The organism is Geomonas subterranea (assembly GCF_019063845.1).
Classification (GTDB): Bacteria; Desulfobacterota; Desulfuromonadia; order Geobacterales; family Geobacteraceae; genus Geomonas; species Geomonas subterranea.
On record NZ_CP077683.1, the window covers coordinates 2,641,910 to 2,699,580 of the forward strand.

Below are 57,671 nucleotides of genomic sequence, written 5' to 3' on the forward strand. Positions count from 1 at the left end.
CTATCAATTCGCGCAGAGGCTTGCCAGCGGCAGCGACGCCGAGAACCTCCTCTACATCTACGGCCCCGAAGGCTCCGGCAAGACCCACCTGTTGACCGCCCTCTCCAGCACCATCGACGGCAGGTACTTCTCCTTCCGTGACGCCAATGCCCTTTACGGCAAGAGCCACGGCAGCGAAGGCCCCTCGCGTCTAGCCGAGCACTTCGCCGGCGCCAAGGCCCTCATCCTCGACGACCTGGACCTGCTGCCGGACCGCCAGGAGCTGAGGGTCGAGCTTTGGGAGCTGTTCAACGCCTTCTACGGTTCGGGAAGGAAAATCGCCATATCGGGTCTTACTCCCCCGAAGGAGCTGCCGCACCTGGACGGGCACCTGACCAGCCGGCTCTTGTGGGGGCTGGTGGCGCGCATGGACGTCTCGGACGACGAGTCCAGGCGCATGATCCTGAAGAAGCTCGCCGAAGACCGTCAGATGACCCTGCCCGACGAGGTGATCGACGAGATGCTCTTGAAGGTGCGGCGCGACATCCCGTCGCTCGTCTACGCGCTGGAGACCATCAACCGCACCGCCATAGCCACCAAGAGAAAGGTGAGCCTGAGGCTTGCCAAGGAAATCTTTAAAGGCAACTGACAAGGGGACCGGCTCCGCCAGGTGCCTGTCCCCCTTGCCTTTGAAGGTAACATGGCGGCAGCCGGAAGAGCCCTCACCCGCCCTTCGGGCACCCTCTCCCGGAGGGAGAGGGGACCACGGCCCAAGACGATGCATTCCACCATAAAAAAAGGCTTCTGCAGGGACGTGCCCTCAGAAGCCTTTTTTTGATGCAAAACGGCCGGCAGAGTGTCAGTTGTCCACCATCAACTTCCCTTCTTCGTCTCCAGCTCCTCCCACCGCCCGTACGCTGTGGCCAGCTCCGTCTCGAGCCTGCCGTAGTCGGCGGTGATGGCGGCGATGCCCCCTTCGACCGTGTCGTAGCGGGAGGGATCCCCCAAGAGCTCCTGCACCCGGGCGAACTCCTGCTCCAGCCCCTCGATGCTCCCCTCCAGCTTCTCCAACTCGATACGCTCGGCATAGGTGAGTCCCTTTTTGGGCTTCTCCGCCTTGGCCGCCTGGGCTTCCTTCTTCTCGACCCGCTGCGCCGATGCCGCCGCCCGGGCCGCCTCCTTGCGCTCGCGGTAGTTGGTGTAGTTCCCCTCGTAGAACACCACCTCGCCGTCCCCTTCGAAGGCCAATACGCCGGTGGCCACCTTGTCCAGGAAGAAGCGGTCGTGGGTCACCATGAGGACGCAGCCGGGGAAGGCGGCGATGGAGGCATCGAGCAACTGCAGGGTCGGGATGTCCAGGTCGTTGGTCGGCTCGTCCAGCACCAGCAGGTTCGAATCCTGCAGCATGAGTCTCGCCAGGATCAGCCGGCTCTTCTCGCCGCCGGAGAGACTCCCCACCGGCCGCCTGCGGTCCTCACCCGAGAACAGGAAGTCCTCCAGGTAGCCGATCTTGTGCCGCTTCTCCCCGTTGGCGGTGGTCACGTAGTCCCCTTCGCCGAAGAAGTCGTAGATGGTCTGGTTGGGATCGAGCACTTCGCGCAACTGGTCGAAGTAGGAGATCCTGGTCTTCTTGCCGACCACAACCCTCCCCTGGTCGGGCTCCTCCTCCCCCATGATCATCCTGATCAGGGTGGTCTTGCCACAGCCGTTGGGGCCGATCACGCCGATCCGGTCGCCGCGCTTCATGCCGAAGCTGAGCCGGTTGACGAGCTTTCTCTCCCCGAACCCTTTTGCTACGCCGTCGAACTCGAGTATGGTACCCCCGAGCCCCTCCTCGGTGTTGAAACCGATCTTGAGCTCGCGGCGCGCAGGTCCCGAGAGGGTGTCTTCGAGGGCATGGTAGCGGTCGATCCTCGCCTTCTGCTTGGTGGAGCGCGCCGGGGGACCGCGCCGGATCCAGTCGGTCTCGATGCGCAGCAGGTTCAAAAGGCGCGAGCGGCGGTTCGCCTCGCCCATGAGGCGTTCTTCGCGCAGCGTGAGGTAGGTGGAGTACCCGCCCTGGTAGGAGATGAGGGCGCCCCGCTCCAACTCCAGCATCCGGGTCACCACCTGGTCCAGGAAGTAGCGGTCGTGGGTGATCAGCATGACGGCGCCGGGGTAGGCCTTCAGGTGCTCCTGGAGCCACTGCGTGGTGTCGGCATCCAGGTGGTTGGTCGGCTCGTCCAAAAGCAGCAGCTCCGGAGCCTGCAGCAACAGCTTGGCCAGGGCGACCCGGCGCTTGGTCCCGCCGGAAAGCGTTCCGATGACCTGGTTCGGGTCGGGAAGCTGCAGGTGGGTCATCATCTCCAGCACGCGATGGTCGGTGTTCCAGCCGCCGTGATGCTCGATCCAGACCGAGAGTTCCCCCTGGCGGGCGAGCAGGCGGTCCATGTCGGGCGGATTGGCGGCCATCTTCTCGGAGAGTTCGTTGAAGCTCGCCATGGCGGCACGGATGGCGGTGAGGCCGCTCTCGATCTCGGAGGCGACGGTGGCGCTATCGTCGAGGACCGGCTCCTGGCTCAGGTAACCGACCGACGCCCCGCGTTTCATGGCGATGGAGCCGCCGTCGCGGTCCTCGGCCCCGGCGAGGATGGTCAGCAGGGTCGACTTTCCGGCGCCGTTGGCCCCGATCAGCCCCACCCGCTCATCCTCCCCCACGGCGAAAGTGACGCCGTCCATCAGGACACGGGAGCCGAAGCTCTTGGAAAGCCCCGTGATATCAACAACGTTCATAAAATCTCCACGCAGGCCGGACAGGAAGAGGTGCCCCCCGGTTTCCCTTGGAGGGGGGCTCTCTGTCTCCGAACTTGCCGACCGTAGCGCTCAGCGCGAAGGTCCGACCAACGGTTTTTAGAATTTCAAAAAGTCGGCGAGTTTGCCGAAGATGGCTGCCGGGCGGTACTTCTTGGGAATGGCATAGGTGCCGCTTTTCTTGACCGGAACCGTCATCTGCCCCATCGGCGTCTCAAGGTCGAGCCCGGCCGCCACCTGGTACGGGATCTTGTCCGGGTCAGGCTTGCGCTTGAGGATCTCCAGCAGGTCGGAATAGGTGATGCGGATCGGGATGCGGACGTCGGTCTCCTCGTTGGCGGGGAAATTGACCTCTTCACGCGCCCCCCCCTTGGCCAAGGGGAGCGCCATGATCTTGATGTCATAGCTGTACCCCTGCAGCTGCACGTCGAAGCTGTTGGTGTTTCGCACCTTGAGGTACAGTTCCATCCCCGCACCGGCCGGATCGACCGAGACCACGTTGAGATCCTGCACGGTGACCACGGGTGCGCTGACCAGCTTGCCGCACCCGGAAAGAAGAACTATCAGTGACAAAAGGCAGACTATTTTCCTCACAACTCTCTCCTGATAAATCGTGTCCCGAATAAAAAGCGGGCGGGCTCCCGAAAGAACCCGCCCACTATAGCACAACCGTAGCTCAAACAGCAAAAGGACTATCCGTTGACGGCGACCTGCTGCATCAGCATGCCCCTTTGCATCTCCCGCAGTATCTCCGTTCTGAAGCGTTTGCGGATCTTGTCATAGGCCCTCGCCGCCGGCCCGGTGCCGCAGTAGAGCCTCTTGGCGCGGCCCATGTTCCCCTTGGCCATGTCCAGCTTTTCGTAAAGCTCCTTCACGGCCGCTTCCGCGCACTTCTCGTCATCCCACATGTCCTGCGGGGTGTAGCCGTGGCTTTCCGCCCGCTCCGGCATCAACTGCCAGACCCCCAGGGCACCCTTGGTGGATACCGCTCTTGAGGAGAGCTTGTGTCCGCCTGTTTCCGCCAGAGCTATCTCAGCCAGGTCCAGCGGCGTGAATTTCGTTCCCTCTGTCTTCTCGTAGCAGATTTCCGCGAGCCACTTGGCCCTGGCAGGTGTAGTCCTGCGAGCGAAGGTGGCGTAGATGGCGGGAACCAGTTTCTTCCTTCCGTCGAGTTCTGCCGCCTTGGGCAGATCCATCTGCACGGCCGGGGGTGTCGCGGGGGATTTCTCTCCCTGCTTCTCGCTCCCCTCAGCCCAGGTCAGCAACGCCCGGTCCGACTCCGACACCGAGGGAGTCACCGGTACCTGCGCCTGCTGCAGGTGGGACTGGTCGCACGATGCGTTCATCAAGAGCACCGCGACCAGCAATGCAAGTTTTCGTTTCATAAATCGCTGTTGATATGGCTTTTGCCGGCTTTAGGTAGAGATACTAAATGTCGGTAGTGAAGCCCGCGCCAATCATCTCCTTTCATTGGAATCACATTGGCTCGTCGCCAATCTGAGGTTATCAGTGTAATCAAACCCGACAGAATTGCAAGCGATACATTAATTTTTTACAATCACGTCGAATAAAAAAGGAGCCCCGCCCAGCGGAGCTCCCCCACTAAAACCTCGAATTTTCTATATTAAAGCTGAACCCCCATAACATCGGCCACGGTATGGATGTCCTTATCGCCCCTGCCCGACAGACAGACGACGATGCTCTCATTGGCGGAAAGAGTCGGAGCCAGACGCAGTGCATGGGCGACTGCGTGGGAAGACTCCAGGGCGGGAATGATCCCCTCCTCACGGGTCAGCACCTGGAAAGCGTCCAGGGCCTCATCATCGGTGACGGAGACGTAGGTGGCCCGTCCGATCTCCTTCAGGTACGAGTGTTCCGGCCCGACGCCCGGGTAGTCCAGTCCGGCCGAAATGGAATGGGCATGGGCTATCTGTCCGAACTCGTCCTGCAGAAGGTAGGTCTTGTTGCCGTGCAGCACGCCGACGCTGCCGGCGGTAAGCGGTGCGGCGTGCTTGCCGCTGTCGATGCCGTAGCCGGCGGCCTCGACGCCGATCATCCGCACCGACTCGTCGTTGACAAAGGGATGGAAGAGCCCGATGGCGTTACTCCCCCCACCGACTGCTGCGACCAGGTAGTCAGGAAGCCGCCCCTCGGCCTCGAGGTGCTGCGCCCTCGCCTCCTGGCCGATGATGGCCTGGAAGTCGCGCACCATGACCGGATAGGGATGGGGACCGGCGACGGTGCCGATGATATAGAATGTATCCTCGACGTTGGTCACCCACTGGCGCATCGCCTCGTTCATGGCGTCCTTCAGGGTCGCAGTGCCGGAGCTGACCGGGTTTACCTTGGCGCCCAACAGCTTCATCCGGAACACGTTCAGGGACTGGCGGCGGATGTCCTCCTCGCCCATGAACACCTCGCACTCCATGCCGAAGAGCGCCGCGACGGTCGCAGTCGCCACGCCGTGCTGGCCGGCGCCGGTCTCGGCGATCACCTTGTTCTTCCCCATCCGCTTGGCAAGCAGCGCCTGGCCGATGGTGTTGTTCACCTTGTGTGCGCCGGTGTGGTTCAGGTCCTCGCGCTTCAGATAGATCTTCGCGCCCCCCATTTTCCGGGTCAGTTTTTCGGCGAAATAGAGCGGATTGGGGCGGCCGACGTACTGGCGCAGGTAGTAGGCGAACTCATCCCGGAACCCCTTTTCGTTGCGAAAATGGTTGTACGCTTGCTCGAGTTCGAGCAGCGCCGGCATGAGCGTTTCCGATACGTATCTGCCGCCGAAACGGCCGAAGTGACCACTGTTGTCAGGCGTGTCCAAAGTTGCCTCCGGTAGGTGTGTGAGGGGAGCATTATAGACTATCTGTCGATAAATTGCAAGCTTACAGAGCTTACCCCCCAGACAACCCCCGCCGTTACAGGCTTTTAGCCGTTTCTCTTTGCCTTATTTTTTGCTTTGAGCTACAAATATCACCTGTTCAAGAAGCTCGTTTTCGGGCTCGAAATTCGTCTCATCCTGTCCTTTTTTTCCTGTGACAGAGTCCTTTTTTGCTTCCTTAAAAGCCCCCTTTTCGAGGTCACCGATGTCCCTGCAACAACCATTTCACATAGTGCTGGTGGAGCCGGAGATTCCACCCAACACCGGCAACATCGCCAGGCTTTGCGGCGCCACAGGCACCATCCTGCACCTGGTCGGCAAGCTCGGCTTCTCCACCGACGACCGTTACCTCAAACGGGCCGGGCTCGACTACTGGAGCGAAGTCGACATCCGCTACTGGGACGACCTCGACGCGCTGCAGAGGTCCTTCCCGCAGGGGCGCTTCATCTACACCAGCAAGAAGGCGCCTAAAAGCTACCTCGAATTCGCCTTCCGCTCCGGCGATTTCATCGTTTTCGGAAAGGAAACCAAGGGGCTTCCGGAGGAGCTCATCGAGTCGAATCCGGAAACCGCGGTGCGGATCCCGATCATTGGGAAGGTTCGCAGCCTGAACCTCTCCACCTCGGCCGGCATCGTTCTCTACGAGGCGCTGCGCCAGACCGGCGCGCTGGACGGTGCATAGTCAGTAAAAGGGAAGACGCAGGATTACCCCTCCCCTGCCCGCTCCCGCACGTGGACGGGGAACGAAGCATAAGGAGAACGCATGTTCGAGGAGAAAAGCGACGCAGGTTACCAGCAGGTGCTGCCGGGGATCCGCCAAAAAACCCTGGTGCATGGCGAGAAGACACTGATGGTGGAGTTTCTCCTGGAGAAGGGGGCGCTGCTCCCCTTGCACAGCCACCCGCACGAACAGACCGGGTACCTGGTGAGCGGCCGGATCAGGCTCAGCATCGACGGTGACAAAAGGGAGCTGCAGCCGGGGGACAGCTGGTGCATCGCGGGGGGAGCACGGCACAACGCCGACATACTCGAGGATTCCGTGGCCATCGAGGTGTTCTCCCCGGTGCGCGAAGAGTACCTCCCCTAGCCTTTTCAGCCGAACTGGTAGATCACCACCGCGAAACTCACCGCCGTTACTGCGAACGCGATCAGCGCGAGAAGACCGTCACGCGAGATCAGGGCCAGCCCGAAGGCGGAAAGGGCGAGGCCGGCGCCATGCGCGGAGAAGGGAACCAGTTCCATCATCGGCATCACTACAGCTATCGCCGCGCATACGAACGAGATGAGGTAGATGCTCCCACCCCTGATCAGCGCGGGCAGCCGGGGACGCAGCCACCGGTCGATGAAGCGCGCCACGGGAAGCAGCCACCGGATCGCCTTGTGCACCTTGTCCTGCGCGAGCGAGCGCCGCAGCAACCACTTCGGCAGCCAGAAGTGATCCCGGCGCAAAAACAGTTGCATCGCGATCAGCAGGATGAAGACGCCGGTGGCGGTCGGCACTCCCGGCATGCCGCTCAGCGGCGAAGCGGCGATCACCCCCACCATGAGCAGCAGCGGCCCGAAGGAGCGGTCACCCACCGAATCCACTATTTTCCCCAAAGAGACACGTCCCTCGTTGTCCCCCGAATCCCCGATCCGGTCGAGCATCTCCTGGAGCGTGGTGATATCTCGAGCCATGCAGTACCTCGCGGGTGCCACCGCAACAGTACCGGCACCCTTTCCGCAACACCCACGAAGATTACATTGGAGCACACCAATGTCAAGATTGTGCGACTCCGTCAGTGTCAGTCAAAAAACGTATACATATCAGACAAATATAATGTACCCCTCGCCTTGACTGGGACAGATGCCTCGTTATATTCATGCTGCACATTTTCACACAATGAGGAGGAAGAGATGTCGACCAGGGATAACCTTGCCGAGGCGTTCGCCGGAGAGAGCCAGGCCAACCGTAAGTATCTTGCCTTCGCCAAGAAGGCCGAAGCGGAGGGGCTACCGCAGGTAGCGAAGCTGTTCCGCGCGGCGGCGCACGCCGAAACCGTGCACGCTCACGCGCACCTGCGTGCCATGGACGGGATCAAGAACACCGTCGAGAACCTGAAGGAGGCCATCGAGGGAGAGGGGTTCGAGTTCCAGAAGATGTACCCGCCCTTTGTCGAACAGGCGAAGCAGGAGGGGCATCGCGCCGCCGAGAACTCGTTCAAGTTCGCCTTGGCGGTGGAAGAGATCCATCACGACCTGTACCAGCAGGCCCTGGCTGCGGTACAAAACGGCGTCGATCTCGCCGACCGTGCCGTCTACGTCTGCGAAGTCTGCGGCAACACCGTCTATGACGAGGCGCCCGACAAGTGCGCCATCTGCATGGTCCCGAAGGACAAGTTCACCAGGATCGCCTAAAGGCAAGGCGCCGCCGAAAACGGCGGCGCCCTTTCAACAGCCTCAACGCAAAGGCGCGAAGCCGCAGAGACGCAAAGAAAAGGATGTGCGGGGTAAAACCTCCCCCCCCCCCCCTTTCTTTGCGGCTTCGCGGCTTCGCGTTTTTTCGTCAGTCGCCCTGGACTTATAGGGTCACGGGTTTCTGATGCTCACCCGCCCCGGCGTCGCCCAGTCGTTGTGCCCACCTTCTATTTCCCGGAACACCGTGCCCGGCCTGCTCTCCGCAAGGCTCTTGGCGAACTTCTCCGGGATCACCTCGTCCTGCCTTGCACCGAAGATCTCCACCCTCCCCCGATACCCCTTGAGAGCCTTGATGTTGTCCCAATCGTCGGAGAGGAGCAGGCGCACCGGCAGGAAAGGGTAGTGGTACTGCCCCACCCGGTGCAGCTTGTCAAACGGCGCCACCAGCACGATCTTGTCCGGCGGAGGTTCGACTCCCGCCAAAGCGCAGGCTGGACCGCTCCCTATCGATTCCCCAACGATACAGACCGGTGTGGCCGGATAGTGCTGCCGGAGCAGAAGGTACGCCTGCCGTGCCGCCCGGTCCAGCGTTTCTTTGGAAGGGGTACCGGGGCGGCGGCCGTAACCCGGGTACTCCAGGATGTAGACGCTGTCCTCCAGGGAAAACGAAGGGAGCGCGTAGGCGCGGTCGGTCGCCTGCCCGCCGTTTCCGTGCAGCATGAGCCAGACGTTTCTGGGCGCGGGAACGGGACGGGCGAAGCCGAGCAGCTCCCCCTGATCGCGCCACGGCACCAGTCCGTTGCTGCGGTCGTGGTGGGTCGGGAAATAGAGCAACTGTCGCTGCCAGGCTGCCGCGCTCAACACGATAGCCACCAGGCAGACCAGCAATAATACGCCAAGCCGTCCCACGGCATCCCCCTTAGCCGTTTGGCATGGTGAAGTAGACGGTCGCCCCCTGGTCGACTACGCCGTTGGCCCAGACCGTACCACCATGCCGCTCCACTATGCGCTTCACCGTGGCCAGGCCGATACCGGTTCCCTCAAACTCGGCGCCGTGCAGCCGCTGGAACGCCCCGAAAAGCTTGTCCTGGTAGGCCATGTCGAACCCGACGCCGTTGTCCTTGATGAAAAAAGCGTCCGCACCGTCATGCCGGCAGCACCCGAACTCGATCCGTGCCCGCTCCCTGATGCTCGAGTACTTCCATGCGTTGCCGACCAGGTTCTCCAGCATCAGTTCCAGTAGCAGCCGGTCGCCCTGCACCTGCATCCCCGGCTCGATCAGGAGGTCCACCCGCCGCGCCGGTTCGGCGTCCTGCAGCTTGCATCCGATGCCGAAAGCGAGATCGCTCAGGCTCACCGTGGCCTTGTTCAGCTCGGAGCGCCCGATGCGCGAAAGCTCAAGCAGGTCGTCGATCAGGTCCCCCATCCTCTTGCTGGACGTGCGGATCCGCTCCAGGTACCCACGCGCCTCAGGTTCCAGGGCAGGGCCGAACTCCTCGAGCAGTATCGCCCCATAGCTGTTGATGTGGCGCAACGGACCGCGCAGGTCGTGGGACACGGAATAGCTGAAGGCCTCCTGCTCCTTCATGGCGGCTTCCAGCCGCGCCGTCCGTTCTGCAACCCGCCGCTCCAGATCTTCGTTCAAAAGCCGCAGTTCCTCCGCCATGCGCCGGCTCTGCGTGACATCTCGCGCGATGCCGAACAGGCCGACGACCTGTCCCTCCTTGTTGTGCAACGGGCCCTTGATTACCTCCAGCAGAATGCGCTCCCCGTTGACGCCATCCAACTCCCACTCCAACGTATGCGCTTGATTCCCCTCAAGGACCTCCCGGTCCATCCGCAGGACCTCGAGCGCCACCTCCGGAGGAAACAGAGCGTGGTCGTCCCGCCCGAGCACCTGTTCAAGCGTCTTTCCCGTCATCTGGCACGCCCCCTTGCTGAAAAGGAGATAACGCCCGCTGACGTCCTTTACGAAAACGGCGTCAATGGTGCCATCGATGACAGAGTTCAGCAGTTCCCTGTTCTGCAGCAGTGCCCCTTCCACAGCGCTGCGCTCCACGATCACGCGCTGCAGTTGCTCGTTGACCGAAACCAGCCGGTTTCGCTCCTCTTCGTAATTTCTCAGCAGCGTCCACAGCATCACCGCGCACGACAAGGCCGTCACCGCGAATCCCACGATGTTGTCGGAGACACGGTCCTGTTCGGATCTGAACGGGGTGGCCCACTCGGGGAACCGTAATTCCAGGGCCATGAGGGCTACGCCGTCGATCACCGTGAGAAGCAGCGGCAGCCACCGGGCACGCCCCCTGAAAAAAATGGGAAGGTACATCAGCAGGCAGAAGAAGTAAAAGGGGAGGCTCCCTTCCGACGCACCGTTGGGAAACCAGATCAGGTTCAGCAGGGCCATGAACAGGAAGAAGAGCGATTTCGTGTGGTAGCGCCCCTTGCACGCTTCGTTCAGAAGCACCAGGGAGAACGTCCCGAAGACGGCGACACAGACGTTGATGTAGATGGGGAGGTGTTGCAGGTAGTTGGTCGGTATAACGAGAAAAAAAGAGGCGGCGGCGGCCATCGTGCACAACAGCACGAAAAGGTGCTGCTCCATGGTGCAGCCCCCCCTGCTCCATATGCAGGACTTGAACCTCGCTATGGGCGATCCAATCTCGCTCATGTGTCACCTCGTGCGCTGCCGGGAACGGCAGCGAAAACCGCCGGGGGCTAAAAATAACACATTAGCTCAAGCTGATAAAGATGTTTTTTCGCCCCTGCAACAAGGAGAAGGACAGCTGTGACAGAAAGGAGGTTGTCCCGGGAAAAGAGGAGCAGGTGAGCCCCGGTCAGCGCCCCCTGGATCGGGTCATCTTGCGGAATATGACGAGTTGCGCGGTGATGTCGACGGCGAGAACCGCGGTAGTGAAGTATAAAAGCCACCCGATGCGGTCGAAGTAGGCCAGGCAGTTGAAGAACATGTACAGGGCCACCACGAAGGAGAGCAGCCTGCGTATCCCCCCGACCGGTCCCTCGCTCCCCTCCTCGCTCCCCTCCTCGCCGCTTCCCATCAGCGCGGCCAGCGCCGGTGCGGCAAGGTACCCGATGGTGGCGTCTATAAAGGTCAAAAAGATGTTGGCCACGAAGGCGTAGGTGAACAGTTCCATATCACTCCCATCGGCTTAAGCCGGCTGGGCCAGAAAGTAAGGCAATTCGGGTCCGGAATCAAGTGAATAAACGGGGCGCGCTGTGATGAAAAAAAGGGCGGAAGGTTTCCCTTCCGCCCCGTGTTTGCGACTGGTGCGCCCCGTGTTACTTGAAGAGCGCCTTCTGGTACTCGCGGTTGAGCCTCGCGATGAACTTGACGTTGATCCCTTTCGGGCAGGCGGCCTGGCACTCGTAGTGGTTGGAGCAGTTGCCAAAGCCGGCTTCCTGCATCGCCTCGGTCATGGCGCAGACGCGCTCGGCGGCCTCCGCCTGGCCCTGCGGCAGGGCGGCCAACTGGGCAACCTTGGCCGAGGTGTAGAGCATGGCCGAACCGTTCGGGCAAGCGGCGACGCAGGCACCGCAGCCGATGCACTCGGCGGCGTCCATGGCGTAGTCGGCGGCGATCTTCGGCACCAGGATGGCGTTGCCGTCGGCAACACCGCCGGTGTGGCAGGAGGTGTAGCCACCAGCCTGCATGATCTTCTCAAGGGCGTTCCTGTCCACGATCAGGTCTTTCTGGATCGGGAAGGCAAGTGCGCGCCACGGCTCGATGTAGATGGTGTCACCGTCGTTGAAGTTCCTCATGTGCAACTGGCAGACGGTGGTGCGCTCCTGGCCGCCGTGCGGCACGCCGTTGATGACCTGGGAGCACATGCCGCAGATACCCTCGCGGCAGTCGTGGTCGAATGCGATCGGATCCTTCCCCTCTTTGATCAGGTGCTCGTTCACTTCGTCGAGCATCTCCAGGAAGGACTGGTCCGGGCTTACGTTTTTGGCCTCGTACTGCTCGAGCTTTCCCGGAGCTTTGGGGCCACTTTGGCGCCATACGTGTAGTGTGAGGTTCATTATTTATAACTCCTTACCGCCAGATGAACGTTCTCGAACGTCAACGGCTCCTTGTGCAGTTCGGGCTCCTTGTCGACACCTTTGAACTCCCAGGCTCCAACGTAGCAGTAGTTCTCGTCGTCGCGCTTGGCCTCGCCGTCCGGCATCTGGTGCTCGGTGCGGAAGTGGCCGCCGCAGGACTCGTTCCTGTGCAGGGCGTCCTTCGCCATCAGCTCGCCGAACTCGAGGAAGTCCGCCACGCGGCCGGCGTTCTCCAGCTGCTGGTTCAGCTCCTCGCCCTTGCCGGTGACCTTGACGTTCTTCCAGAACTCCTCGCGCAGGACCGGGATACGCTTGATGGCGTCCTTGAGGCTCTCTTCGCTCCTGGCCATGCCGACGTTTTCCCACATGATCTTGCCCAGTTCGCGGTGGAACTCGGAAACGGTCTTCTTGCCGTTGATGTTCAAGAGGCGGTTGTTGTAGGACTTCACGTCCTCTACCGACTTCTTGCACTCGGGGTGGTCCGCCTTGACGGCGCCCGGCTTGGTCTTCGCGAGGTAATTCGCGATGGTGTAGGGGATGACGAAGTAGCCGTCGGCCAGGCCCTGCATCAGCGCGGAAGCGCCCAGGCGGTTCGCGCCGTGAACGGAGAAGTTCGCCTCGCCCAGGACGAAGAGGCCCGGGACGTTGCTCTCGCAGTTGTAGTCGACCCAGAGGCCGCCCATGGAGTAGTGCGGTGCCGGGTACATGCGCATCGGCTGCTTGTAGGCGTTCTCGTCGGTGATCTTCTCGTACATCTCGAAGAGGTTGCCGTAGCGCTCGCGGATGGTGTGCTCGCCGACGCGCTTGATGGCGTCGGAGAAGTCGAGGTTCACGCCGCGGCCGCCGGGGCCGACGCCGCGCCCGTCGTCGCACTGCTCTTTGGCCGCGCGGGAGGCGATGTCGCGGGGAGCGAGGTTACCGAAGGAGGGGTACTTCCGCTCCAGGTAGTAGTCGCGCTCTTCTTCGGGGATGTCGTTGGGGTGACGGTTGTCACCTTTTTTCTTCGGAGCCCAGCAGCGGCCGTCGTTCCTGAGCGACTCGGACATGAGGGTCAGCTTGGACTGGTGCTCGCCGTGCTGCGGGATGCAGGTCGGGTGGATCTGGGTGTAGCAGGGGTTCGCGAAGAAGGCGCCCTTTTTGTGGGCACGCCAGTTGGCGGTAACCGAGCAGCCCATCGCGTTGGTGGAGAGGTAGAACACGTTCACGTAGCCGCCGGTGGCGAGAACGACAGCGTCGCCCACGTGGGTGCGGATCTCGCCGGTGATCAGGTCGCGGACGGTGATCCCTTTGGCCTCGCCGTCGACCACCACGAGGTCGAGCATCTCGGTGCGGGCGAAGAGCTTGACGGTACCGGCTTTCACCTGGCGGGAGAGGGCCGAGTAGGCGCCCAGGAGGAGCTGCTGCCCCGTTTGGCCGCGGGCGTAGAAGGTACGGGAAACCTGGGCGCCGCCGAAGGAGCGGTTGTCCAGGTAGCCGGCGTAGTCGCGGGCAAACGGAACGCCCTGGGCCACGCACTGGTCGATGATGTTGTTGGACACCTGGGCCAGACGCCAGACGTCAGCCTCACGGGCACGGAAGTCGCCACCCTTGATGGTGTCGTAGAACAGGCGGTAGATGCTGTCGCCGTCGTTGGGGTAGTTTTTCGCGGCGTTGATGCCGCCCTGCGCCGCGATGGAGTGGGCCCGGCGTGCGCTGTCCTGGTAGCAGAAGGCTTCGACGTTGTAGCCGAGCTCGCCCAGGGTGGCTGCGGCTGCGCCACCGGCCAGGCCGGTGCCGACAACGAGGACTTTGTACTTACGTTTGTTAGCGGGGTTAACCAGCTTCAGGTCGAAGCGGTGCCTGTCCCACGAGGTCTGAATCGGTCCTTTCGGACATTTTCCGTCGAGTATCACTTGAACCCCCTAAAGTTTCAATAAGCCGGCCAGGATGACCGCAGGAATCGAGATGTAAGCAAGCATGAGGAGGGCGGAGATGACCTTGCCGCCGGTACCGAAGGCCGGGATGGTCTTCTCGTTGTTCCACCCCATGGTCTGCAGGAAGCTCGGGATGCCGTGGGAGAGGTGCAGGAAAAGCATCAGCATGGCGAACATGTAAGCCAGCGAGATCAGCGCGTTGCCGAAGCTGGTCACGACCATCCTGAACACGTCGGGACGGTTGGCGGAATCGAGGCCGACCACCACGTCAGGGGTGCCGTGAATGGTGAACTGAAGCAGGTGGTACATGATGAAGCCCAGCACCAGAAGGCCGGTCCAGATCATGTTCTCGGAGGCGAAGCTCGCCTTCAGGTTCCTTTTTACGGCGTAGGCGCCGGGGTTGGCCGCCCTGTTCTCCAGGGTCAGCGTGACGCCGTAGCAGATGTGGATGGCGATGGCTGCCAGCATGAACAGGCGGAAAGCCCAGACCAGCGGCGGCAGGCTATGCAGGTGCTCAGCATAGGCGTTGATGCCGTTGGGGCCAAAGAAGATGGTGGAGTTTCCGATCAGGTGTATCAGGATGAAGATGATCAGGAGCTGACCCGTGATGGACATCAGGATCTTTCTTCCCACAGAGCTAGATAAGATTCGCATGTTTTTTGTCCCTTTGCCTTTTTTCGATTAATCAGTTGAGTTGGATTGCTGCGTACACCGGAGGAGTACAAGTCCCGAAAACCGGGTCACGGGGCGGACTCGCGGCTTCCGCTTGGGGAGGATGGGGGACCACGCCACGGGCTCAGTGTCTGCATTCGATCTCTCCTTTATTAATCTCACATTAGCAACAGTGGATGGTATCTATAACATAAAAATCGGCGGGTTGATAGACGCGCATATTAAATGCCGTTATACCAAATTGCAACAGTTTTTTGTATACAGCATACAATTAATGGTTCAGCCATCTTAGCCCCCTCTAAATTGCAGTAACCATGTTTTGAAATAACGCTTACGCGGCCCCGATCTTGCATTTTTTACCCCGCTCTGCTAATTAGGATAACCACCATCAGTAAAACATTAGGAAACCAGGAAGGTTCATGATTTATAAACTGCTCAAGAAGGACCCGAAGTCCGGCGCCCGCCGCGGCGTAGTGACCACCGCCCACGGCGAGATCCAGACCCCCATTTTCATGCCGGTGGCCACCCACGCAGCCATGAAGGCGATGACGCCGGCCCAGGTCAAGGAGACCGGTGCCCAGATCATCCTTTCCAACACCTACCACCTGCACCTGCACCCGGGCGAGGCCCTGGTGCAGAAGGCGGGCGGCCTGCACAAGTTCATGTGCTGGGATGGCCCGATCCTCACCGACTCCGGCGGGTTCCAGGTTTTCTCGCTCCCGAAGAAACGGATCACCGAGGAGGGGGTCTTCTTCCGCCACGAGGACACCGGCGAGGAGATCTTCCTCGACCCCGCCAAGGCAGTCGCGATCCAGGAGGCCCTCGGCGCCGACATCATCATGAACTTCGACGAGTGCATCCCCTACCCCTGCGACAAGGCGTACGCGGAGCGCTCCACCGAGAAGACCATCCGCTGGGCCAAGCAGTGCATCGACGCCCACTCGCGCGAGAACCAGTACCTGTTCGGCATCGTGCAGGGAAGCGTGTTCGAGGACCTGAGGAAGCGCTGCGCCAAGGCCCTGGTCAAGATGGACTTCCCCGGCTACGCGATCGGCGGGGTTTCCGTGGGCGAGGGGCTGGAGCTTCTGAAGCAGGTCGTGGGGTACACCGCGCCGCATCTCCCCGAGGACAAGCCGCGCTACCTGATGGGGGTGGGGCTTCCGGAGGACATCCTGGAGAGCGTCGAGCGCGGCATCGACATGTTCGACTGCGTCATCCCGACCCGCTACGCAAGAAGCGCGACCCTCTTCACCAACCGCGGCCGCATCCGGCTCACCAACAAGAATTACCGGCGCGACTTCTACCCGGTGGAACCCAACTGCAGCTGCTACACCTGCCGCAACTTCACGAGGGCCTACCTGCACCACCTGTTCACGTCCAACGAGGTGCTCTCGGCGATCCTCGCCAGCATCCACAACGTGCACTTCTACCTGAACATGATGGCGGAGATCCGCACCTCGATCGAGGAGGGGCGCTTCGTGGAGTACAAGCAGCAGTTCCTTGCTGCCTATCTGAAGGGCAAATAGGTGATCCCCATGCGAGAAAGCTTTCTTGTCGCAGCCACCGTCCTCTCGCTCTTTTGCGGCTGCTCAAAGCACGAGGAGGCGCAGGCACCCGCGCCGAAGCAGTCCCCGGCCCGGCTGGAGCTTTTCGGCGAGGAACTCTACAACGAACGCTGCCGGGACTGCCATATCGTGAAGGACAAGGGGGGTGTCGTCGGCCCCGAACTGACCCACGTCGGGAGCAAGCGCGACCGCACCTTCCTGGAGCGGGTGATCCGCGAGCCTGGGAAGGTCTATCCCGGCACCGTGATGCCTCCCTACGACACCTTTTCGAAGAAACAGATAGACTCGCTGGTCGACTACCTGAGCGGACTCAAGTAGCTGTAGCCCCTCACCCCAGCCCCCCCCTGGAGGGGAAGGTTGGGAGGGGGGAAGGCCGCAGTCCCGCAGAAAATTACCCCTCCCTTGCCCTCCCCCTCCGGGGGAGGGAACACTTCCTTCCGGAGATCCATCATGTCCACTGAAACCACACAAGACCGCTTCGACCGCCTCATGGAGATCATGCGCAGGCTGCGCGCCCCCGGCGGGTGCCCCTGGGACGCGGAGCAGACCCACGAATCGCTCAAGCGCTACCTCCTGGAGGAGTCCTACGAGGTCATCGAGGCGATCGACGCCAGGGACCAGAAGCTTCTGAAGGAGGAGTTGGGGGACCTGATGCTGCAGCCGGTGTTCCACGCGGCCATAGCCGAGGAGAGCGGCACCTTCACCATGGACGAGGTGCTCGACGCCATCAACGAGAAACTGGTGCGCCGCCACCCCCACGTCTTCGGGGACCAGGTGATCGAGAGCAGCGCCGCGCAGGTGGAGAACTGGGAGAAGATCAAGAAGAGTGAAAAGGGAGACGAGCGCAAGTCGGCGCTCTCGGGTATCCCGCCGCACCTCCCCGCGCTCATGAAGGCGCAGAAGATCACCGAAAAGGCGGCGCGGGTCGGCTTCGACTGGGAGCATACGGACCAGGTCTTCGCCAAGGTGATGGAGGAACTGCACGAGTTCCAGGAGGCGATGGCCGCCGGCGACCAGCAGGAGATGGAGTCCGAACTGGGGGACCTCCTCTTCGCCATCGTGAACCTGGGGCGGTTCCTTGCCATCGACCCGGAGGAGGCCCTCAGAAAGACCATCCAGCGTTTCACCCGGCGCTTCGAACACATAGAGGAGACCCTGCATGGCGGTGGCCGGAAGCTGCAGGATGCCTCCCTGGAGGAGATGGATCTGCTCTGGGAAGAAGCGAAGAAACTGGAGAAACGTTGAATCTAATTAATATTTTTGGGCAACCAGCGGCTTATCCACACTTTTTGTGGAAAAGGTGTGGATAACGATGTTGACAAACTGAGAAACCTACGGCTTTTAAGCAGTTTCCGCGTTCTGCATAAATATTGGCCACGACGATATTCGAACGAAAGATCAGCTAGTTACGATAAATTGTATACATCCGCGGTCAATCAACCTCAACTAAAATTAGCTACACCTAATTAGGTCCCCAGCCAGGTGGAAATCCTGTGCATAACTACCCGATTTTGGCCCGTATCACGCCCCCCCGGGCATCGAAACCCACCCCCTCCATCGACAACAGCCCGCGCTTGGACTCCGTCCCCCCTGGAGCGGTGAACCCGGTCATGACGCCGCTGGCCCCGACCACCCGGTGGCAGGGGATGATGACCGGGAGCAGGTTTCTCGCCATGGCCCCTCCGATCGCCCTCGCCCCGTTGGGGGAGCCGCACGCCCCGGCGACCTCCCGATAACTGAGCACGGCCCCGTAAGGGATGGCGGCTACCACACGGTAGACGGTTTTCTGGAAGGGCGTGCATCCATCGAGGTCGAGGGGAAGCTCGAAAGCAACCCTCTCACCCGCGAAATAACGCCGCAGCAGCGCCGCTCCTTTCGCGGTCAGATCGCTCTCCCCTTTTGCCAGCGGGTACAGGGTCGCCGCCAGCTCCAGGGCCCCGGCGGCGGACGCCGTGCCGTAGGGGAGATGGTGGGCAACCAGACCCTGCTCGCTCGCCGCCAGCACCCCGTAACCGGCACCGGTTTCGTACATGGTCCACGCCGTAGCGGCCGACCTCTCTCTCATACTCTTCTCCCATAAAAAAAACCGCGCTGGATTGACTACATCCGTCAGGACAGCAGAAACAATACCATGTTGTTCCTGTCCCTTTCCAGTGGATTTCGCAGTCGCGGCGCGGTCCTTCAACTTCTATTTTTTGAGCAGCTTTCTCTTCGCCAGCCCGATCACGTCACCGGCCTCCTCGCAGCGCAGCAGGTGCGCCGACACGAGAAAGATGGCCATGCCCGCCAGCACCCCGCCCCCCAGCACGCCTCCCTTGAGCAGACGCCTGCCGGCCGGGGACCAGTCGATGAGCCGCATGATCCAGTACACCACCAGCGCCATCGGGACGGAGGCCATCATCCCTTTCACCCCGGCGACGGCAATGGCCCGCCCCCCGAAGGGGCCGATCTTCCTTCTCAAGAACCAGAGCAGGAGCATCATGTTGCCCAGCGCGGAAAGGGACGAGGCCAGCGCGAGCCCGCCGTGCTTCATAGGCCCCATCAGCATCAGGCTGAACAACAGGTTGAGCAGGAAAGCGGCGAAGGCGATGACGACCGGTGTCCTGGTGTCCTTGAGCGCGTAGAAGGCCGGGACCAGCACGCGCACCAGCGCCACGAATGTCAGCCCCACCGAGTAGTAAAGGAGCGCGGTGCCGCAGTTGACCGCCTTGGCGTAGTCAAAGGCGCCCCCCATGAACAGCAGGGAGAAAATCGGCGTGGCGCAGAACATGAGCCCCACCATGGCGGGAATGGTGATGAACAGGGTAAGCCGGACGCCGTAGGAGAGGGATTCCTTGAGCGCGTCCATGTCCCCAGCGGCCGCCTGGCGGCTCATCGACGGAAGGACCGCCTGCGCAACCGAAACCGTGAAGATCCCCTGCGGGAACTCGAAGAGCCGCTGAGCGTAATAAAGGTAGGAGACGCTCCCCTCGGGAAGGAGCGACGCCAGGATGGAACCGACGGCGATGTTGAGGTAGTAAACACCGACACCGAACACGGACGGCCCCATGAGCAGCGTGATCCTTTTCAGCGCGGGATGCCCGAAGTCGAAGTTGGGCCTCACCGGAAAGCCCTTCCGGTAAAGCACCGGGAGTTGCAGCGCCAGTTGCAGCACCCCGCCGATCAGCACGCCCACCGCCAGCGAGACGATGGGAACCTGGAACCGGTGGTTAAGCAGCAGCGCGCACAGGATCATGGAGATGTTCAGGAACACCGTGGAGATCGCCGGCGTGAAGAAGTGGCGCAAGGTGTTCAGTATTCCCATACACAGGGCGACCAGGCTCACGAAGAAGATGTAGGGGAACATGAGCCGGTTCAGCAAGATGGTGACCGAAAGTTTTTCCGGGTTGGAGGTGAACCCCGGGAACATGAGGTGGACTATCTGCGGCGAGAAGATGATGCCGGCGATGGTGATGACGGCCATCACGATGGTGAGCGCGGTGAAGCAGACGTTCGCCAGCGCGCGGGTCTCCTCCTCCCCCTTCTGGGTGTGCCATTCCGAGAAGGTGGGGACGAAGGCGGAGGTGAGCGCCCCCTCGGCGAAGAAGCGGCGCAGCATGTTGGGGATCTGGAACGCGGCGAAGAAGGCGTCCGTGTAGAGGCCGGCGCCGAAGAGGCGGGAGACCACCATGTCGCGGATCATCCCCATGATGCGGGAGAGCATGGTGGCCGCGCCCAAAACGCCAGCGGCGCGGGCTATGTTCTTCTTTTCAGACAAACAACCTCCTAAAACCTGAAACCCAAAATTAACGCAAAGACGCAAAGCCGCGAAGTAACCAACCCGAAGGTCTTAAAAGAAGGTTGTGACTTCTTTGCGCCTTTGCGGCTTTGCGTTAAATTTTAAGCCTTTGTGATATCAAGCTGCCGGAAGTACTCCTCCCGGCAGAAATTTTCCACATCGACCATGGCGGCGAAGGCCTCGCCGAACCCTTGCCGCCCCAGCGTGAAGACGCCGTGGCCGTAGACGATGGCGGAACCGCTGGCGCCGATCACGGGGGGCACGCGCTTGGCGAGTCCGCCGGCCCCGATCTCGCCGGCGACCACCGGGGTTCCCCCCAGATCCCGCACGTGGGGGCACTCCTTCCAGCAGTCCTTGATGGCGCACTCCCGCTTGCGATCGCAAAGCATGCTCATCACCACGGAAAACTTCGGATGGCCGTGCAGGATGACGCGGGCGCCGGTCTGCTCGTAGATCTTCCGGTGCGCCAGAAGCTCGCTGGAGGCGGTGATCCCGGTGGTGGACGAGTTGTCGGCCGGAACCGGGTCGATGCACCCTTTCAGCTCGTCCAGGCTCGCGGCGGTCTGGGAGATGTAGATCAACTCACCCGCCGACACCGAGATGTTGCCAAAGAAGGAATCCACCAGCCCGCGCTCCACGGTGTAGCGCCCCACCCGCTCGATCTCGGCAAGGATGCCGTTCTTGTCCAGGGAGAGGGCACCCGCGAAATCCAGCCCCTCGGCGAAGAGCGGCCTCAGCCATTGCCGCCGGAAGGCCTCGAAGGCTTCACGCTCCCCCGGCAGGCGGAAGCCGTCGGCAAGCAGATCCTGCAGGTATTTCACGAAGGTGGAATGGAACACCGAGGAGTAGTTGATGAAGGCCTGCTCCACGGTGATGGCGCCGACGGCGACGATCCCGATCCCTTCGACGATGACCCCTTTCCTGTTGCCCAGGAGCCTGGCCAGGACGGGGGCGGGGTCGCCTGCGAGATCTTTTTTACGCAGGAAGGGGATGTCGTGCAGGAAGGTCCGCGTCTCGGTGTCCTGGGGGACGATGCACTCCTCCCCCTCCCCGGCCCGGGCGATCAGGAAGTCCGCGAAGGGAAGCGACGGGCGCGCGGCCACCAGAGCGAGGGAGTTCAGACGCGACAGCGTCCCCCCCGCCAGTGCGGCCAGGTCGGGGGCGCCTGCCGTGATGAGCGCGTCGTCCTGCGCCGCGAAGGCGATGCCGTCGGCACAGGCCGAGCGGTCGGCAAGAAGTTTGCCGGTATATTTACTGATCTGGTCTCGCATATCTCACAGCTTCATGTTTGTGGTGGCACGTTCAGGGCAGCTCGCCGAGGAGGTCGCGGTCACCGAAACCTCCGTCCTCGTCGAGTCCGCGGATACGGTAGTACTTCTGCAGCTCCTCGTCGAAACGGGCGCGGTCGATGGGGGGGACGTCGATCCCCTCGCCGGCGCTTCCCGCCTCCTCGAAGAACCGGCGCGGCAGCGTGTCGTGACTGCGGTCGAAACCGTTGCCGCAGTTGTAGAAGCGCTCGGTGAGGTAGATCCGCTCGCCGATCGCCTTGAGCGACTCCGGGCCGTACTCCACGCCGGTCACCGCGGAGAGGAGCTCGCCGTACTCCTCGAGGGTCGCGCCGAAGAAGGCGAACTTGCAGGCGACCAGCGAGTCTACCGCCGCGTTGACGTCCTCCGCGATCTTGATGATCCTCGCCTTCCCCGAGAAGGAGAAGCGGTCGGTGGGGACCGGCTTTCTCAGTATCTCGTGCGAGATGGGATACGCGCGCAGATGACAGCCGCCGCGGTTCGAGGTGACATAGGCGAGCGCCATGCCGTAGGCGCCGCGCGGGTCGTAGGCGGGAAGCTCTAGGGACTTGACGCTCATGGACAGCTCCGGCTTCCCCAAGACCTCGCCGACGCGACGCGAACCGAGGCTCAGGAGCTCCCCCTGGTCGTGCCGGTAGGCGATGTCGGCGAGCAGGCTCGCCACTTCGGCCGCATCCGGAAAACGTCCGCGCGCCTCGCCGAAGGCCGACAGGGTGGCCGCGGCGGAGATGGTGTCCAGGCCGAGCTCGTTGCACATCGTGTTGGCCCTGACGATGGCATGCAGGTCGGAGATGCCGTTCAACGCGCCGAAATGATTCACCGTTTCGTATTCCGGCAGCGGCTCGCCGGCGGCGCTCGCTTTCTTGCACTGGATGGGGCAGCCGTAGCACCCCTCCTTCCTTGCGCCGCACTCCTTGCGGATGGCCGGACCGGAGTAGTTGCCGGATCCGGCGAAGAAGGTGGAGCGGAAGTTCTCGGTGGGAGCCATGCGCCGCTGCGCCATCAGGTCGACCAGGGCCGGTGTGCCGTACTCGGCGATGCCCAACTCGCCGAAGATGACCGGCGAGGCCAGGAAAAGGCGCATGACATCGGCGCGGGCGGCATCGAAGCGCTCCCTGTCGGCGATGCCGGTCACGCCGTCACCCTGTGCCGTGACCGCTTTCAGCCCCTTGGCCCCCATGACGGCACCGAGGCCGCCGCGGCCGATCGAGTTCCCCTCCCCCATCATGATGTTGGCGAAGAGGACGCCGTTCTCGCCGGCGGGGCCTATGGCCGTCACGGAACCCCGCTCCTTCAGTGCCGCCACCGTCTCCTTCACCCCCTTGCCCCACAGCGACTGGGCCGGATGCAGTTCATCACGTACCGGGTCAATGCAAAGAACGACCGGGTGGGGGCTCTTTCCGGTGATGAAGAGTGCGTCGAGGCCGGCCGCCTTGAGGCGCCACGCGAAGCGCCCCCCCGCCGAGCAGTCGTAGATGGTGCCGGTGAGCGGCGATCGCGAAACGCAGGCGAGGCGCGCAGCCGTAGGGGAATTGGTGCCGCACAGGGGGCCTACCGCGAAGATGAGCGGCATGTCAGGCTCGAAGGGGCCGAGGCGGAAGTAGTCACGCATCAGCCGGACGCCAAGCCCGCGCCCCCCCAGGTAGGCGTGCAGAATCTCTGAGGGGATCTCCCTGCGTTCGCAGGTGCCACGGGTGAGATCAACATGCAGCAACTTTCCGGTCCAGCCGAACATAAAAACCTCAAGAATTCAAAAAGCTCACCACAGAGGGCACGGAGGTCCACGGAGGTCTCAGAGGAAAGGCTGCTTCAGGAAAATGACAAATCCTCTGTGACCGCCTTGGCTTTTCCTTTGTGTCCTCTGTGCTCCGCCTTTGTCCCTTTACTATTTTTAAAGCAGTTCCTGCTTCCCCTGCCGCTCCAGTTCCTCGACCACTTTCTTCACGTCCTGCGCGGCCGCTTTCGAGCAGACGAGCAGGGCATCGGGGGTGTCCACGACGATCAGGTCGCTGACGCCGACAAAGGCTACCACTTTACCGTTGCCATAGGCAAGACACTCCTTGGCTCCTACCGACACGGCACCCGTCGAGTTGATGACCACGTGCCCCGCCGCGTCCGCCTCCATCACCTCGGGAAGGGCGCTCCAGGAGCCTACGTCGCTCCAGCCGAAGGAGGCGGGAATGACCTGCACGTCCCGCGCCTTCTCCATGACGCCGAAGTCGATCGACTCCCCCTTGATGCCGCCATAGATCTCGGCTACCTGAGGGTTCAGACCGGAAAGGTCCCAGACGTCGGTCTCGAAGCTGAGCTTTGCCAGGGCCTGGGAGAGTTCCGGCATGTGCAACGCGATCTGGTCCAGTATCGCGCGGGCGGACCAGACGAACATGCCGCTGTTCCAGTAGAAGCGCCCGGACGCGAGGAACTCCATCGCACGCTCCAGGTTCGGCTTTTCCACGAAGCGCTTTACCGGTGCCGCGCCTGACTCCGCATGCTGGCAGGCCTCGATGTAGCCATAGCCGGTCTCCGGCCGCGTCGGGGTGATTCCCAGCGTCACCAGCGCGCCGCTCACCGCGACCGAACGCGCGGCAGCCAGGGTGGCACGGAAGGTCTCCTCGTCGACGATGTAGTGGTCGGCGGGGAGCACCACCATGATCCCGTCGGGATCGAAACGGGCGATGACGGAGGCGGCAAGGCCGATGGCAGGCGCCGTGTTGCGCCCCACCGGCTCCTCGATCACGTCGACCGGGACCCCGTCGATGTAGGCCAGCTGGGCCCTGGTCTCCGCGGCCTGCAGCGCGTTGGTGACCACCATTACCCGCTTGGGGGCGAGCGGCAGGACGCGCTCCACAGTCCTTTGCAGCATGGACTTGCCGCCGAAAACGGACATGAGCTGCTTCGGGGTGCTCTTGCGGGACAGCGGCCAGAACCTGGTGCCGGAGCCGCCCGCGAGGATGACGATGTACATGGTTTCCTCCAGCTGTAAGAGATCCCCCTGCCCAAAGGAGGGGAGAAACAAGAAAACTTAGGCGCAGCCCCGCGTGAGCCTGCGCATCTTCATCACCAGGGCCGCGGGCACGAAGGCAAAAAGACTCAACATGGCTCCCATCTTGGCCGACGAACCGGCTTCCGAGCCAGGGAATGCCTCTCCGGCTACAAACAGGGCCACGGTGAAACCGATCCCGGCGACGAGGCCGGTTGCGAACAGCTCGCGCAGCCCCACCCCGATGGGGAGCGGGAAGCCGAGCTTGCTTCCCATGAGCCCGAACAGCACGATGCCGATCATCTTGCCGCAGATCAGGGACGCCAGTACCAGCCACGTGGCGGGGCCGACCGAGCCGAGGGCGACGCCGGCGTTCACCAGCCCGAAAACGAAAAGCCCGATATCGACGAACAGCTTCCAGTCGTGCTCGAACCGGGAGAGCGGCGTCAGGTCGTCAGGGTCGATGTCGAACATGTGGCGCTTCTCCACCGGCGGGTGCGGCAGGAACGGGACCACGAGGGCCAGCGCCAGGGCCGGGTGCAGGTGGGCTTCATGCAACCCCAACCAGCTCAGAGCCCCCCCGAAAATGAGGTAGGGCCAGTAGTTATTCACCCTGCAGTGCCGCAGCAGGTAGCAAAGGGCCAGCGCGGCGCCGCAAAGAAGCAGCCATTGAGGCTGCACCGGGGCAAGCGGGTCGCCGTAGAAAAGCGCTATGATGACCAGCCCCACCGCGTCGTCGGCAATCGCCAGAAGCAGCAGGAAGGAGATGGCCGGGTGTCCCTTCCCGAAGATGAACCGCGCGGCGAGCCAGGCCAGCGCGATGTCGGTCGCAGTCGGAATCCCCCACCCACGGTTCAGGGCAGGAGTGCCGAATGCGGCATTCAGGAGCAGATAGAGCACGACCGGCCCAAGTATCCCGCCGACCGTGGCCAGCAGCGGGTTGACGGCACGCCGCAACGGGTGCAGATCGCCCCCCGGCAGGCAGCTTTGGGTTATCTCCACGGCGGCGATGCCGAAGAAGAACGCCATGAAGATGTCGTTGGTGACGAAGTGAATAGAAAGACCCGCTAAAAGCGGGTCGTGCAGGAAGTGGTGGTACTGCCCGGGGGCGAGGTTCGCCCAGACCAGCGCGGCGATGACGCCCGCCGCCAGCGGGACGGAGAATTCCCTGAGCAGGCTTAGTTGTTTATGCATTTATACGATGGGCTCCACGGCCGCCTCGACGGCGCTCTCCGCACCAGGAGCCTCGACACGGTGGTAGTCGTCCTGGAAGCGGACGATGTCGTCCTCGCCCAGGTACTCGCCGCTTTGCACCTCGATGATCACCAGCGGTATCACGCCGGGGTTCTCCAGTCGATGGGTCGACCCGATCGGGATGAAGGTGGACTCGTTGATGTTGATGATCTTCACAGTCTCGCCACAGGTGACCTTGGCCGTGCCGGAAACCACGATCCAGTGTTCGCTGCGGTGATGGTGCATCTGCAGCGAAAGTCGCTGGCCCGGCAGCACCTCGATGCGCTTGATCTTGTAGCCGTTATGCTCGTCCAGGACCGTGTATGTTCCCCAGGGACGCTCTCCGCGTTCCATGATGTCCTCCGTGTTGTTGTAGATACCGTTACACGACTAGTTCCCCCGCCCCTTGCGGGAGGGGGTTAGGGGGTGGGGGCAGGTGCCACAACGTCGCTGATGCCGGCTCCCCCAGCCCCCTGGGGGGCGGTCGCTGTAGGGGCGAATAATCATTCGCCCGGTTTCGGAATTATGCCGGCCTCAACTCCAGGTAGCGCTTGAGCGCGTCCTGCCAGGGCTGGGGCACGAACCCGGTGTCCTGCTGCAGTTTCCCGCAGTCCAGGGTCGAATAAAGGGGGCGCGGCGCCGGGCGGTTCAACTGCCCGGTGGTCATCGGCAGGACCGCGACGTCGAGCCCGGCCAGGCGGAAGATCTCCTTTGCGAAGCCGTTCCACGACACGAACCCCGAGTTGGCTGCGTGGTAGGTCCCCTGGCACCCCTTGTCCAGCAGCGCCTTGATGGCGAGGGCGAGATCGCGGGTCCAGGTGGGGGAGCCGATCTGGTCGTCCACCACGGTCAGCTCCTTCTTCTCCGCGCCCAGCTTCAGCATGGTTTCAACGAAATTCTTGCCGCCGTGGCCGTAGAGCCACTGGGTGCGCACGATCAGGTGGTCCGGGTTGAACCAGGTGTTCATCTCGCCGCCCAGTTTGGACTCCCCGTAGACGCTGAGCGGAGCCGCGAGGTCATCCTCCAGGTAGGGCGAGCCCTTCTGGCCGTCGAAGATGTAGTCCGTGCTCACCTGGACCAGCTTGGCTCCGATTTCCTTGCTGATCATGGCGAGAAAGCCCACCCCTTCGCTGTTGACCATCATGGCCTGTTCGGTGTTGGACTGGCAGCCATCCACGTCGGTGTAGGCGGCGGCGTTGATCACCACGGACGGCTTCAGGGTGAGGAGCACCCGCTGCACCGATTCGAGGTCCGTGATGTCGATCTCATCGACATCGACCCCGCGCGCGGCGTCGCCGTACAGCGCCATCAACTCCTGCCCCAGCATCCCTTTGCTGCCAACTACCAGAATCATCTCAAACCCCATAGAACCGGTGCTACGTTCTGCGTTCTATGTTCTACGTTAAAAACCGAAAACACCTGATTGCCACCGCAGCCGGCAAACCAAGAAAAGATTCTAACCTAGAACGTAGAACATAGAACGTAGAACTCGTTTTTTTATGCCGCCCCGTACTGCGTCTCGTAATACTCGCGGTAGGCGCCGCTGACAACCTCTTCGACCCACCCCTGGTTGGCCAGGTACCAGTCGATGGTCTCGGCGATACCGCGCTCGAAGGTGTAGCTCGGCTCCCAGGAGAGGTCCCGTTTCAGCTTTGAGGCGTCGATGGCATAGCGCCGGTCGTGCCCCTTGCGGTCCTTGACGAAGGTGATCAGCTCGCGGCTCTCGCCGGCGGCACGCCCCAGGCGCTCGTCCATCAGGTCACAGACCAGCTTCACGATGTCGATGTTCTTCCACTCGTTGTTGCCCCCCACGTTGAAGATCTCCCCCGGCCTCCCCCGCTTCAGCACGCGCTCGATGGCGGCGGAGTGATCCTTCACGTGCAGCCAGTCCCGCACGTTGAGGCCATCGCCGTACACCGGCAGCGAACGCTTCTTGAGGATGTTGTGGATCATGAGCGGGATCAGCTTTTCGGGGAAGTGATAGGGACCGTAGTTGTTGGAGCAGCGGGTGTTCAGGGTCGGCAGGCCAAAGGTCTCGAAATAGGCGCGCACCAGGAGGTCGGCGCCGGCCTTGCTGGCGGAGTACGGGGAGTTGGGCGCAAGCGGCGTCTCCTCGGTGAAGTACCCCTCGGCGCCGAGACTGCCGTAGACCTCGTCGGTGGAAACCTGCAGGAAGCGGAAGTCGGGGAGCTTTTCGGCGTGCAGCCTGCTCGCCTCCAGCAGGGTCTGGGTCCCCAGCACGTTGGTTCTCACGAAGATGTCGGGACCGGTGATGGAGCGGTCGACGTGCGATTCGGCGGCAAAATGGGCCACGGCATCGACCTTTTCCTCGGCCAAAAGGCGCGCCACCAGCTCGGCGTCGCAGATGTCACCCTTCACGAAGCGGTAGCTGGCATTTCCCTCCACCGCCGTCAGGTTCTTCAGGTTCCCCGCGTAGGTCAGGAGGTCAAGGTTGATCACCCGGCACCCCGGGTTGCCCGCCATGAAGTGGTTGATGAAATTGGAACCGATGAATCCCGCCCCTCCGGTAACCAGTAAGGAGGTGGGGGTGAACAGATCCTGCATGAGACCCTCCGGCCGGCTCGCTGTCGGGGTTCGCCAAGCGGCGCCCTCATTTCAGCCGACTATTGTAGATACACCGGAAAAAGCAAAAGTGTCAACTTTCTAGCGCTTGCGGGAGACGCCCCCTCTCTAGAAGGTCTGAATCGGTCCCAGCGATCCCAGCCCGGCCAGCGAGAAGTTGATGGTGAACTGCTTCTCGCCGCTCACCTGGTGACTGCTCACCCGATCCGAGTAGGCGAGGATCACGCTCCAGCACTGCTGCCGGTACTCCAGGGCGTAGCGCGACTCGAGGAAGCCCCCCTTGTCGAAGGAGTAGCGCCCAAGGAGATCGGCCGTGACCTGGCTGGTGAGCGGGAAGGTGACCCCTGCGCCAAGGTAATCGAGCTGGTCGCGGCTGTGACGGTAGGTGACGCTCGCCTGGTTGCGCCCCTCCCCCTTGACCTGGAAACCGAGGTTCGCCGTCGACAGCACGTTGTCCGTGGTGTTGTAGCGCCCGTCGACCAGCAGGGAAAGGTCCTTAAGCGGAGTGACCACGCTTTCCAGCATCAGGTCGGTGAGGCGGTTCCCCTCGTCCACCAGGGTGAGGAGGTCGCGGCGCTGACCGGAGAACTGGTACCCCTGGGAAAGCTTCAGGTAGAGGATGTCCCGGTACTCGTCGGGCATCCCCTCCCGCACGTATTTGCGGGTGAAGGTGTTGGCGACGGACCAGTAGGCGATGCTCTGTCCGAGCACCCGGTCGGCGTAGTCGTAAAACGGCAGGTCCTCGTCGCTGCGCCGCTGCACGTAGTCGTAGTGCAGCGACGGTACCAGCAGGTGCCGCAAGGTTCCGTCGTAGATCCGCTCCAGCGGCAGCGACAGGGCACCGCCGCCGTCGGCCTGGCCGATCTGGCGCCAGCCGGTCTCCGGGGTCTCGCCGCGCGCGTTGTACAGGCGCTGCTGGAACGCGCCGAACAGGGTGAAGTCGAAGATCCCGGCGGGCTTGGCGTAATAGCTGGCGCGGGGATGCAGGACGAGGCGCTGACCGGTCGGCCCCTGCGCGTGCTCGAAGTTGGTCAGGCTGGAATCCATGGAAAGAAAGAGCGGCCCGACCTTCTCGCCCGCCGCGATGAAGCCGAAGGTCGGCAGGCGCTGCAGGGTGGCGCGGTTGTTGGGCGCCTCGAGGTCCTGGTCGTAGCGCAGCGCCCCGAACAGACCGTAACGCTGCCAGCGCCGGTCGAAGGAGACCGACGACTCCAGGAGCTGCCGGTTGTACTCCCCCGAGAACTCGCCGTAGTCGAGGTAGTACTTGCGGTCCGAAACCATATGAACGGTGGAGGCGAGGGTCAGCTCCGGCGTCAGCAGCTCCAGGTGCTTTTGCTGCACCTCCCCGCGGAACTTGGACTGGTTGGTGTCGTAGATGCCGAAGGCGCGCAGGCGCCCCTGGCTGTCGTTGGGCCTGAGATAGCGGTAATCGACGCCGGCTCCGACGCCGCGCGAGCTCTCCAGGTCGAGGTCGAAGGTCGCCTCCTGGCTCGGGTTGATGGCCCAGTAATAGGGCTGGTCCAGGTAGAATCCCTTCTTGGAGGAGAAGCCGAGCTTCGGGATCATGAGGCCGGACTGGCGCTCCGTGTTGGCCGGGAATACCAGGTAGGGGGTATAGAAGATGGGGACACCGTCGACGTAGAAGACGGCGTTTCTCGCGGTCGCGTACTCGTCCAGGGTGACGTCGACCTGCGTCGCCTCGAAGCGCCAGCTCGGGTGCTCGCCGTCGCAGGTGGTGAAGGTGCCGCGCTCGACCCGGTAATCCTCATCGCCCGTCTTGATCAGACGCGGGGCGCGCAGCCGGAAGTTGGATTTTTTTATGAACAGCTCCCCGTTCAGGAGTTCACCTTTCTGGGTCGCCAGGTTCAGGGAGAGCTGGTCACCCTTCATGGTGTCGCCGCCGCGCTCAAGCAGCACGTCCCCCTGGGCCAGGGCGTCGCTGGTCAGGCGACGATAGATGACGCTGTCGGCCAAAAGGGAGGCTCCCCCTGCAGTATCCGCACGTTCCCTTCGGCATGGTAGCTCTCGGTGGGGCTGTCCACGTAGAGGGAATCCGCCTGGAGCGTCGCCTCCTTGCCGGGCAAGACCACCTTGTCGGGTGTGCCCGTTTTCTCAGAAGAGGCACTCTTATCGGTGGGGGGAGCCTTGCTGAAGGACATCGCCTTGTCCTTGCCATGGGCAAGCGTCGCTGAGCAGAGCAGGTATGTAAGAAGCCACAGGGCTCTTAAAGGTTTCATCGGGCTCCAACTGAAACAAAGTGGGTTTAATCCGTCGGACATGTCCGGGTCCGGCAGCCGCCGCGCCGTTCACCCTCTGAACGGCTCGAAGTTCCTCGACTTCAGGTGGCTGCGGGCCTCGCCGACGGTGAAGAGGGATCCGCAAACCAGTATGAGGTCGTCGTCCTGGGCGAGATTCCGGGCCAGCTCGATCCCCTCCGCCACGCTCCCCGCCTCCATCGCCTCGACACCCGCACCGAAACAGTACATGGCAAGTTCCCCGGCGGGAAGGGCCCGGTCCAGGGCGGGAGCGACGGCGAAGACGCGGTCCGCAAGCGGCAGTAACGGCGCCAGTATGCCAGAAAGTTCCTTGTCCGCCATGACGCCGGCCACCAGGAAAAGCCGCCGGCGCGGGAAATCGGCGAGCGCCTCGGCCAGGGCGACAGCCCCCGCGGGGTTGTGGGCTCCGTCAAGCAGCAGACGGGGCGGGCCGGGAAAGAGTTCCATCCTGCCGGGCCAGCGGGCGCTGGCCACGCCGGCGATCATCGCCTGGGGAGTGACCGGGAAACCGATCGCGCGCATGAGCTCCGCCGAGGCGAGCGCCAGGGCGGCGTTGCCGCTTTGGTAGTGCCCGTGAATGCCGCAGGAAAGAGCGTCCAGCGTGACGCCGATGCCGCGGTAGTTGAGCAGGCCGTCCAGCCAGAAGGCGTCGAACGACTCCCCCTGGCGGTAAAGCGGAGCGCCGATGTGGGCCGCCTGGTGTTCGATCATGAACTGCGCGTCGCGGTCCTGGCGTGCCGACAGGATGGGCGCCCCGGGCTTGCAGATCCCTGCCTTCTCGGCGGCGATATCCTCGATGGTTTTGCCAAGGTAATCGGTATGTTCCAGGGAGATCGGCGCGATGGCGCAGAGCACCCCCTGCAAGACGTTGGTGGCGTCGAGCCGTCCCCCCATACCCGCCTCGAAGATGGCGACCTCCACGCCCGCTTCGGCGAAATGGAGGATGGCGAGCGCCGTCACGATCTCGAAGAAGGTGGTCTCCTCGGGGGCGACCGCCATGACCGCCCCGGCGAAGCGGACCACGTCCGCCTCCCCTATCTCGACGCCGTTGATCTGGATGCGCTCGGTGAAGGAGATCAGGTGCGGAGAGGTGAAGAGTCCCGTCCGGTAGCCGCCTGCTTTGAGAATGGAGCTTAGAAAGGAAGCCGTGGACCCCTTGCCGTTGGTGCCGACCACGTGGACGGCCTTGAAGACATCCTGCGGATTGCCCAGCGCGGCCAGCAGGCGTGTGATCCTGTCGAGTCCGGGCTTGATGCCGAACCGGCCGAGGGCATAGATGTGCGCGAGCGTTTCCGCATAGGTCATAACAGGCCGCGATTATAGGTAAAGAAGGTGAAAAAGTCCATATTAATCCCCGGAGCGCGAGGCTAGCGTTGCGGCCAGGCCAGGCGCAGTCCCAGGCCGATGAGGATGCAGCCGGCGGCCTGGCCGATGCGGTTCCCGGCGCCGGCGCCGCGGTTGAGCCAGCGCCCGATCTCCCCCGAAAGTAGCGCGACCACGCCGAAGCCGAGCATGGTGAGGACGACGAAGGTGCTCCCGAGGACAAGCATCTGCATGGGGACGCCGCCGCGGGAGCGGTCCACGAACTGGGGGAAGAAGGCGAGGAAGAAGAGCGCCACCTTGGGGTTCATGACATTGGCCAGGATGCTCTGCCGGAAGATGACCCGGCTCTGCAGGACGCCGGCCGCGCCCTCGGCTACCAGCGACGTGCGGCTTTTCAGCATCTTGTATCCGATGTACATGAGATAGGCGGCGCCCGCGTAACGGACGCAGGCGAACGCCGTCGCCGAGGAGGTGATGAGGGCGGACAGGCCGACGATGGCGAAGAAGGTGTGTGCGAAGTTGCCCAGCGCGAACCCGGCGGCAGCGGCCAGGGCCGCCTTCCTCCCCTGTGCGACGCCGCGGGTCATCACGTAGATGATGTCGGGGCCGGGGGTGAAGATGAGCACGGTGGAGGCGACGGCGAAGAGGGCCAGTTGGGAGAAGGAAACCATGGGAACCTCTGTTAAAGGTCAAGGTTTAGGTTGACGTTGAGGTTGAACAGCCGTTCAACTGTCGATGAAGCGGTCAAAAAAGAAGGGTCGAGGTTTGGAAGGAACCCCTTCTCCGCCTCAACCCTTCATTGTTACGCCGGCCGGGCTTTCTTGACCCCAGCCTCGATCTTGACCTGCTTTAGTTTCTGTAGAGCATTTTGAGGATGCTGGAAAGCTGCGACTTCATCTTGGCGCGCTCCACGATGACGTCCACCATGCCGTGGTCGAGGAGATACTCGGAACGCTGGAACCCCTGGGGGAGTTTCTGGCGGATGGTCTGCTCGATGACGCGGGGCCCCGCGAAACCGATCAGCGCCTTGGGCTCGGCCATGTTGATGTCGCCCAGCATCGCGAAGCTCGCGGTGACGCCGCCGGTGGTCGGGTCGGTCAGGATGGAAACGAAGGGAAGCCCGGCTTCGCGAAGCTTGGCGAGAGCCGCCGAGGTCTTCGCCATCTGCATGAGCGACAGGATGCTCTCCTGCATCCTGGCGCCGCCGGAGGCGGAGACGATGATGCACGGGGTGCCCTCCTGCAGGGCGCGCTCGATGCCGCGGGTGATCTTCTCGCCCACCACGCTACCCATGGAACCGCCCATGAAGGCGAAGTCGAAGACGCAGATCTGCACCGGGGTCCCTTCGATCTTGCCGGAACCGCAGACGATGGCGTCCTTGCTGCCGCCTTTGGCGACGGCCTGGTCGATGCGGTCCTGGTAGCTCTTGCTGTCCTTGAACTCCAGGAAGTCGACGGAGACAATGCCTGCGTCGAATTCGGTGAAGGTCCCCTCGTCGATGAGCAGCTCGATCCTCTTCTTGGTCGAGATGCGGTAGTGATGGCCGCACTTCGGGCAGACGTTCAGGTTGCTCTCGATGTCCTTCGTGTAGATGGTCTCTCCGCAGCTGACGCACTTCGTCCAGAGCCCTTCCGGTACCTTAACCTTGTGCTCCCCAGCCTTCGCCATCGGCGGATTATCCCTTTTGAACCAAGCCATATGTGCCCTCTTTTGGGGAAAGCCCCAAGCTGTTTTATAAAGACGTAAATCGCCGCTGATTCTTAGCAGATAGAACCTGCTATGTCAAACAAAACGGTGCGGTTCCATCGCTAAGACGTTGAAAAAATACGTATTATTTCTGCACCCCTTGCAGCACCCCTTGTTTTAAAGCGGATACGAACGAGGAGAGTTCACGCAGGAGCTCCTCCCCCTGGTACTTCTCGAAAAACTTCACCAGGACACTCCCCACCACCACGCCGTCTGCGACGCTGGCGACCTGGCCGGCCTGCTCCGGAGTGGAGATGCCGAAGCCCACCACGAGGGGGAGGTCCAGGGCGTTACGCACCTCGGTCACGCGTCCTGCCAGCGTATCGGCGACCGCGGTCCTCGCGCCGGTCACCCCGGTGACCGAGACGTAGTAGATGAAGCCGGAGCCCAGGCGGGCCACAGAGTCGACGCGGGAGGTGTCTGAGGTGGGGGTCAGCAGGAAGATCAGGTCCAGCCCGCAGCGGTCGGTATGATCCTTCAGCTCGGCCGCCTCCTCGGGGGGAAGGTCGACCACCAGCAGGGCGTCCACCCCGGCCTTGGCGGCGTCGCAGGCGAAACGCTCGGCACCGTAGGCGAAGATCGGGTTGAAATACCCCATGAGGACGACGGGGATCTGGGTGCGGGTCCTGAGCCGGGCCACCATCTCCAGGATCCCCGGCAGGGTGGTCCCCGCCGCCAGGGCGCGGTCGGAGGAGAGCTGGATGGTCGGACCGTCGGCCATGGGATCGGAGAAGGGAACCCCGAGTTCGATCAGGTCGGCGCCCGCCTTCTCCAGTTCCAGCACGACCTGCTCGGTGCTGGCGAGGTCGGGGTCGCCGGCGGTGACGAAGGTCACCAGCGCCTTTTCCCCGCGTGCTTTCAGTGCTGCGAATCTATCGGCAATCCTGCTCATTGTCACTCCTTGCAACCCGTTCTACGCTCTGTGTTCTACGTTGAAGAAGCGTCGCTTCGGGCTTTTGGGTCGTTTCCGGCGGTGTCCGCGGCCGGCCTCCCCTTATAACAAAAAAAGTCCCCCTCGGGGAGAGGGGGATTTGGTCAGTACCGCAAAAAAATTCGCCGGAGGCGTCCTAGATCTTGAACGCTTCCATCTCCTGCTTCAGCATCTCGGTCTGGCGGAACAGCTTGTAGACCGCCTCGTCCATGACCCGGGTCGCCTCCAGGTTGGCATCGGTGGCCTCCTGGATATCCTCGACGGACCTGACGATCTGCTCGGAACCCCGGGACTGCTCGTCGCAGGCACGCTTGATGTGGCGGATCATCTCGGTGATGCTCTCGGTGGACTGGGCGATCAGGTTCCCCACCTTGTTCTGCTCGCGGGTGGAGGAAAGGACCTGGGAGGTCAGGCTCTTCATGTTCTCGACGGCGGCCATGATCAGCTCGCTCCCCTGTCCCTGCTCGCGGGTCGCCTTGGCGATCTGGGCCACCATCTCGGAGACCTGCTCCATCGCCTCGCGGATCATCTGGCTCCCCTTGGCCTGCTCGACCGTGGTGCGCGCGATCTCGGTCACCTGGGCGGTCGCCTCGGTGACGCCGACCACGATCTTCGTGAGCGCCTCACCCGACTTCTGCGACAACAGCTCGCCGTCGGCGATGGAGCGCTCGGCCTGATCGATGGCGTCCACGGCGCGGTGCGTCTCGTCCTGGACGGCCCGGATGACCTGGGATATCTCGCGGGTGGAGACGGAGGTGCGCTCGGAGAGCTCCTTGATCTCGTCGGCGACGACGGCGAAACCCTTGCCGTGCTCGCCGGCCTGGGCAGCGATGATGGCGGCGTTCAAGGCTAGGAGGTTGGTCTGCTCGGCCACCTCGTCGATCACCGAGAGGATGTCGCCGATGTCGGCGGCCCGCTCGGAGAGGGTGGCGATGACCTCGCTGGTGATCAGGGAGGCGCGCTTGATCTCCTGCATCCCGGTGATCATCGCGTCGACGGCCTCGCGCCCGGTCTCGGCGTCGATGCGCACCGCCTTGGAGATGGCCGCGGTCTCGTTGGCGTTTCTTTCCACCTGCTTGATGGAGCTGTCCATTTCCATGACGGAAGAGGCCGTGGCGGTCGAGACTTCCATGAGGCTCACCACGCCGTTGCCGACCTGCTTGATGGATGCCCCCATCTCGACGATGGAGGAGCTCACCTCGTTCACCGACAGGGCCAGGTTCTCCATGTTCTGCACCACCTCCTCGACGCTGGAGGCCATCTCGAGGATGGAGGAGGAGCTTTCGGAGGCGGAAATGGAGAGGGAGTCGACCCCCTGGGCCACCCCCTTCACCGAGGTGTTGATCTGGACGATGGCGGCGGAGGTCTTGGAGACGCTCTCGGCCTGGGTCTTGGCGGAGCCGACCACGGAGTGGGAGGCCTTGGCCATGGTATCCGATATTCCCGCCAGTTCGTTGGAGGAGCGGGAAACCTTGCCGATCATCCCGGAGAGCCTGCCGACCATCTCGTTGAAGTCGCTCCCGAGTTTGCCGATCTCGTCGTGGCTCCCCATCTCGACCCTGGCGGTCAGGTCGCCATCGGCGCCGCTGTTGACCGCCTCGGCCATCACCCGGACGCGCGAGACGATGTTGCGCGTGATCAAAAGGCCGAGGGCGACCGCCAGCGCCGCCGCGACCACGATCACCAGCGTGAAGGTGATCCCCGCGGACTGCTGGATGGCGCTGACCTGCTTGTTCGCGTCGGTCATCCGGTTGCCGACCTCTACCAGGATGTCGTCCAGATCCTCCTTGGCCTTGTCGTTGGCCGTGGCGATCTCCTCGTTGGCCAGCTGGTTCAACCGCTGGTCGGCCAGGGCGTCCTTGGCCGCCTGGCTCATCACGCCGGCCGGAACCCCCTTCATGAGCGTCTGCTTGCGCGCGATCAGCTCGTCTGCGACCTTCTCGAACTCCGCCCAACTCACCAGGAACTGCCGGGTGCGCTTCTCGATCACGCTACCCTTTGCCACCGGGAGCACCCCGAGCTTCTTGTTCCCGTCCAGAATGATCTGGGCCTGGCTCAAGAGGGTGTCCCGCTTCATCTGGTAGTCCTCGATGTACTCCTGGAGCTTCTCCGGATCGTTGGGAACGAGGGCCGCCTGCATCAGGCTCACGTGGCAGTACTTCTGCGTGACACCCATGAGGAGCACCAGCTTCTGCTGCTTGGAGAGCTGCTCCAGGATGTTCTGGATCTGGCCGCCGACCCTCTTGATGTTGAGCGCGCCGAAACCGCCGGTGAAGGCGACCAGGAGGGCCATGATCAGGAAGGACCCGATCAGGCGGGTACGCAAGGTCAGGTCTTTCATTATGATTACTTCTCCGCTTCGGTGAGGAGGTAGTTCATCAGCTCGACGGAGGCCTTCACTTCGGCCTTGTTCATGTTGGAGTCAGGCTTTCTGAGCATCTTGATGCCGTAGGCCTTGGTGGCGTTGCGGTCGAAAGGCTGCCCGGAGATGGGGGCCACGCCGGTCTGGATGGCGACGATGGTGCGCTCCAGGGTGTGGCACTTGACGCACTTCACGCGCACGATCTCGTAATTGGCCTTCATGGCCGGCGGGAAGCTGGTCGGGTCGAGACGCATGGCGTCGCCTTTGCCGACGACCCTGAGGCCGGCATGGGCGGTGGTAGCTGTTGCGGCAACAAGGAGCATGGTAACAACGAGCTTCTTCATAATAGGTCCTCCAAATATTGTCGGCGGCGGCAGCCGCCGTTTGGGCATGTCCGGCCCCTCAGCTACAAGCTGAAGGCGATGGAAGCAAAGGCGATGTTGCCTGTTCCTTCCGGGGCAATGCTGTGGGTGTATTCAACCGACATCCGCACGTTCTGCAGCGGGGAGTAGGCGATGGCCGGGGTCAGGCGTTTGATGGTTCCGTAACCGGCGTTAAGGTACTCGTAGCGGAAAAGCGGGACGAGGTTCACCGGTGCGCCCAGGTAGTATTCACCCTCGAGGGTATAGGCTTTGCTGTCCACGACCGCATCGAACGATGCGAATTCGGGGTTGGAATCGCGCCCGAAACTGCCGCTTCCCTTAAGGTGCAGCCGTTGGTAAAGGATGTCCGCCTCCGCGCCTATCCTGCGGAAGTTGTTGAGGTTCTGCGCGACGCCGTTGGCGTTGAACTCACCGTTTTGGCCCCAGTAGCCGAACCCGCCCAGGGTGACGCTCAGGAAGTCCCACACGCTGTCCTTCTCCAGGTCGACTTCGGGTTCCTTCCCTTTCAGGTCGGTGCCGCCGATTTTGAGCGAGATATGTCCGTAGCCGTCTTCCCGGTCCTGGCCGTTTCGATCCACGACGCCGGCAGCGACGAAGAGGCGGTTACCCAGCAGGGCGTTCAACTCCACGCCGTCCTCGGTGGCATCGCTGCTGAAAGGGGAGAGGCCGACGCGGTAGGTGGTGGAGGCATAGGAGGGAACCGGAAGGATGCGGTTACTCTTCTTCCACATGGAAAGCTTGGGTTCGAAGCGCCCCACCTTCACGTTGACAGGGGAGCCGAAGGCTTGGCGCCAGACAAGGAACAACTCGTCGAGATCGGGATCATTTCCCGGGGGGACATTGGTGTTGTTGGCGGGGTTTAAGAGCGACGAGGCCCGCTGCATCCCCTGAGAGTAGAGATTGTACGTGGCGAAGAAACCAAAGAGGTCGCGGAAGGAGCCCCCGGCCTGCAGCGTGATCGACCTGGTGGAAAGATCGAGCTTGTTTCCGTCCGCGGCATCCTCGTCATAGGCGAGGTCAGCGCTCGCGGTAAGCGAGACCGGTAACTGCTGGGGCAGGCCCGAGATGACGGACCACTCGTTGCCCGGTTCGGCGCCCTGAGCGCCCCCCTTCGCGCCCTCCTTCTTGTGAGGATAAACGTATCCGTTTTTCAGGAAGGCGTCGCCGAACTCGTTGAGCTCGGGATAAATTGTGTGACAGGTGGAACATTCGGTCTTGTGCTGCCGGCTGAAAGCCGGGATGGCGTTTGCCGTGCCCGGAGCCAGCAGAGGAGCACAGGAGATACCGAGAAGGAACATGACCGCTGCAGTTTGCTTTTTCAGAAACATAGTTGGTCCCCCACATGCAATCAACATATATATTAGATTACGCTAACACTATTTCAGCGGCTCAATCCCTCGCCAAATGCATAGTTGGCGCACTCGGACTGATGATTAATACAATATTGCCGAAGTGAAGTCAACTTAACAAAAAGGCTGTCAGGGCGGCTGTGAGCTAACACTCATTTTTCTCTACTTTTTTGCTATAGAAAATGTTATAAGGTAGCGTCTTAAATCTCAGGGAGGGCCTGCTATGCTGCTAAAAAGCCTTGTTTTCCTCATTCTCACTACGCTCCTGGCGGCGGGGTGCGGAGGTGGTTCCGCCAACAACGAAACCGGGGTCTCGAAGCTGGCCCAGTCCCAGAAGTGCATGAGCTCCGACTGCCACGCCAGGTCGGAATCACCGGGCACCAAAGCATTGATCGTGCAGGAGTGGATGAATTCCACGCACAACCTCAACAACGGTGCGGGATGCGCCGACTGTCACGAGCCCCACCCCGGCCACCCGGAATCCTGTTCCAAATGCCACGGGGGAGGAAGCGGCGTAGCCACCAAGAACCCCGACGCGGTCGGCAAGTGCAACAAATGCCACGGGCTCGCGCACCCCGATGACATCCAGATGAGGCTCGCGCCGCAGCATTACGGCAACACGACCGATACGGGCGCCAGCCGCGCCTCGTACGTCAGTTCCAATTACGTCGGCAACTGCCGCAAGTGCCACAACCCGCACGACCCGACCACAGCGATGTCCGCCAACGCCGAGTGGGCTCAGTCCGGGCACGGCGACGTCCTCTCCGGCGCGCGAACCCGCTACGATTTCAAGACCCGCGGCAGCTACGAACCGGTAAACCTGACCTTCCAGTACTACTGCGTCCGCTGCCACACCTCCACCGGGTACGTCAACTTCGTGACCAGCGGCTTCACCGACCTGAAACCCTTCGCGGGTCCCGGCTTCGCGGTGGTGCAGAACTACCCGGTCAAAGTCGCGGCCGGTCTCTTGCAGCCTGCGGACACCCCCTCGCCGGACAAGTCCAGGGAAGTCACCGCCTGCAACGTCTGCCATGACAACGGAGAAGGCCGGGCCTACAGCTGGGCGACCCGCGCAGTACCAGCTTACAACGGATACTACAACTTCTCGTCCGCCAACAGTTCCCCGACCGTAAAGCTCAACAACAAGGTGATAGCCTACCCCAACGTGACCGACTCCAACGTCTGCGTCCCCTGCCATTCCGGCCGCGGCATCGGTTCCATGATCTATGACGCAGTGGCCGCCGGGATGGACTTCAGCAACACCAACGCCCCCGGAGCCCACGACCGCGCCGCCGCTCTCCTTACACTCCGCACCGGAGGCTACGAGTTCACCGGCAGATCCTACGTCCCGGCCAGGTTCCTCCACGGGAAAATCGGCGTGGCCAACGAGCACGGCACCGGCTACGACGGTCCCTGTGTCACCTGCCACATGAAAACTCCGTCCCCGCACGGTTTTCTCCCGGTGGAGAAGGACGGCGCCGGCAGGATATCCTCCATCGTCAGCACGGCGTGCGCCCACTGCCACACCGGTGACCCGGTACAGATGACTGCGGCCGTCCTGCAAGAGGAGAAGGACGGATACGCCGCGGCACTCGCCATGCTGAACGTCCTGAAGACGGATTCCACGCTGCCGACCAACACCCTCAACCCCGCGCGTTCCAAGGTGCGTCCCCTGGCGAACAAGAACTCCGACTACAACGCGGCCTTCCCCGGCGGCGGCGCGAACACCATGGGGGCCTTCTTCAACTCGAGCCTGCTGCAGAACGACCCCGGTGCCTTCGCGCACAACCACCTGTACACCAAGCGCCTCATCTACGACTCGATCGACTGGCTGAGCAACGGCGTTCTCGACAACGATGTCGAAGCTGCGATCAACAACGCAACCCTGGCAGTTGACGACAGGACCGGCAAGGTATCTCTCAGCAATCCGCTGAGGGCGGGAGTGTATTTCGTTCCGGCACAGCTTCCGACCGTCCCGTACGCCGCGCTGCTCGACCCGGTCAAAGCGGCCGCCATCCATTACCTCATGGGCGGACCCGGCGGGGCACGCCCGTAGGGCAAGCCATGAAGATACTGCTGCACATATGCTGCGCCCCGTGCGCCATCTACCCGGTGAAGGAGCTGAGGTCCGCCGGGCTCGACGTCACGGGGCTCTTCTTCAACCACAACATCCACCCGTACACCGAGTACAAGCTGCGCATGGAAGCGCTGAAGACCTACTCGAAGCTGGTGGAACTTGAGGTGCTGTACCGGGAGGAATACCTCCTGGAGGAGTTTCTTTCCAACGTGGCGGGCGAGCCGCAGGGGCGCTGCGCCTACTGCTACCGCTCCCGTTTGGAGGAGGCCGCGCGGAGCGCGGCGGAACTTGGTTTCAAGAGATTCACATCGACCCTGCTTTACAGCCGCTATCAAAACCAGCAGATGATCCGCGAACTCGGTGTCAAACTGGGCGAGCGCTACGGCGTGGAATTCCACTACGAAGACTTCCGTACCGGCTGGCAGGAGGGGATCAACCTCTCCAAGGAGATGGGGCTGTACCGCCAGAAATACTGCGGCTGCATCTACAGCGAGAAGGAACGCTACGTCAGGAAATAGCGACTCAGGGGAAACCTAAAAGGGGACAGGCTCCGCAGGTGCCTGTCCCCTTTTCAATTTTGTAGGGGCGAATGATTATTCGCCCAGCCGCTCGTGCCCCTACCGCTGCTATGGCAAAATAGACGCTGCGGCACGGGGGGCGAATGATTATTCGCCCCTACAGGTCCCTTGACGGGAGGGGCATCGTCGCCGGAACAGACTCTGTTCCCCGTCAGGGCCCGGATCCACCAGACAACAAAGGACTCTCATGCCCTCCTTTGGCAAATCCCTCATCATCCTCGGCCTTATCATCGCCGCCATCGGCGCGCTCTTCACCCTCGCCGGCCGTATCCCGTGGCTGGGACGGCTGCCGGGCGACATCTACGTGAAGAAGGAGAACTTCACTTTCTACTTCCCGCTCGCCACCAGCATCATCATCTCGCTGGTGCTCTCCTTCATCCTCTGGCTGTTCCGCAGGTAAAGCAGCCCCCCTCGTCCACCGCTCCCCTCTCCGGAGGGAGGAAGCGGCTGCCGTCTCTTTAATGCTCCCCCTCACTGGCCCTCCCCCTCCGGGGGAGGGAACGGTGCACCATCCGTCAAGGGATTTCCATTACGCCCACCGTGCAGAGGTTCCTCCGTATCCAGAGAGAAACTGTACGTTTAGTCCGCTGCACGCGAACCCGCGTCCCCCCCTTTGCGAAGGGGGGACAGGGGGATTTGCTTTTTCTCCCACCGGCACTATCCGTCCCCCCTTCTCCAGCAGGAACAGATCCCCGCGCCAGCGCACCCGGTTTCCGATGAGCGACAGCGCCCAGACGCCGAAAGAAAGCGCGTCCCGCAGCGGCAGGAGCCAAAGCCAGCGCGGCAGGAGTCGGTCCTGCACCAATAGCCGGCTGTACGTGGTGCAAACGGCCGCCCGCACTAGGTAAAGGAGCGCCGCCGCCAGCCATCCCGCCGCCGTGAATCCCGAGAGCAGCAGCGCTACAAGCGCCCCCGGAAACGGGAGCGTGATGCCGGAAGCCAGATACCCTCCCGGCCGGGAAACCCGCATGGTGCGCCCCCAGCGCAGCTGTCGCGACAGGAGCTCGGAGAGTCTCTCGTCCCCGCGCATCATGCTTTCCACGAAGTACGGCGATAGCTCCAAGCGATAGCCGGCCCTGTGGATCATGTTCCCCAACTGGTAGTCGTCAGCGAGATAGTCGACCAGTGCCTCGAAGCCTCCGATCCGCTCCAGCGCCTCCCGGCGCACCGCCATCGACGCCCCCAGTGCGAACGAAAGCCCCTCCAGTTTCAGCGCAGCCATCACGTTGGGTATCATCTCGCAGCAAAAACCGAGCGCCTCGATGGCGCAGCCGGTCCCTTTCACCTCGGAGCTTCGGTACAGCGAAGTCACCAGTCCGACCTCAGGGTCGGCGAAGGGGGCGCAGACCTGGCGCAGGTACTGATCCTCCACCCTGATGTCGCTGTCACAGACCACCAGCAGCGGATGCTTCGCCTTCGCGTAGGCGTGCATAAGGTTGCAGACCTTGTAGTTGGCCCCGTGGATGGCCGGGTCGATAACCAGCTCGATATCCGTTTCCCGGTAGGTCTGCATCAGCTGCCGGATGATGGGAATCACGGGGTCGTCGTGAGAGGCGACGGCGAAGACGATCTGGTAGCAGGGGTAGTCCTGCCGGCAGAAAAAGGAAAAGTTTTCGAAGCTGTCGCCGTCCACGCCCCGCACCGGTTTCAGGATGGAGACCGGCGGCGCGTAGTCCGGCAGCCCGGCGGACGCAGCGAAGAAGCTGCGGCCGCAGTGAAGCGTGATCGCGGCGTAAGCGAGGGAAGGTGCGATGGCGAGGAACGGGAGGGCTTGGCGCAGCATCAGCGGATCCTTTCCACCAGCACCAGGTACGGTGCGGTGTCCGGTCGGTTCAGTTGCCGGTGGCGCCAGACGTTGAAGCGTCCCGGGTGAAGAGTGGCGGCCCACTGCTCAACCGCGGCAGCCTCCTCGGGGCCGCCGGCATGGCCGGTGTAGAGGGCGATGGTGACGATCCCGCGCGGGGCCAGGAGTTCCGCAGCCTGCCCCAGCGCGGCCACGGTATTGGCCGGATCGGTGATGAGGCCCGTGTCCCCCCCGGGGAGGTAGCCCAAGTTGAAGGCGGCGGCGGTTATCCCCTGCGGCACGAAGTCGGCGAGCCGCTCGTGCCCGACCTCGACGAGTCGCACCTGAGCCAGCCGTCCTTCCCGCTCCAGCAGTTGGCGGGTGGCGTTGATGGCCTGCGGCTGCACGTCGAAGGCCCAGACCGTCCCCCCCTCCCCGACCAGATCCGCGAGCAGCAGGGTATCGAGGCCGTTGCCGCAGGTGGCGTCCAGCACAAGGTTCCCCGGACGCACCCGCTCCCTCAGAAAGTAATGCGAAAGCGGCACCGCACCGCGTAAAGATTCAGCCTTGTTGCCAGCCTTCCCCACAGTACCCCCAAAAGACCATAGCCATACACCCCCTCGCCCTCCGGGAGAGGGGCAGGGGTGAGGGCCGGCCTGGGCGTAATAGATTGAGCCCTGTTGCCAGCCATCCCCACAGTACCCCCAAACGACCATCCCCCCCCTCGCCCCCGGGAGAGGGGCAGGGGTGAGGGCCGGCCTGGGCGTAATAGATTGAGCCCTGTTGCCAGCCATCCCCACAGTACCCCCAAACGACCATACCCCCCCTCGCCCTCCGGGAGAGGGCAGGGGTGAGGGCCCGGCCGCGAAGGCAGCCCCTTGTGGCCAAGACAATCCCTCACCTCAAGAGCGGACGGGCGAATGATTATTCGCCCCTACGGTGTTGTGCCGTTCACCCACGTCTTTGGTTTTCTCGGATTTCCTCAGATTTTCTCCGTGGCCAAAGCTTTTGGGTCTAGCGTTTTTTCCCCGCCAGCGTCAGCACCGCCGGGAGGGTGACCATGAACGCTATCTGGCAGGCGACCATCCCAAGCGACATCACCGCGCCGATGCTGAACACCCCCTGGTGCCGCGCCACCATGAGCGCGCCGAAGCTGGCCATGATGGTAAGCGTGTTCAGCAGCACCCCGACCCCGGTGGAACTGAGGATGACGCCCGCCGCGCTCCCCTCCTCGCGCCGGTACCGGTTGATGATGTAGATCCCCGAATCGACCGCTATCCCCAAAACGAGCGGCATGACGATTATGTTGGCCGAGTTGAAGCTGATCCCGAAGAGCCACATGCCGCTCACCATGAACAAAAGCCCCACCAGCAGCGGCACCAGCCCGATGAGCGCGTACTTCACGCTCCTAAAGGCGATAAGGAGTATCCCCACGATGGCGACGAAGGCGTAGATGAAGGCGAGGCGATAGGAGTCGCGCATGATGGTCATGGATTCGTACACCATCACCGGTTCCCCGGTGGCATGAGGATCGACGCTCCTCACCTCGTCCACGAAGTTCTTGAGCGGCTCGCGGTTGAAGATCTCCCCCTTGGGGGCAACCTGCAGCATGAGCTTCCCGGTCTTGCCCACGAAACGGGAACGGAGCTCCCTGGGCACGTCCGCCTCGGTGACCGCCCTGGCCGCGAGGCTCTGCTTCAGGAGCTCGAGCTTTGCCGGAAGCTCCTTGAACATCCCCCCTTGGAAATCCTGGAGCATCCCCACCGCGTTCTTGTCCCTTTCCTTTTCCAAACCCGCGAAAAACTTGTCCAGGGTCGCCACGAAGGCGGCGGCCTGCTTCGCCTCCGGGCGGCGGTTCTGCTCCAGCCGCTCCTTGAGCGACACGGCGGCGTTTCTGAAGGACTCGAACACCTTGGGGAGCTCCATGAGGGAGAGGCTCTCCTCGTACGGAACGGGCTTCACGTCGGCAAGCTCCGCGCGCAGCGCGGCAAGCTCCGCAAGCTTCTCCTGCTGATGGTCCGGCACCAGGGTGTTCAGGCTCACCACGTGGTCGACGCTCGGCAGCCGCTCCAGCCTGGCCGTCTTCGCCTGGGCATCCGCGGCGTTATCGGCCATGACCACGGCGAAGTAGCCGCTGTTCTCCTTGCTTCTCATCAGCTTGTAGGCGTAGGTCACCGACTCCAGCCCCTTGGCCTGCAGGTTCATGAGGTTGTAGTCGAAGGAGACCCGGGAGAGGGGATAGAGCGAGGCGACGCACAGGGCGAGCGTCAGGGCGATCACCAGCTTCGGCCGGCCGAACATGAGACGCGCCAGCACCCCGTGCTCGCCCGGGCGTGCCGCCGTTGCGGGGGTGCGGGCCTTGCGGTACCGGGTGAGGATCACCAGCAAAGCGGGAAGCACGGTGAAGGTGACCAGGACGCAGATGACGACACCGCCGGCGGCGATGATGCCCAGTTCGGCAATACCGCGGAAGTCGGTGAAAACGAAGGTGAGGAAAGCGGCTGCGACGGTGGCTGCGGCCATGACGATGGCCCAGACGTTCCTCGTCACTCCCGTTTCCAGCGCGACCATTTCCCCCGCCCCCAGTTGCAGCTCCTCCTGGTAGCGCAGCACCACCTGGATGCCGTACTCGATGCCGATGCCGATCAACATTACGGCAAACACCATGGAGAGGATGTTCAGGTGCCCGACAGCGACGGTGGCGAAGCCGAACGAGAGGGAGATGGCGACCAGCAGTGAAACCATGGCGGCAAAGACGTTAAGCACCCCGCGGAAGGCGAAGAGGAGCAGGACCACCGTCAGCACCAGGGAGACCACCGTCGCCATGGTGATGTCCTTTTCACTGGTGGTCATCTCCTCGTGCTCCAGCACCGGGGTCCCGGTGAGCCCCACGCTCACCCCCTTGAATTCGGGGAGTGCCTTCAGGCGGGCCACCTCGGCGCGGACGACGGCTATCGCCGCCTTGGCAGGGACGAACCCGGTCATGTCCCGCACCGGGAGCGCGGTCAGTATCTGCTGGCGTCCCGCGCGCGCAAAGGCGGAATCGGGATTCATGAAGACGCTTTCCATCGAGGGGACGCCCCCCTTCCCGGTACCGAAGGTGGTGAAGCCGGCCCCCAGCTTGTCCAGCATGAACAGTATTCCCGGGAGCTCCTTCTCGTCGCCGGCCAGGTAGCGCCCGATGCTGCCGGTCATGTGGGTGAAGAGCGTCTGCACCGAGGGGGACGCGGAGAGCGCCCGCAGGGCCGGCGCCGCCAAGGTCAAGTTGCGGCGCAGCTCCTTGATGTCCTCCAAAGGCATGAACAGAAGGCCGTTGTCCCGGAAATAGGGGAGCGCGAAGGGATAGAAGACATCGGAGAAGTGCGCCTTGTCCCTCACCAGCGCGTCGTGCAGACGGCTCCCGAAGCTCCCCACCTTGTCGGCGTCCTCCCCCTCGATCACCACCACGATGTCCTCGGTACTGCCGAACTCGGCGCGGAAGGCGCGGTAGTCGCGATTGAAGGAGGTGTTCTGCGGCATCAGGTCGTCGCGGCCGGTGAGAAACTCCATGCGCTGGGCGGTGAGCCAGATGGAGAGAACGGACAACAGTAGCGCGAAGGTAAGCACCAGCCAGGGGCGGCGCGACGCCAGGGAGAACAAAAGACTCGTTTTGGGGGCTTCATTCATAGGATCATTGACCTTTTCCGCATACAAAATTAAGCCCCTGCAACCTAGCACACACCGGGCGCACAATCAACCGCACCGAGCAAAATCATTGTTTTCATTAGGAAAAAAATTCAATACCAGGAAAAAACAGTGTACCTTTTCACAAATACATGGTAGATTTCCAGCCTTGTAACTATGAGTAAAGCAGCTAGACTGGGTTAAACTGTCCCAATCCGGCAGAAAGGAGTATGTGGTGACGTCCCCCTTCAAACACCCCATATCACATGCACTCACCTCATTCAACGGCACCGTCAGTGAACCTGAACTGAACGTCGAACACAAGGCAGGGGCGACCGTCCATCAGTTCCCCCCCGCACTCTGGAAGAGTAAGCCGGGCAAGGCAAAGAGCCCCCTCGACCACGCTATTGAAGGCAGCCGCGACTTCTTCTTTCGTGAACAGCTTCCCAAAGGTTACTGGTGGGCCGAGCTTGAATCCAATGTCACCATAACGGCGGAATATATAATGCTGCTCCACTTCCTCGGGCTTGTTGATCACGAGCGCGAGCGCAAGATGAGCAACTACCTCCTCTCCAAACAGACCGAGGAGGGATTCTGGACCATCTACTACGGCGGTCCCGGCGACCTTTCCACCACCATCGAGGCCTACTTCGCCCTGAAGCTCGCGGGGTACCCCGCCGAGCACCCGGCACTCCAGAAGGCGCGCGCCTTCATCCTCTCCAAGGGAGGGGTGATCAAGTCGCGCGTCTTCACCAAGATCTTCCTGGCGCTGTTCGGCGAATTTGACTGGCTCGGCGTCCCCAGCATGCCGGTAGAGCTGAACCTGCTCCCGAACTGGGCCTACATCAACATCTACGAGTTCTCCAGCTGGGCCAGGGCGACCATCATCCCGCTCTCCATCGTGATGTTCAAGCGGCCGGTGCACAAGCTTCCCCCGGCGCAGAGGGTGCAGGAACTGTTCGTGCGGCCGCCGCGCGCCATCGACTACACCTTCACCAAGGAAGAAGGGATCCTCACCTGGAAGAACTTCTTCATCGGCCTGGACCACATGCTCAAGGTCTACGAGAGAAGCCCCATCCGTCCCTTCCGGAAGCGGGCGATGGCCAAGGCGGAAGAGTGGCTGCTGGAGCACCAGGAGGAGTCCGGGGACTGGGGCGGGATCCAGCCGGCCATGCTGAACGCGGTGCTCGCACTGAGCGTTCTTGGCTATGATAACGGGCACCCCGCCGTGGCCCAGGGGCTGAAGGCGCTGGAGCACTTCTGCATAGAGACCGACGACCATCTCGTCCTGCAGTCCTGCGTCTCGCCGGTGTGGGACACGGCGCTCGCCCTCAAGGCGCTCGTCGATTCGGGTGTGCCGTCGGACCACCCCTCCCTGGTGAAGGGCGCGCAATGGCTTTTGGACCGCGAGGTGAGAAGACCCGGGGACTGGAAGATCAAGTCACCCGACCTCGAGCCCGGCGGCTGGGCCTTCGAATTCATCAACGACTGGTACCCCGACGTCGACGACTCCGGCTTCGTCATGATCGCCCTGAAGGGGATCGAGGTGAAGGACCGCAAGGCGATGAACGAGGCCGTGAAGAGGGGCATCAACTGGTGCCTGGGGATGCAGAGCAAAAACGGCGGCTGGGGCGCCTTCGACAAGGACAACACCAGGCACATCCTGAACAAGATCCCCTTCGCCGACCTCGAGGCGCTCATCGACCCCCCCACGGCCGACCTCACCGGCCGGATGCTGGAACTGATGGGGACCTTCGGCTATCCCATCACCTACCCGGCTGCGCAGCGCGCCCTGGAGTTCCTGAAGAAGAACCAGGAGCCGGAAGGTCCGTGGTGGGGACGCTGGGGGGTGAACTACCTCTACGGAACCTGGAGCGTGCTCTGCGGGCTCGCCGCCATCGGCGAGAACATGGAGGAGCCCTACATAAAGAAGGCGGTCAACTGGATCAAGTCGCGCCAGAACATCGACGGCGGCTGGGGCGAGACCTGCGAATCCTACCACGACGCTACCCTGGCGGGGATGGGGGAAAGCACGGCATCGCAGACCGGGTGGGCACTCCTGGGCCTGATGGCGGCCGGCGAGGCGCAGTCATCCACCGTGGTGCGCGGCATCCAGTACCTGATCTCGACGCAGAAGCAGGACGGAACCTGGGACGAGACGCAGTACACCGGGACCGGGTTCCCCAAGTACTTCATGATCAAGTACCACATCTACCGCAACTGCTTCCCGCTCATGGCGCTGGGGACCTACCGGACCCTGACCGGCGCTGCGGAGTAACGGCGGCGTATGAGGGCCTTCGTCACCGGAGCCACCGGTTTCATCGGCGCGAGCATCGTGCGCGAGCTCCTGAAGGACGGGTACCGGGTGCGCGTGCTGGTGCGGCGCGGCTCGGACCGGCGCAACCTGGCCGGGCTCGACCTCGAGCTGCACGAGGGGGATCTCTCCGACCGCCAGGCGCTGGTCACCGCGCTGTCGGGATGTGACCTCCTCTTCCATGCCGCCGCCGACTACCGTCTCTGGACCAGGACGCCGCAGGCCATGTACGACGCCAACGTGCTCGGCACCCGCAACATCCTTTCCGCAGCACTCGCGGCCGGTGTAGGCAAGGTGGTTTACACAAGCAGCGTGGGGACCCTGGGGAATCCCGGCGACGGTACCCCCGGCAACGAGGAGACCCCGGTCGATTTCAACGACATGGTCGGGGATTACAAGAAGAGCAAGTTCCTGGCCGAGCGCGCGGCGGAGTCGTACCTCGACAAGGGGCTGCCGCTGGTGATCGTCAACCCGTCGACGCCGGTCGGGCCCATGGATGTGAAGCCGACCCCCACGGGAAAGATCATCGTCGACTTTTTGAACGGGAAGATGCCCGCCTACCTCGACACCGGACTGAACCTGATAGACGTCGAGGCGTGCGCACGGGGGCACCTCCTCGCGGCGCAGAAGGGAAGGATCGGGCAGAAGTACATCCTGGGGAACCGCAACCTGACGCTCGCGGGGATCTTCGAGATGCTGTCGGCGTTGACCGGGCTGAAGGCGCCCCGGGTGAAGCTTCCCTACTACCCGATACTGATGGCCGCCTACGCGAACCATGCGCTGTCCCTGGTCACCCGTCGCGAACCGCTCATCCCGCTGGCGGGCGTGCAGATGGCGCGGAAGTTCATGTATTTCGACTCCGCCAAGGCGCAGGCCGAACTGGGGGTGCCGCAGACTCCCGTGGAAGACGCCCTGGAGCGCGCGGTGAAGTGGTTCAAAGACAACGGCTACATACAAAACCGTTAGCCACGGAGAATATCTGTCTCGGATTTGCTCCGTGGCCAATGTTTTTTGGTTTCTAATCGCTACAGGTTCTCAAGGAGATCCATGTACACATTGCTCAGCAAGATAAACGGTCCCGACGACCTGAAGAAGCTGGATGCCGAGGAGCTGGTGCTGCTCGCCGGCGAGGTGCGCGGCTTCCTCATGGATACGGTGGCGAAGACCGGCGGACACCTGGCCTCCAACCTGGGTGTGGTCGAGCTCAGCATCGCGCTGCACTACTGCTTCGACTCCCCCAAGGACAACATCGTCTGGGACGTCGGCCACCAGGCCTACACCCACAAGATCCTCACCGGGCGGCGCGACAGCTTCCACACCCAGCGCTGCTACAAGGGGATCAGCGGCTTTCCCAAGCGTTCCGAGTCCCCCCACGACGCCTTCGGGGCCGGGCACTCCTCCACCTCCATCTCGGCGGGGCTCGGCCTCGCGGTGGCCCACACGCTCAAGGGTGACGACGCCCGGGTCATCTCGGTGATCGGGGACGGCTCGCTCACCGGCGGCATGGCACTGGAGGCGCTGAACCAGGCGGGACACCTGAAAAAGAACCTGATCGTCGTCCTAAACGACAACGAGATGTCCATCTCGAAGAACGTGGGTGCCCTATCCTCCTTCATCTCGCGCAAGATGACCGGCTCCTACTACCGCGGGCTGAAGAAGGAGATGGAAGGTCTCCTGGCAGGGATTCCCGCCATCGGCGGCAACATCCTGCATTTCGCCAAGAAGGCGGAGAACTCTCTCAAGGGGTTCCTCACCCCGGGGACGCTCTTCGAGGCGCTCGGCTTCGAGTACGTGGGCCCCATCGCCGGTCACGACATCCCCACGCTCCTCGGCGTCCTGGAAAACGTGAAGCGGCTGGAAGGCCCGATCCTTCTCCACGTGATGACCAAGAAGGGAAAAGGCCACGGCCCGGCGGAGGACATGCCGGACAAGTACCACGGCGTCGCCCCCACCAAGCCCGCCAGCGCCACCGCCGGCAAGCAGGCGCCCCCCTCCTACACCAGCGTCTTCGGCAACACCCTGGTGAAGCTGGGCGAGAAGGACGAGAAGATCCTCGCCATCACCGCGGCCATGCCCGACGGCACCGGCCTCACCCCGTTCGCGGAGCGCTTCCCGGAGCGCTTCTTCGATGTCGGCATCGCCGAACAGCACGCGCTGACCTTCGCGGCCGGGCTCGCCGTCGAAGGGTTCCGCCCGGTCGCCGCCATCTACTCGACCTTCACCCAGCGCGCCTACGACCAGGTTTTCCACGACATCTGCCTGCAGAAGCTCCCGGTGACCCTGGCCCTGGACCGCGCCGGCCTCGTGGGCGACGACGGCCCGACCCATCACGGCGCCTTCGACATCTCCTACCTGCGCCACCTCCCGGAGCTCACCGTGATGGCGCCCAAGGACGAGAACGAGTTGCAGCACATGCTGAAGACCGCCATCTATCACGGCCGCCCCGTTTCGTTGCGCTACCCGCGCGGCGCCGGGTACGGAGTCCGGATGGACAAGGAATTGAAGTCGATCGAGATCGGCAAGGGTGAACTGCTGGTCGAGGGAACCGACCTCACCCTGGTCGCCGTCGGCTCCACCGTCTACCCCGCGCTGGAGGCCGCCGCCCTTTTGAAGCAGAAGGGGATCTTCGCCTCCGTCGTGAACGCCCGTTTCGTGAAGCCGTTGGACCGCGACCTGATCCTCTCCGAGGCCGGACGCACCGGCTGCGTCGTCACCGTCGAGGAGAACGCCCTCCTGGGGGGCTTCGGCAGCGCCGTTTTGGAAGCCATGGCCGACGCGGGACTGACGGGCGTGCGGGTGAAGCGCATAGGCATCCCCGACAGCTTCATCGAGCAGGGGAGCCAGTCGCAGTTGCGCGCCGACCTCGGGCTCGACGGAGCCGGGATCGCCGCCACCTGCCAGGCCTTCCTGAAGGGAGCCGGCAGCGTGCATCCGCAACTGACCGTAGTCAAGTAGCAGAGCTTTTGTTTCAGTCAGGCAGCTAGACGCGGGACAGGCTGAAAGCTTCATCACCCCAGCCTGTCCCGCAGCCATGTTTATCAGACTTCAACCCAAGAACAGCCGGAAGGATACCTCTACAATGCGTTTTCCGATGCGATTGAATTACGACCTCACCCGTTACATCGTCGGCAACAAGATGAAGAACCAGGAGAAATACCCCCTGGTCCTCATGCTGGAGCCGACCCATCTGTGCAACCTCGCCTGCTCCGGCTGCGGCCGCATCAGGGAGTACGCCGACACCATCCAGGAGATGATGAGCCTGAAGGAGTGCCTGGACTCCGTGGACGAGTGCCCGGCACCGGTCGTCACCATCACCGGCGGCGAGCCGTTCCTGTATCCCCACATCTTCGAACTGATCGACGAGGTCCTGAAGAGAGGGAAGCACATCTACCTTTGCACCAATGCCCTGCTCCTGGAGAAGGCGCTGGACACCCTTAAGCCGCACCCGAACTTCGTGATCAACGTGCACCTGGACGGCATGGAAGAGACCCACGACCGCATCCTGGAGCGCCCCGGCACCTTCAAGATCGCCATGTCCGCCATCAAGAAGGCCAAGGAGCTCGGTTTCCGTCTCTGCACCAACACCACCATCTTCAAGGAAACGAACCTCATTGAGATCGAGATGCTGTTTTCCCATCTGAAGGACCTGGGTGTCGACGGCTTCCTGGTCGCCCCCGGATTCGGGTACGAGGCCGTGGGGGAGAAGCTGTTCCTTGAGCGGCGCGAGATCCAGAAGAAGTTCGAGGCCGTGTACGAGATGAGCAAGCGGTTCCGTTTCTTCTCGACCCCCATGTATCTCAGGTTTTTAAAGGGTGAGAAGGAACTGGAGTGCACCCCCTGGGGCAATCCGACCCGCAACCCGCGCGGCTGGAAGGCCCCCTGCTACCTCATCACCGACGAGCACTACGGCAGTTTCGCCGAGATGATGGAAAAGACCCAGTGGGACAAGTACGGCGTAGGCAAGGACCCGCGCTGCGCCCAATGCATGATGCACTGCGGCTTCGAGCCCAGCGTGGTCGCCGAGGTCGGCAAGAGCTGGAAAGAGATGTGGGAAATGTTCCTGTGGAACCTGACCTGAGATCAGCAGCTTTAATAAGCCCGTAAAAACAAGAAGGGGCAGCCTCACGGCTACCCCTTCTGCATTTGCACTGCCGGCAGATCAAATCTCAAAATCTCAAGAACTTCCCCCTATTGTCCCAGCGACATGGTTGAGCTGTATTACTCAAACCACCGTGCCGAAGAGCTTACCGACGCCCGCGGTTAGTCCCATTGCGAACGCCCCCCAGAAAGCGACACGAATCGCCCCCTTGGCAATAGGCGCGCCACCGGCATATGCAGCGGTTGCCCCCAAAATGGCTAAAGTGACCAGCGCGGTCGCAGATAAGACCTCGGCAACCCAGGCTGTAGGAGCGAGCAACAAGGTTACGATTGGAACAATGGCACCTGACACGAAAGAAATTGCAGAGGCGAGAGCAGCTTGAACCGGCCGAGCCCGTAGGGGCTCGGTAATGCCGAGTTCGTCACGAGCGTGAGCCACGAGTGCATCACTGGACGTCAGTTTTTCTGCTACCAGACGTGCTAGCGGTTGATCGAGACCTCGGCTCACATAAATTGAAGTCAGCTCTGCGAGTTCGCTCTCCGGTTGAACCTGTAGTTCACGCCTTTCTCTTTTAATGTCAGCGCCTTCAGTATCAGCCTGCGATTGAACCGAGACATACTCGCCAGCCGCCATTGACATAGCTCCAGCGACCAGACCGGCCACACCGGTGAGCAGAATACTATTTTGTGGTGCTCCAGAGGTAGCAACGCCGACGACAAGGCTTGCGACCGAAATTATTCCGTCATTAGCACCAAGCACGGCTGCTCGAAGCCAACCAATTCTCGTTGTTTTGTGAGATTCGCTGTGAATTTGAAGCATGATAAGAATCTCCATGTGCCCAACGGTGCGGGTGGTGAGCAGGCTGCACTGCACCACCAACCTTGTTAAGACTTTCTTGCTACAACATAAACATGTCTTTCTGGAAACTGGTCTAATTCCAGGTGCATTATGGTAAGTCCATTGCTTATAAGGGCTGACAGATTCCCGTTTATGCCAATTGAACTGTAGTAGAAATCATCCTCATGCCATCTGTCGGTATGCTCGCCGGTCACATTGCCAAATGAATATATAAGGACACCGTTTTCTTCCAATAAACTACATAGCTTTTCTATGACTGGACTGTGCATTTGTATGGGCAGGTGAAAGATGCTATCCCAAGCAATTATAAAGTCGAATTTGTTATCAGTTTCCCAAGTGCAAATATCCTGCACAAAAAAAGATGTATTCGGATGATTTTGAAGCGCCAAATTTATCATCTCTTCAGAAACATCTATTCCTGTTACTACAAATCCCTGATCTTGTAATTTACGAATGATTCTCCCACCTGTACCACATCCAACATCAAGTGCTGACCTGCCGGACGCAAATTTGAGAGCAACATCAAGTTGTTTCATTCCATATTGAGAATCATGATGTCTCTCGTGCCACCACTGGGCAATCTTGTCATATTTTTCGCCTAGCTCTTTTGGTTTCATTTTAGTGCCTCAACGTGCATGAGCGTGACTGGCGCGTTTTTTTCGCATCCGAGTCTATCTTAGTCAGGGGGAAAGAGTGGGTCGTTCTTGATTTTTGGAGATTTGCATTATTGGCTGATCAAATCTCAAAATCTCAAGAATATCCCTTACTGACTCGGCCCCATCGAGGCCGCCAATTACTTCGGCGGTACTGGAAACTGAGCTTTCAGCTTGGAGTGTAAGAGGCTGTACAACTCATTCTCCATGGTGTCGAGGATGTAGGTGTAGGCGTAGTCGTTTTTGGGGTAAATGACGCTTCCTTTCAACTGAGCACTCCATACGGTCGCTCCGGTGTTTACTGATATCGCGTCTATCTGGATGTTTTCAAAATACATATTCTGAATATGGTTTTTCCCCATGTCGGTGATCCTGGCGTTGATGATGGCATCGGCACCCAGCGATTTAGCCAACAGCAGGCGCTCTGGTTGTGGAAGGTCTTCGAGCGCCAGGTGACGATCCTGCAACAGGTGCATCAGATCTGACTTCTGCACGCAAACGTGCCCCATCCCCCTGATCGTCCGCTCTATCTTTGTCTCGTTGCTGTCTACCACGGACTTGCCTTTATCCGGTCTCGTGGCAAGCCAGTCAATCTGATGGTCCACTAAGAAAACGAGATAAGTCTTGGTGTCTGCAGCGATGTTCCGGGCGACACTTGTATTTGCGGTGAGGTCGAAATTTAATCCGAGTTCGTTCCCCGTAGTGGACAAATTGCGTGCCGAATCGTCTTTAGGAGTGTACTTGAGTGTACGCTTTGCATCGGCCATCGCCCCGTCTTTGTCGCCATTTCTGGAGTAGCTGAGGGCCCTCCACCTTAACCACGACAGACGGTCGCCGAATTTTAGGGCGGCGCTGTAAGAGGCTATGGCTTCGTCCCACTTCCCTCGACCAAAATAGTTATCCCCATGATCCGCATCTACATCGCCCTGCAAGCTCCATAACAGTGGGTTCAAGTGGACGTACTTGATTGCGTATCTAGCAAACTCCGCCATCTCCTCATACGACCCGCCCCATCTCGGTAGTAAGGTTCCCATGTACTCGTGCCTAACGTAGAAGGTTCGTTTGTCCTGGGCTTCAGCCTTTGAGAGGACCTCTTTCGCGGTGAATGGCATGCTTGTCGCCTTTGCCATCCTGATCATGCATGCGTAGGCCGGCATGAAACGAGGGTTTCTAGAAATAGAGGCTTGTAAGTCCTTGGTCGCCTCAGCAAAGAAATAGGCCATCTCCTTCATCTTGTACTTCGGGGTGTTGCTGGCGAATTTTGCCCCGCGCGCTGAATACCCCAGTTGCGTCAGGAATCTCCCTCTGGCGGCGTATGCTATGAAGGAATCTGTTTCCTCAATCCAGGCATCGATGTCTTCAGCCGCGATGCCCTCATCGGGTGTGAAGATATTGTAGGAGTCCTGTAAAAGCCACTCGTACCTGACATCCTTTTCGTAGAGAGCCAGGCGTTGTGAGAACAGTTGGTCGAGAGCCTTGAAGTCGTGGATTGTGAGCAACTTCTTTATGTGAGGATAATCCGGGTCGCTTAACTCATAGTAACTCTTTAGAGTGGCGTTTGACATTTCCGCCTGCCTCACAGGTGTTTCGACGTTCTTCCCGGCTGCAAGACATCCAGTGCAGACACCAAATACGCAAAAAGATAAAATCATGAGAAATAGTATAGCGCGCCGCATTTGCCCTCCTAGCTATTCAAAAACAAAACCTACCCCACGAGTGCGGGGCACCACATCACAAGGCAACGTCCCCTCATACATTCCTCATCTGTTATCGCCTCAGCAGGTCATGCGGATTCAGAAAAAACATTCTGTCAAATCCATATTTCTCTGTCTGAAAAAGCCACACATAAGGAATTTGCGTAATGATCGCATAATGAAGGTGAGGTTGTTTCCCTGCTGCATTGCCCGTGCTGCCGACCGTTCCGAGTTTGCTGCCTTGAGAGACGAACTCACCATTGGTAACGTTGATGCTCTTCAGGTGGGCATAGTAATGAACCCGCCATTTTGGGCCGAGGACAGAAACCACGTTCCCGCCGCCCGGTGTGAAACCCGCCTGCACCACCAAGCCGGAACTGGCCGCAATAACGGGAACCCCTTCCTGAGCAAAGATGTCTATCCCCTTGTGCACGCCTGATTTCCCCCAAGGGCTGAACCAGAAGCTTTTGGCATTCCAGTCCGACTTCGTTGCACCTTTGACAGGGATGATCAACCGCTCCGGCAGACAGATGCCAGCGGCCAGCAGCAGAAGCAGCAGCGCGAGAATTGCCCCGACGACAGTCTTTGTCTTAGTGCGTTTCATTTCGTCCTCATCAACTCGGGATTGTTGACCCAGAGCGCGAGGTAGGGTTGTTTGCCGGCCTTTTGCTTCAGACAGATCAAGTACGGTTTGTCGAAGATGTACATTCTCGGTTTCGATCTCCCTACCGGAGCTTCACCTTTCATTCTTCCCAGGATAAAGGCTTTGGACTTGAGAACCGCCCCTTTTTCATTCAGCTTGAACCGTATAGCCTGAGTTGCGGCGGCAATATACCATTTCTCCCAGTCGTTGTTCAGCAGCGGTTTACCATCAAACTCAGAGAAACGGTGGCTCAGATCGAAGTTGATTTTGGGGATTTTCAGCGATTCGTGTTCCTCTATGACAGACCGCTTGCCGCTGGTGATCCTTTTTGCGACCGCCTGATAGGTGTCCAGAATGGTTTTTCCCGGCTTGATCTTAGCCAGAATTATCTCGTCATCCTTTGATTTACTGGTTAACGACAGGATAAAGTCATTGTCGTCCCGGTAATCCAGAATGCTTACCTGGCTGGCAAGCTTCTCGTGCAGACGGTTTTCGTGAGAAAAGAGTTCGATGCCGAACGCCTTAACAGGTGTGATACTGCTAGCGGCCTGGAATGACAGGGGGGTGGGGATCTTTTCAAACTCGATGGGAAATTCCAGGTTCTTGTACAGGAATCCATAGGCGATGATCGACCGATTGCCGGCAGAAGCTTGAGGCAATCTGAAGTTTTCATCCGCCTGATCACCAAACTTTTTTTGCACCTCCCCGTTAACGCGCTGAACAAGGTCCTGCGAATATGCACCGGCGCCGGCGACATAGGAATCCGGTGAGAGATCATCGTTGCCAAGTGCTAGTTGGTTCAACTGCC

General features: G+C 61.6%; 51 protein-coding genes (2 of these 51 running past the window's edge). 14 read left to right on the forward strand and 37 right to left on the reverse strand.

From position 1 onward, the window contains the following. A protein-coding gene (locus tag KP001_RS11480) for a DnaA/Hda family protein (protein WP_217285783.1) crosses the window boundary here: on the forward strand, positions 1-628 show its 3' portion. It extends 80 nt beyond the left edge of the window; only the last 628 of its 708 coding nucleotides appear in the window; its start codon lies beyond the left edge, outside the window; the stop codon is at positions 626-628. 224 nt (positions 629-852) lie between these two features. On the opposite strand, the gene KP001_RS11485 is transcribed toward KP001_RS11480, so the two are convergent. From KP001_RS11485 to trpB, 4 genes are all read right to left on the reverse strand, one after another. Next, positions 853-2,751 (reverse strand): ABC-F family ATP-binding cassette domain-containing protein, encoded by a 1,899-nt coding sequence (locus KP001_RS11485; protein ID WP_217285784.1) that lies wholly within the window; start codon positions 2,749-2,751, stop codon positions 853-855. Between the two features lie 117 nt (positions 2,752-2,868). After that, entirely contained in the window at positions 2,869-3,363 is a 495-nt protein-coding gene (locus tag KP001_RS11490; protein WP_217285785.1) for an LEA/WHy family protein, read from the reverse strand. Positions 3,364-3,461: 98 nt separating this feature from the next. Further along, entirely contained in the window at positions 3,462-4,154 is a 693-nt protein-coding gene (locus KP001_RS11495) for a transglycosylase SLT domain-containing protein (protein ID WP_217285786.1), read from the reverse strand. 239 nt (positions 4,155-4,393) lie between these two features. After that, entirely contained in the window at positions 4,394-5,584 is a 1,191-nt protein-coding gene (gene trpB, locus KP001_RS11500; RefSeq protein WP_217285787.1) for a tryptophan synthase subunit beta, read from the reverse strand. A 262-nt stretch (positions 5,585-5,846) separates the two neighbouring features. Between trpB and KP001_RS11505 the strand changes: the two genes are divergently transcribed. Further along, a complete protein-coding gene (locus KP001_RS11505; protein ID WP_217285788.1) occupies positions 5,847-6,323 on the forward strand; it encodes a tRNA (cytidine(34)-2'-O)-methyltransferase in 477 nt (158 codons plus the stop codon). A gap of 81 nt (positions 6,324-6,404) precedes the next feature. Then, positions 6,405-6,728, forward strand: coding sequence for a cupin domain-containing protein (locus KP001_RS11510; RefSeq protein ID WP_217285789.1), 324 nt, complete (start codon positions 6,405-6,407; stop codon positions 6,726-6,728). Between the two features lie 5 nt (positions 6,729-6,733). Here KP001_RS11510 and KP001_RS11515 read toward each other — a convergent pair whose 3' ends face one another. After that, positions 6,734-7,318: an exopolysaccharide biosynthesis protein gene (locus KP001_RS11515; protein ID WP_217285790.1), complete on the reverse strand. Its 585-nt coding sequence runs from the start codon at positions 7,316-7,318 to the stop codon at positions 6,734-6,736. A 219-nt stretch (positions 7,319-7,537) separates the two neighbouring features. Between KP001_RS11515 and KP001_RS11520 the strand changes: the two genes are divergently transcribed. After that, entirely contained in the window at positions 7,538-8,038 is a 501-nt protein-coding gene (locus KP001_RS11520; protein ID WP_217285791.1) for a rubrerythrin family protein, read from the forward strand. A gap of 171 nt (positions 8,039-8,209) precedes the next feature. Here KP001_RS11520 and KP001_RS11525 read toward each other — a convergent pair whose 3' ends face one another. From KP001_RS11525 to KP001_RS11550, 6 genes are all read right to left on the reverse strand, one after another. Next, positions 8,210-8,947: an alpha/beta hydrolase gene (locus KP001_RS11525; RefSeq protein WP_217285792.1), complete on the reverse strand. Its 738-nt coding sequence runs from the start codon at positions 8,945-8,947 to the stop codon at positions 8,210-8,212. A gap of 10 nt (positions 8,948-8,957) precedes the next feature. Further along, positions 8,958-10,709 (reverse strand): sensor histidine kinase, encoded by a 1,752-nt coding sequence (locus KP001_RS11530; protein ID WP_239027761.1) that lies wholly within the window; start codon positions 10,707-10,709, stop codon positions 8,958-8,960. Positions 10,710-10,875: 166 nt separating this feature from the next. Beyond that, positions 10,876-11,193 (reverse strand): hypothetical protein, encoded by a 318-nt coding sequence (locus KP001_RS11535; RefSeq protein ID WP_217285793.1) that lies wholly within the window; start codon positions 11,191-11,193, stop codon positions 10,876-10,878. A gap of 145 nt (positions 11,194-11,338) precedes the next feature. Further along, positions 11,339-12,079, reverse strand: coding sequence for a succinate dehydrogenase/fumarate reductase iron-sulfur subunit (locus KP001_RS11540; RefSeq protein ID WP_217285794.1), 741 nt, complete (start codon positions 12,077-12,079; stop codon positions 11,339-11,341). Then, the gene (locus tag KP001_RS11545; RefSeq protein ID WP_217285795.1) at positions 12,079-13,992 is read right to left on the reverse strand and encodes a fumarate reductase/succinate dehydrogenase flavoprotein subunit; all 1,914 of its coding nucleotides are present in this window, start codon (positions 13,990-13,992) and stop codon (positions 12,079-12,081) included. Before KP001_RS11545 ends, KP001_RS11540 begins: the two co-directional genes overlap by 1 nt. A 9-nt stretch (positions 13,993-14,001) precedes the next feature. After that, a complete protein-coding gene (locus tag KP001_RS11550; protein ID WP_217285796.1) occupies positions 14,002-14,667 on the reverse strand; it encodes a succinate dehydrogenase cytochrome b subunit in 666 nt (221 codons plus the stop codon). A gap of 437 nt (positions 14,668-15,104) precedes the next feature. Here KP001_RS11550 and tgt point away from each other — a divergent pair, with 437 nt between their 5' ends. From tgt to mazG, 3 genes are all read left to right on the forward strand, one after another. Further along, positions 15,105-16,211 carry a tRNA guanosine(34) transglycosylase Tgt gene (gene tgt / locus KP001_RS11555; protein ID WP_217285797.1) on the forward strand — a complete coding sequence of 369 codons (1,107 nt, stop codon included), beginning with the start codon at positions 15,105-15,107 and terminating at the stop codon, positions 16,209-16,211. Between the two features lie 9 nt (positions 16,212-16,220). Then, positions 16,221-16,568, forward strand: coding sequence for a c-type cytochrome (locus KP001_RS11560; RefSeq protein ID WP_217285798.1), 348 nt, complete (start codon positions 16,221-16,223; stop codon positions 16,566-16,568). A gap of 132 nt (positions 16,569-16,700) precedes the next feature. Continuing rightward, positions 16,701-17,495 (forward strand): nucleoside triphosphate pyrophosphohydrolase, encoded by a 795-nt coding sequence (gene mazG, locus KP001_RS11565; RefSeq protein WP_217285799.1) that lies wholly within the window; start codon positions 16,701-16,703, stop codon positions 17,493-17,495. Positions 17,496-17,751: 256 nt separating this feature from the next. Here the strand turns inward: mazG and KP001_RS11570 are convergent, their stop codons facing one another. The 18 genes from KP001_RS11570 to KP001_RS11650 all read right to left on the reverse strand — a co-directional run bounded on the left by KP001_RS11570 (position 17,752) and on the right by KP001_RS11650 (position 38,480). After that, the gene (locus KP001_RS11570; protein ID WP_217285800.1) at positions 17,752-18,315 is read right to left on the reverse strand and encodes a methylated-DNA--[protein]-cysteine S-methyltransferase; all 564 of its coding nucleotides are present in this window, start codon (positions 18,313-18,315) and stop codon (positions 17,752-17,754) included. Between the two features lie 123 nt (positions 18,316-18,438). Next, positions 18,439-20,007, reverse strand: a complete 1,569-nt coding sequence (gene murJ / locus KP001_RS11575; RefSeq protein ID WP_217285801.1) for a murein biosynthesis integral membrane protein MurJ — start codon at positions 20,005-20,007, stop codon at positions 18,439-18,441. A gap of 122 nt (positions 20,008-20,129) precedes the next feature. Next, entirely contained in the window at positions 20,130-21,299 is a 1,170-nt protein-coding gene (locus KP001_RS11580) for a class II aldolase/adducin family protein (protein WP_217285802.1), read from the reverse strand. 31 nt (positions 21,300-21,330) lie between these two features. Continuing rightward, the gene (locus KP001_RS11585) at positions 21,331-23,070 is read right to left on the reverse strand and encodes an aldehyde ferredoxin oxidoreductase family protein (RefSeq protein ID WP_217285803.1); all 1,740 of its coding nucleotides are present in this window, start codon (positions 23,068-23,070) and stop codon (positions 21,331-21,333) included. Between the two features lie 156 nt (positions 23,071-23,226). Next, on the reverse strand, positions 23,227-24,300 hold the full coding sequence (locus tag KP001_RS11590; RefSeq protein WP_217285804.1) for a mannose-1-phosphate guanylyltransferase: 1,074 nt from the start codon (positions 24,298-24,300) through the stop codon (positions 23,227-23,229). Between the two features lie 57 nt (positions 24,301-24,357). Beyond that, positions 24,358-25,509, reverse strand: a complete 1,152-nt coding sequence (locus KP001_RS11595; RefSeq protein ID WP_217285805.1) for a Na+/H+ antiporter NhaA — start codon at positions 25,507-25,509, stop codon at positions 24,358-24,360. Next, the gene (locus tag KP001_RS11600) at positions 25,510-25,902 is read right to left on the reverse strand and encodes a cupin domain-containing protein (protein ID WP_217285806.1); all 393 of its coding nucleotides are present in this window, start codon (positions 25,900-25,902) and stop codon (positions 25,510-25,512) included. It lies immediately after the preceding gene. 169 nt (positions 25,903-26,071) lie between these two features. Continuing rightward, a complete protein-coding gene (gene rfbD, locus KP001_RS11605; RefSeq protein WP_217285807.1) occupies positions 26,072-26,902 on the reverse strand; it encodes a dTDP-4-dehydrorhamnose reductase in 831 nt (276 codons plus the stop codon). Between the two features lie 143 nt (positions 26,903-27,045). After that, the gene (gene rfbB, locus KP001_RS11610; protein WP_217285808.1) at positions 27,046-28,113 is read right to left on the reverse strand and encodes a dTDP-glucose 4,6-dehydratase; all 1,068 of its coding nucleotides are present in this window, start codon (positions 28,111-28,113) and stop codon (positions 27,046-27,048) included. Between the two features lie 126 nt (positions 28,114-28,239). Beyond that, positions 28,240-30,105: an LPS-assembly protein LptD gene (locus KP001_RS11615; RefSeq protein ID WP_239027762.1), complete on the reverse strand. Its 1,866-nt coding sequence runs from the start codon at positions 30,103-30,105 to the stop codon at positions 28,240-28,242. Then, on the reverse strand, positions 30,075-30,368 hold the full coding sequence (locus tag KP001_RS22025; RefSeq protein WP_239027763.1) for a hypothetical protein: 294 nt from the start codon (positions 30,366-30,368) through the stop codon (positions 30,075-30,077). The genes KP001_RS11615 and KP001_RS22025 overlap by 31 nt, the downstream gene beginning before the upstream one ends. A gap of 69 nt (positions 30,369-30,437) precedes the next feature. Next, entirely contained in the window at positions 30,438-31,712 is a 1,275-nt protein-coding gene (locus KP001_RS11620; protein WP_217285809.1) for a bifunctional folylpolyglutamate synthase/dihydrofolate synthase, read from the reverse strand. Between the two features lie 62 nt (positions 31,713-31,774). Next, positions 31,775-32,401 carry a LysE family translocator gene (locus KP001_RS11625; protein ID WP_217285810.1) on the reverse strand — a complete coding sequence of 209 codons (627 nt, stop codon included), beginning with the start codon at positions 32,399-32,401 and terminating at the stop codon, positions 31,775-31,777. Between the two features lie 178 nt (positions 32,402-32,579). After that, positions 32,580-33,428 (reverse strand): acetyl-CoA carboxylase, carboxyltransferase subunit beta, encoded by an 849-nt coding sequence (gene accD, locus KP001_RS11630; protein WP_217285811.1) that lies wholly within the window; start codon positions 33,426-33,428, stop codon positions 32,580-32,582. A 133-nt stretch (positions 33,429-33,561) separates the two neighbouring features. Then, positions 33,562-34,368, reverse strand: coding sequence for a tryptophan synthase subunit alpha (gene trpA, locus KP001_RS11635; RefSeq protein WP_217285812.1), 807 nt, complete (start codon positions 34,366-34,368; stop codon positions 33,562-33,564). A 175-nt stretch (positions 34,369-34,543) separates the two neighbouring features. After that, on the reverse strand, positions 34,544-36,748 hold the full coding sequence (locus KP001_RS11640; protein WP_217285813.1) for a methyl-accepting chemotaxis protein: 2,205 nt from the start codon (positions 36,746-36,748) through the stop codon (positions 34,544-34,546). Between the two features lie 5 nt (positions 36,749-36,753). Further along, entirely contained in the window at positions 36,754-37,113 is a 360-nt protein-coding gene (locus KP001_RS11645; RefSeq protein WP_217285814.1) for a cytochrome C, read from the reverse strand. 62 nt (positions 37,114-37,175) lie between these two features. Then, entirely contained in the window at positions 37,176-38,480 is a 1,305-nt protein-coding gene (locus tag KP001_RS11650; protein WP_217285815.1) for an OprO/OprP family phosphate-selective porin, read from the reverse strand. A 244-nt stretch (positions 38,481-38,724) separates the two neighbouring features. On the opposite strand from KP001_RS11650, the gene KP001_RS11655 reads away from it, so the two are divergent. The 3 genes from KP001_RS11655 (at position 38,725) to KP001_RS11665 (ending at position 41,556) form a co-directional block, all read left to right on the forward strand. Continuing rightward, on the forward strand, positions 38,725-40,557 hold the full coding sequence (locus KP001_RS11655; protein WP_217285816.1) for a cytochrome C: 1,833 nt from the start codon (positions 38,725-38,727) through the stop codon (positions 40,555-40,557). Between the two features lie 8 nt (positions 40,558-40,565). After that, a complete protein-coding gene (locus KP001_RS11660) occupies positions 40,566-41,096 on the forward strand; it encodes an epoxyqueuosine reductase QueH (RefSeq protein ID WP_217285817.1) in 531 nt (176 codons plus the stop codon). A 247-nt stretch (positions 41,097-41,343) separates the two neighbouring features. Then, positions 41,344-41,556: a DUF2905 domain-containing protein gene (locus tag KP001_RS11665; RefSeq protein ID WP_216500391.1), complete on the forward strand. Its 213-nt coding sequence runs from the start codon at positions 41,344-41,346 to the stop codon at positions 41,554-41,556. A 129-nt stretch (positions 41,557-41,685) separates the two neighbouring features. Here KP001_RS11665 and hpnI read toward each other — a convergent pair whose 3' ends face one another. The 3 genes from hpnI to KP001_RS11680 all read right to left on the reverse strand — a co-directional run bounded on the left by hpnI (position 41,686) and on the right by KP001_RS11680 (position 46,605). Further along, positions 41,686-42,939, reverse strand: coding sequence for a bacteriohopanetetrol glucosamine biosynthesis glycosyltransferase HpnI (gene hpnI / locus KP001_RS11670; RefSeq protein ID WP_217285818.1), 1,254 nt, complete (start codon positions 42,937-42,939; stop codon positions 41,686-41,688). Then, on the reverse strand, positions 42,939-43,526 hold the full coding sequence (gene mnmM, locus KP001_RS11675; RefSeq protein WP_239027764.1) for a tRNA 5-(aminomethyl)-2-thiouridylate-methyltransferase MnmM: 588 nt from the start codon (positions 43,524-43,526) through the stop codon (positions 42,939-42,941). The genes hpnI and mnmM overlap by 1 nt, the downstream gene beginning before the upstream one ends. Positions 43,527-43,953: 427 nt before the next feature. Next, a complete protein-coding gene (locus tag KP001_RS11680) occupies positions 43,954-46,605 on the reverse strand; it encodes an MMPL family transporter (RefSeq protein ID WP_217285820.1) in 2,652 nt (883 codons plus the stop codon). Between the two features lie 232 nt (positions 46,606-46,837). Here KP001_RS11680 and shc point away from each other — a divergent pair, with 232 nt between their 5' ends. The 4 genes from shc to hpnH all read left to right on the forward strand — a co-directional run bounded on the left by shc (position 46,838) and on the right by hpnH (position 52,994). Beyond that, complete coding sequence (gene shc / locus KP001_RS11685) at positions 46,838-48,880, forward strand: squalene--hopene cyclase (protein WP_217285821.1); 2,043 nt, start codon at positions 46,838-46,840, stop codon at positions 48,878-48,880. Positions 48,881-48,889: 9 nt separating this feature from the next. Then, on the forward strand, positions 48,890-49,882 hold the full coding sequence (hpnA, locus tag KP001_RS11690; RefSeq protein WP_217285822.1) for a hopanoid-associated sugar epimerase: 993 nt from the start codon (positions 48,890-48,892) through the stop codon (positions 49,880-49,882). Between the two features lie 81 nt (positions 49,883-49,963). Continuing rightward, positions 49,964-51,871 carry a 1-deoxy-D-xylulose-5-phosphate synthase gene (gene dxs / locus KP001_RS11695; RefSeq protein ID WP_217285823.1) on the forward strand — a complete coding sequence of 636 codons (1,908 nt, stop codon included), beginning with the start codon at positions 49,964-49,966 and terminating at the stop codon, positions 51,869-51,871. 124 nt (positions 51,872-51,995) lie between these two features. Continuing rightward, positions 51,996-52,994, forward strand: coding sequence for an adenosyl-hopene transferase HpnH (hpnH, locus tag KP001_RS11700; protein WP_217285824.1), 999 nt, complete (start codon positions 51,996-51,998; stop codon positions 52,992-52,994). A gap of 144 nt (positions 52,995-53,138) precedes the next feature. On the opposite strand, the gene KP001_RS11705 is transcribed toward hpnH, so the two are convergent. The 5 genes from KP001_RS11705 to KP001_RS11725 form a co-directional block, all read right to left on the reverse strand. Next, complete coding sequence (locus tag KP001_RS11705; protein WP_217285825.1) at positions 53,139-53,834, reverse strand: VIT1/CCC1 transporter family protein; 696 nt, start codon at positions 53,832-53,834, stop codon at positions 53,139-53,141. A 65-nt stretch (positions 53,835-53,899) separates the two neighbouring features. Further along, positions 53,900-54,490 carry a class I SAM-dependent methyltransferase gene (locus KP001_RS11710; protein ID WP_217285826.1) on the reverse strand — a complete coding sequence of 197 codons (591 nt, stop codon included), beginning with the start codon at positions 54,488-54,490 and terminating at the stop codon, positions 53,900-53,902. 176 nt (positions 54,491-54,666) lie between these two features. Beyond that, positions 54,667-56,202, reverse strand: a complete 1,536-nt coding sequence (locus tag KP001_RS11715; protein WP_217285827.1) for a tetratricopeptide repeat protein — start codon at positions 56,200-56,202, stop codon at positions 54,667-54,669. A gap of 91 nt (positions 56,203-56,293) precedes the next feature. After that, positions 56,294-56,824 (reverse strand): M23 family metallopeptidase, encoded by a 531-nt coding sequence (locus KP001_RS11720; RefSeq protein ID WP_217285828.1) that lies wholly within the window; start codon positions 56,822-56,824, stop codon positions 56,294-56,296. After that, positions 56,821-57,671, reverse strand: the end of a protein-coding gene (locus KP001_RS11725) for a hypothetical protein (protein WP_217285829.1). It continues 1,381 nt past the right edge of the window; 851 of the gene's 2,232 nt are visible here — the last part of the coding sequence; its start codon lies off the right edge, out of view; it ends in the stop codon at positions 56,821-56,823. The genes KP001_RS11720 and KP001_RS11725 overlap by 4 nt, the downstream gene beginning before the upstream one ends.

Bases quoted from the DNA above. Each gene is read 5' to 3' on its own strand.
- KP001_RS11485 (WP_217285784.1), bottom strand. From the start codon at position 2,751: ATGAACGTTGTTGATATCACGGGGCTTTCCAAGAGCTTCGGCTCCCGT.
- KP001_RS11495 (WP_217285786.1), bottom strand. From the start codon at position 4,154: ATGAAACGAAAACTTGCATTGCTGGTCGCGGTGCTCTTGATGAACGCA.
- KP001_RS11505 (WP_217285788.1), top strand. From the start codon at position 5,847: ATGTCCCTGCAACAACCATTTCACATAGTGCTGGTGGAGCCGGAGATT.
- KP001_RS11510 (WP_217285789.1), top strand. From the start codon at position 6,405: ATGTTCGAGGAGAAAAGCGACGCAGGTTACCAGCAGGTGCTGCCGGGG.
- KP001_RS11515 (WP_217285790.1), bottom strand. From the start codon at position 7,318: ATGGCTCGAGATATCACCACGCTCCAGGAGATGCTCGACCGGATCGGG.
- KP001_RS11520 (WP_217285791.1), top strand. From the start codon at position 7,538: ATGTCGACCAGGGATAACCTTGCCGAGGCGTTCGCCGGAGAGAGCCAG.
- KP001_RS11530 (WP_239027761.1), bottom strand. From the start codon at position 10,709: ATGAGCGAGATTGGATCGCCCATAGCGAGGTTCAAGTCCTGCATATGG.
- KP001_RS11535 (WP_217285793.1), bottom strand. From the start codon at position 11,193: ATGGAACTGTTCACCTACGCCTTCGTGGCCAACATCTTTTTGACCTTT.
- KP001_RS11540 (WP_217285794.1), bottom strand. From the start codon at position 12,079: ATGAACCTCACACTACACGTATGGCGCCAAAGTGGCCCCAAAGCTCCG.
- KP001_RS11550 (WP_217285796.1), bottom strand. From the start codon at position 14,667: ATGCGAATCTTATCTAGCTCTGTGGGAAGAAAGATCCTGATGTCCATC.
- tgt (WP_217285797.1), top strand. From the start codon at position 15,105: ATGATTTATAAACTGCTCAAGAAGGACCCGAAGTCCGGCGCCCGCCGC.
- KP001_RS11560 (WP_217285798.1), top strand. From the start codon at position 16,221: ATGCGAGAAAGCTTTCTTGTCGCAGCCACCGTCCTCTCGCTCTTTTGC.
- mazG (WP_217285799.1), top strand. From the start codon at position 16,701: ATGTCCACTGAAACCACACAAGACCGCTTCGACCGCCTCATGGAGATC.
- KP001_RS11570 (WP_217285800.1), bottom strand. From the start codon at position 18,315: ATGAGAGAGAGGTCGGCCGCTACGGCGTGGACCATGTACGAAACCGGT.
- KP001_RS11580 (WP_217285802.1), bottom strand. From the start codon at position 21,299: ATGCGAGACCAGATCAGTAAATATACCGGCAAACTTCTTGCCGACCGC.
- KP001_RS11585 (WP_217285803.1), bottom strand. From the start codon at position 23,070: ATGTTCGGCTGGACCGGAAAGTTGCTGCATGTTGATCTCACCCGTGGC.
- KP001_RS11590 (WP_217285804.1), bottom strand. From the start codon at position 24,300: ATGTACATCGTCATCCTCGCGGGCGGCTCCGGCACCAGGTTCTGGCCG.
- KP001_RS11595 (WP_217285805.1), bottom strand. From the start codon at position 25,509: ATGCATAAACAACTAAGCCTGCTCAGGGAATTCTCCGTCCCGCTGGCG.
- KP001_RS11600 (WP_217285806.1), bottom strand. From the start codon at position 25,902: ATGGAACGCGGAGAGCGTCCCTGGGGAACATACACGGTCCTGGACGAG.
- rfbD (WP_217285807.1), bottom strand. From the start codon at position 26,902: ATGATTCTGGTAGTTGGCAGCAAAGGGATGCTGGGGCAGGAGTTGATG.
- rfbB (WP_217285808.1), bottom strand. From the start codon at position 28,113: ATGCAGGATCTGTTCACCCCCACCTCCTTACTGGTTACCGGAGGGGCG.
- KP001_RS22025 (WP_239027763.1), bottom strand. From the start codon at position 30,368: ATGAAACCTTTAAGAGCCCTGTGGCTTCTTACATACCTGCTCTGCTCA.
- KP001_RS11620 (WP_217285809.1), bottom strand. From the start codon at position 31,712: ATGACCTATGCGGAAACGCTCGCGCACATCTATGCCCTCGGCCGGTTC.
- KP001_RS11625 (WP_217285810.1), bottom strand. From the start codon at position 32,401: ATGGTTTCCTTCTCCCAACTGGCCCTCTTCGCCGTCGCCTCCACCGTG.
- accD (WP_217285811.1), bottom strand. From the start codon at position 33,428: ATGGCTTGGTTCAAAAGGGATAATCCGCCGATGGCGAAGGCTGGGGAG.
- trpA (WP_217285812.1), bottom strand. From the start codon at position 34,368: ATGAGCAGGATTGCCGATAGATTCGCAGCACTGAAAGCACGCGGGGAA.
- KP001_RS11640 (WP_217285813.1), bottom strand. From the start codon at position 36,748: ATGAAAGACCTGACCTTGCGTACCCGCCTGATCGGGTCCTTCCTGATC.
- KP001_RS11645 (WP_217285814.1), bottom strand. From the start codon at position 37,113: ATGAAGAAGCTCGTTGTTACCATGCTCCTTGTTGCCGCAACAGCTACC.
- KP001_RS11650 (WP_217285815.1), bottom strand. From the start codon at position 38,480: ATGTTTCTGAAAAAGCAAACTGCAGCGGTCATGTTCCTTCTCGGTATC.
- KP001_RS11655 (WP_217285816.1), top strand. From the start codon at position 38,725: ATGCTGCTAAAAAGCCTTGTTTTCCTCATTCTCACTACGCTCCTGGCG.
- KP001_RS11660 (WP_217285817.1), top strand. From the start codon at position 40,566: ATGAAGATACTGCTGCACATATGCTGCGCCCCGTGCGCCATCTACCCG.
- KP001_RS11665 (WP_216500391.1), top strand. From the start codon at position 41,344: ATGCCCTCCTTTGGCAAATCCCTCATCATCCTCGGCCTTATCATCGCC.
- hpnI (WP_217285818.1), bottom strand. From the start codon at position 42,939: ATGCTGCGCCAAGCCCTCCCGTTCCTCGCCATCGCACCTTCCCTCGCT.
- KP001_RS11680 (WP_217285820.1), bottom strand. From the start codon at position 46,605: ATGAATGAAGCCCCCAAAACGAGTCTTTTGTTCTCCCTGGCGTCGCGC.
- hpnA (WP_217285822.1), top strand. From the start codon at position 48,890: ATGAGGGCCTTCGTCACCGGAGCCACCGGTTTCATCGGCGCGAGCATC.
- dxs (WP_217285823.1), top strand. From the start codon at position 49,964: ATGTACACATTGCTCAGCAAGATAAACGGTCCCGACGACCTGAAGAAG.
- hpnH (WP_217285824.1), top strand. From the start codon at position 51,996: ATGCGTTTTCCGATGCGATTGAATTACGACCTCACCCGTTACATCGTC.
- KP001_RS11705 (WP_217285825.1), bottom strand. From the start codon at position 53,834: ATGCTTCAAATTCACAGCGAATCTCACAAAACAACGAGAATTGGTTGG.
- KP001_RS11710 (WP_217285826.1), bottom strand. From the start codon at position 54,490: ATGAAACCAAAAGAGCTAGGCGAAAAATATGACAAGATTGCCCAGTGG.
- KP001_RS11715 (WP_217285827.1), bottom strand. From the start codon at position 56,202: ATGCGGCGCGCTATACTATTTCTCATGATTTTATCTTTTTGCGTATTT.
- KP001_RS11720 (WP_217285828.1), bottom strand. From the start codon at position 56,824: ATGAAACGCACTAAGACAAAGACTGTCGTCGGGGCAATTCTCGCGCTG.